This window comes from Ruegeria marisflavi (assembly GCF_025673445.1).
Lineage (GTDB): Bacteria > Pseudomonadota > Alphaproteobacteria > Rhodobacterales > Rhodobacteraceae > Ruegeria_B > Ruegeria_B marisflavi.
The window spans coordinates 54,043-108,404 of sequence record NZ_JAOVQN010000017.1 but is presented as its reverse complement, the minus strand read 5'-3'; the positions used below and the strand labels follow the sequence as shown (position 1 = coordinate 108,404).

The 54,362-nt window shown below is 61.3% G+C and carries 60 protein-coding genes (2 of these 60 only partly in view); 28 read left to right on the top strand and 32 right to left on the bottom strand.

All coding sequences use genetic code 11. The annotated features are described in order from the left end of the window. Nucleotides 1-13, bottom strand: partial view of a hypothetical protein gene (locus OEZ49_RS16350; protein WP_164129858.1) — the start only. Its footprint begins 203 nt before the window's first position; the window shows 13 of its 216 coding nt (coding positions 1-13); it begins with the start codon at nucleotides 11-13; the stop codon falls past the left edge of the window. A gap of 264 nt (nucleotides 14-277) precedes the next feature. Between OEZ49_RS16350 and OEZ49_RS16345 the strand changes: the two genes are divergently transcribed. Genes OEZ49_RS16345 through OEZ49_RS16330 form a run of 4 tightly spaced genes read left to right on the top strand, consistent with a single transcriptional unit; the run spans nucleotide 278 to nucleotide 2,485 of the window. Then, entirely contained in the window at nucleotides 278-1,141 is an 864-nt protein-coding gene (locus tag OEZ49_RS16345) for an MBL fold metallo-hydrolase (protein WP_164129860.1), read from the top strand. A gap of 43 nt (nucleotides 1,142-1,184) precedes the next feature. Beyond that, nucleotides 1,185-1,613 (top strand): YeeE/YedE family protein, encoded by a 429-nt coding sequence (locus OEZ49_RS16340; RefSeq protein ID WP_263389317.1) that lies wholly within the window; start codon nucleotides 1,185-1,187, stop codon nucleotides 1,611-1,613. Beyond that, nucleotides 1,613-2,044: a DUF6691 family protein gene (locus tag OEZ49_RS16335; RefSeq protein WP_263389316.1), complete on the top strand. Its 432-nt coding sequence runs from the start codon at nucleotides 1,613-1,615 to the stop codon at nucleotides 2,042-2,044. The genes OEZ49_RS16340 and OEZ49_RS16335 overlap by 1 nt, the downstream gene beginning before the upstream one ends. Before the next feature lie 9 nt (nucleotides 2,045-2,053). After that, nucleotides 2,054-2,485, top strand: coding sequence for a TIGR01244 family sulfur transferase (locus OEZ49_RS16330; RefSeq protein WP_164129866.1), 432 nt, complete (start codon nucleotides 2,054-2,056; stop codon nucleotides 2,483-2,485). A 15-nt stretch (nucleotides 2,486-2,500) separates the two neighbouring features. On the opposite strand, the gene OEZ49_RS16325 is transcribed toward OEZ49_RS16330, so the two are convergent. The 5 genes from OEZ49_RS16325 to OEZ49_RS16305 all read right to left on the bottom strand — a co-directional run bounded on the left by OEZ49_RS16325 (nucleotide 2,501) and on the right by OEZ49_RS16305 (nucleotide 8,476). After that, nucleotides 2,501-3,655, bottom strand: a complete 1,155-nt coding sequence (locus OEZ49_RS16325; RefSeq protein WP_263389315.1) for a FliM/FliN family flagellar motor C-terminal domain-containing protein — start codon at nucleotides 3,653-3,655, stop codon at nucleotides 2,501-2,503. A gap of 79 nt (nucleotides 3,656-3,734) precedes the next feature. Beyond that, complete coding sequence (locus tag OEZ49_RS16320; RefSeq protein ID WP_263389314.1) at nucleotides 3,735-6,413, bottom strand: ATP-binding protein; 2,679 nt, start codon at nucleotides 6,411-6,413, stop codon at nucleotides 3,735-3,737. Beyond that, on the bottom strand, nucleotides 6,410-6,712 hold the full coding sequence (locus OEZ49_RS16315; protein WP_263389313.1) for a hypothetical protein: 303 nt from the start codon (nucleotides 6,710-6,712) through the stop codon (nucleotides 6,410-6,412). The genes OEZ49_RS16320 and OEZ49_RS16315 overlap by 4 nt, the downstream gene beginning before the upstream one ends. Continuing rightward, a complete protein-coding gene (locus OEZ49_RS16310; protein WP_164129874.1) occupies nucleotides 6,709-7,089 on the bottom strand; it encodes a response regulator transcription factor in 381 nt (126 codons plus the stop codon). Before OEZ49_RS16310 ends, OEZ49_RS16315 begins: the two co-directional genes overlap by 4 nt. An 88-nt stretch (nucleotides 7,090-7,177) precedes the next feature. Continuing rightward, on the bottom strand, nucleotides 7,178-8,476 hold the full coding sequence (locus OEZ49_RS16305; protein ID WP_263389312.1) for a helix-turn-helix domain-containing protein: 1,299 nt from the start codon (nucleotides 8,474-8,476) through the stop codon (nucleotides 7,178-7,180). 226 nt (nucleotides 8,477-8,702) lie between these two features. Here OEZ49_RS16305 and OEZ49_RS16300 point away from each other — a divergent pair, with 226 nt between their 5' ends. The 6 genes from OEZ49_RS16300 (at nucleotide 8,703) to OEZ49_RS16275 (ending at nucleotide 14,980) form a co-directional block, all read left to right on the top strand. Next, complete coding sequence (locus OEZ49_RS16300; protein ID WP_263389311.1) at nucleotides 8,703-10,055, top strand: substrate-binding protein; 1,353 nt, start codon at nucleotides 8,703-8,705, stop codon at nucleotides 10,053-10,055. 104 nt (nucleotides 10,056-10,159) lie between these two features. Then, nucleotides 10,160-11,191 carry a branched-chain amino acid ABC transporter permease gene (locus tag OEZ49_RS16295; RefSeq protein WP_263389310.1) on the top strand — a complete coding sequence of 344 codons (1,032 nt, stop codon included), beginning with the start codon at nucleotides 10,160-10,162 and terminating at the stop codon, nucleotides 11,189-11,191. Nucleotides 11,192-11,194: 3 nt separating this feature from the next. After that, a complete protein-coding gene (locus OEZ49_RS16290) occupies nucleotides 11,195-12,397 on the top strand; it encodes a branched-chain amino acid ABC transporter permease (protein ID WP_263389309.1) in 1,203 nt (400 codons plus the stop codon). A gap of 12 nt (nucleotides 12,398-12,409) precedes the next feature. Further along, complete coding sequence (locus OEZ49_RS16285) at nucleotides 12,410-13,165, top strand: ABC transporter ATP-binding protein (RefSeq protein ID WP_263389308.1); 756 nt, start codon at nucleotides 12,410-12,412, stop codon at nucleotides 13,163-13,165. A gap of 70 nt (nucleotides 13,166-13,235) precedes the next feature. Next, complete coding sequence (locus tag OEZ49_RS16280) at nucleotides 13,236-13,991, top strand: ABC transporter ATP-binding protein (protein WP_263389307.1); 756 nt, start codon at nucleotides 13,236-13,238, stop codon at nucleotides 13,989-13,991. Nucleotides 13,992-14,113: 122 nt separating this feature from the next. Next, complete coding sequence (locus OEZ49_RS16275) at nucleotides 14,114-14,980, top strand: glycosyltransferase family 2 protein (RefSeq protein ID WP_263389306.1); 867 nt, start codon at nucleotides 14,114-14,116, stop codon at nucleotides 14,978-14,980. Here OEZ49_RS16275 and OEZ49_RS16270 read toward each other — a convergent pair whose 3' ends face one another. From OEZ49_RS16270 to OEZ49_RS16260, 3 genes are read right to left on the bottom strand one after another with little or no spacing between them, the layout of a single operon-like run. Continuing rightward, nucleotides 14,981-15,784 carry a 3-hydroxybutyrate dehydrogenase gene (locus OEZ49_RS16270; protein WP_263389305.1) on the bottom strand — a complete coding sequence of 268 codons (804 nt, stop codon included), beginning with the start codon at nucleotides 15,782-15,784 and terminating at the stop codon, nucleotides 14,981-14,983. Continuing rightward, nucleotides 15,781-17,283: a class I adenylate-forming enzyme family protein gene (locus OEZ49_RS16265; protein ID WP_263389304.1), complete on the bottom strand. Its 1,503-nt coding sequence runs from the start codon at nucleotides 17,281-17,283 to the stop codon at nucleotides 15,781-15,783. Before OEZ49_RS16265 ends, OEZ49_RS16270 begins: the two co-directional genes overlap by 4 nt. After that, nucleotides 17,280-18,440, bottom strand: a complete 1,161-nt coding sequence (locus OEZ49_RS16260; RefSeq protein WP_263389303.1) for an acetyl-CoA acetyltransferase — start codon at nucleotides 18,438-18,440, stop codon at nucleotides 17,280-17,282. The genes OEZ49_RS16265 and OEZ49_RS16260 overlap by 4 nt, the downstream gene beginning before the upstream one ends. An 87-nt stretch (nucleotides 18,441-18,527) precedes the next feature. Between OEZ49_RS16260 and OEZ49_RS16255 the strand changes: the two genes are divergently transcribed. From OEZ49_RS16255 to aat, 4 genes are all read left to right on the top strand, one after another. Continuing rightward, on the top strand, nucleotides 18,528-19,064 hold the full coding sequence (locus tag OEZ49_RS16255; protein ID WP_164129897.1) for a LuxR C-terminal-related transcriptional regulator: 537 nt from the start codon (nucleotides 18,528-18,530) through the stop codon (nucleotides 19,062-19,064). A gap of 149 nt (nucleotides 19,065-19,213) precedes the next feature. Continuing rightward, on the top strand, nucleotides 19,214-19,708 hold the full coding sequence (accB, locus tag OEZ49_RS16250; RefSeq protein ID WP_164129899.1) for an acetyl-CoA carboxylase biotin carboxyl carrier protein: 495 nt from the start codon (nucleotides 19,214-19,216) through the stop codon (nucleotides 19,706-19,708). Between the two features lie 10 nt (nucleotides 19,709-19,718). Continuing rightward, nucleotides 19,719-21,068, top strand: coding sequence for an acetyl-CoA carboxylase biotin carboxylase subunit (gene accC / locus OEZ49_RS16245; RefSeq protein WP_263389302.1), 1,350 nt, complete (start codon nucleotides 19,719-19,721; stop codon nucleotides 21,066-21,068). A gap of 51 nt (nucleotides 21,069-21,119) precedes the next feature. Next, nucleotides 21,120-21,752, top strand: coding sequence for a leucyl/phenylalanyl-tRNA--protein transferase (gene aat, locus OEZ49_RS16240; RefSeq protein ID WP_263389301.1), 633 nt, complete (start codon nucleotides 21,120-21,122; stop codon nucleotides 21,750-21,752). Here aat and OEZ49_RS16235 read toward each other — a convergent pair. The 6 genes from OEZ49_RS16235 to OEZ49_RS16210 all read right to left on the bottom strand — a co-directional run bounded on the left by OEZ49_RS16235 (nucleotide 21,716) and on the right by OEZ49_RS16210 (nucleotide 25,582). Then, the gene (locus tag OEZ49_RS16235; protein ID WP_263389300.1) at nucleotides 21,716-22,075 is read right to left on the bottom strand and encodes a DUF2155 domain-containing protein; all 360 of its coding nucleotides are present in this window, start codon (nucleotides 22,073-22,075) and stop codon (nucleotides 21,716-21,718) included. The genes aat and OEZ49_RS16235 overlap by 37 nt on opposite strands. Then, the gene (mlaD, locus tag OEZ49_RS16230) at nucleotides 22,072-22,530 is read right to left on the bottom strand and encodes an outer membrane lipid asymmetry maintenance protein MlaD (protein WP_263389299.1); all 459 of its coding nucleotides are present in this window, start codon (nucleotides 22,528-22,530) and stop codon (nucleotides 22,072-22,074) included. The genes OEZ49_RS16235 and mlaD overlap by 4 nt, the downstream gene beginning before the upstream one ends. A gap of 11 nt (nucleotides 22,531-22,541) precedes the next feature. Continuing rightward, on the bottom strand, nucleotides 22,542-22,925 hold the full coding sequence (locus OEZ49_RS16225; protein ID WP_263389298.1) for an NADH:ubiquinone oxidoreductase subunit NDUFA12: 384 nt from the start codon (nucleotides 22,923-22,925) through the stop codon (nucleotides 22,542-22,544). A gap of 88 nt (nucleotides 22,926-23,013) precedes the next feature. After that, on the bottom strand, nucleotides 23,014-23,376 hold the full coding sequence (locus OEZ49_RS16220; protein ID WP_263389297.1) for a RidA family protein: 363 nt from the start codon (nucleotides 23,374-23,376) through the stop codon (nucleotides 23,014-23,016). A gap of 169 nt (nucleotides 23,377-23,545) precedes the next feature. Beyond that, on the bottom strand, nucleotides 23,546-24,814 hold the full coding sequence (gene clpX / locus OEZ49_RS16215) for an ATP-dependent Clp protease ATP-binding subunit ClpX (protein WP_263389296.1): 1,269 nt from the start codon (nucleotides 24,812-24,814) through the stop codon (nucleotides 23,546-23,548). A gap of 138 nt (nucleotides 24,815-24,952) precedes the next feature. Then, on the bottom strand, nucleotides 24,953-25,582 hold the full coding sequence (locus tag OEZ49_RS16210) for an ATP-dependent Clp protease proteolytic subunit (protein WP_263389295.1): 630 nt from the start codon (nucleotides 25,580-25,582) through the stop codon (nucleotides 24,953-24,955). 249 nt (nucleotides 25,583-25,831) lie between these two features. Here OEZ49_RS16210 and OEZ49_RS16205 point away from each other — a divergent pair, with 249 nt between their 5' ends. Further along, entirely contained in the window at nucleotides 25,832-26,836 is a 1,005-nt protein-coding gene (locus OEZ49_RS16205; RefSeq protein ID WP_263389294.1) for a GlxA family transcriptional regulator, read from the top strand. Between the two features lie 24 nt (nucleotides 26,837-26,860). Here OEZ49_RS16205 and OEZ49_RS16200 read toward each other — a convergent pair whose 3' ends face one another. The 11 genes from OEZ49_RS16200 to OEZ49_RS16150 form a co-directional block, all read right to left on the bottom strand. Next, nucleotides 26,861-28,123: an NAD(P)/FAD-dependent oxidoreductase gene (locus OEZ49_RS16200; protein ID WP_263389293.1), complete on the bottom strand. Its 1,263-nt coding sequence runs from the start codon at nucleotides 28,121-28,123 to the stop codon at nucleotides 26,861-26,863. A gap of 33 nt (nucleotides 28,124-28,156) precedes the next feature. Then, nucleotides 28,157-28,846, bottom strand: a complete 690-nt coding sequence (locus tag OEZ49_RS16195; RefSeq protein WP_263389292.1) for a c-type cytochrome — start codon at nucleotides 28,844-28,846, stop codon at nucleotides 28,157-28,159. A 25-nt stretch (nucleotides 28,847-28,871) separates the two neighbouring features. Further along, entirely contained in the window at nucleotides 28,872-29,951 is a 1,080-nt protein-coding gene (locus tag OEZ49_RS16190; protein ID WP_263389291.1) for a c-type cytochrome, read from the bottom strand. Further along, nucleotides 29,935-31,218: a sulfite dehydrogenase gene (gene soxC, locus OEZ49_RS16185; protein ID WP_263389290.1), complete on the bottom strand. Its 1,284-nt coding sequence runs from the start codon at nucleotides 31,216-31,218 to the stop codon at nucleotides 29,935-29,937. The genes OEZ49_RS16190 and soxC overlap by 17 nt, the downstream gene beginning before the upstream one ends. A gap of 72 nt (nucleotides 31,219-31,290) precedes the next feature. Beyond that, the gene (soxB, locus tag OEZ49_RS16180; RefSeq protein WP_263389289.1) at nucleotides 31,291-32,994 is read right to left on the bottom strand and encodes a thiosulfohydrolase SoxB; all 1,704 of its coding nucleotides are present in this window, start codon (nucleotides 32,992-32,994) and stop codon (nucleotides 31,291-31,293) included. 107 nt (nucleotides 32,995-33,101) lie between these two features. After that, nucleotides 33,102-33,953: a sulfur oxidation c-type cytochrome SoxA gene (gene soxA, locus OEZ49_RS16175; protein ID WP_263389288.1), complete on the bottom strand. Its 852-nt coding sequence runs from the start codon at nucleotides 33,951-33,953 to the stop codon at nucleotides 33,102-33,104. A gap of 79 nt (nucleotides 33,954-34,032) precedes the next feature. Next, nucleotides 34,033-34,362, bottom strand: coding sequence for a thiosulfate oxidation carrier complex protein SoxZ (soxZ, locus tag OEZ49_RS16170; protein WP_164129929.1), 330 nt, complete (start codon nucleotides 34,360-34,362; stop codon nucleotides 34,033-34,035). A 34-nt stretch (nucleotides 34,363-34,396) separates the two neighbouring features. Beyond that, nucleotides 34,397-34,813: a thiosulfate oxidation carrier protein SoxY gene (soxY, locus tag OEZ49_RS16165; RefSeq protein WP_263389287.1), complete on the bottom strand. Its 417-nt coding sequence runs from the start codon at nucleotides 34,811-34,813 to the stop codon at nucleotides 34,397-34,399. Between the two features lie 45 nt (nucleotides 34,814-34,858). Beyond that, a complete protein-coding gene (gene soxX / locus OEZ49_RS16160; protein ID WP_263389286.1) occupies nucleotides 34,859-35,332 on the bottom strand; it encodes a sulfur oxidation c-type cytochrome SoxX in 474 nt (157 codons plus the stop codon). Between the two features lie 179 nt (nucleotides 35,333-35,511). Next, nucleotides 35,512-36,090 carry a thioredoxin family protein gene (locus OEZ49_RS16155; RefSeq protein WP_263389285.1) on the bottom strand — a complete coding sequence of 193 codons (579 nt, stop codon included), beginning with the start codon at nucleotides 36,088-36,090 and terminating at the stop codon, nucleotides 35,512-35,514. Between the two features lie 26 nt (nucleotides 36,091-36,116). Further along, on the bottom strand, nucleotides 36,117-36,854 hold the full coding sequence (locus OEZ49_RS16150; protein ID WP_263389284.1) for a cytochrome c biogenesis CcdA family protein: 738 nt from the start codon (nucleotides 36,852-36,854) through the stop codon (nucleotides 36,117-36,119). 66 nt (nucleotides 36,855-36,920) lie between these two features. Between OEZ49_RS16150 and OEZ49_RS16145 the strand changes: the two genes are divergently transcribed. From OEZ49_RS16145 to OEZ49_RS16135, 3 genes are all read left to right on the top strand, one after another. Further along, nucleotides 36,921-37,328 (top strand): hypothetical protein, encoded by a 408-nt coding sequence (locus OEZ49_RS16145; RefSeq protein ID WP_397545678.1) that lies wholly within the window; start codon nucleotides 36,921-36,923, stop codon nucleotides 37,326-37,328. A 142-nt stretch (nucleotides 37,329-37,470) separates the two neighbouring features. Beyond that, complete coding sequence (locus OEZ49_RS16140) at nucleotides 37,471-37,806, top strand: ArsR/SmtB family transcription factor (RefSeq protein ID WP_164129940.1); 336 nt, start codon at nucleotides 37,471-37,473, stop codon at nucleotides 37,804-37,806. A 51-nt stretch (nucleotides 37,807-37,857) separates the two neighbouring features. After that, nucleotides 37,858-38,916 carry a YeeE/YedE family protein gene (locus OEZ49_RS16135; protein ID WP_263389283.1) on the top strand — a complete coding sequence of 353 codons (1,059 nt, stop codon included), beginning with the start codon at nucleotides 37,858-37,860 and terminating at the stop codon, nucleotides 38,914-38,916. 19 nt (nucleotides 38,917-38,935) lie between these two features. Here the strand turns inward: OEZ49_RS16135 and OEZ49_RS16130 are convergent, their stop codons facing one another. Then, a complete protein-coding gene (locus tag OEZ49_RS16130) occupies nucleotides 38,936-39,856 on the bottom strand; it encodes a zinc ABC transporter substrate-binding protein (RefSeq protein ID WP_263389282.1) in 921 nt (306 codons plus the stop codon). A 103-nt stretch (nucleotides 39,857-39,959) separates the two neighbouring features. On the opposite strand from OEZ49_RS16130, the gene OEZ49_RS16125 reads away from it, so the two are divergent. The 5 genes from OEZ49_RS16125 (at nucleotide 39,960) to OEZ49_RS16105 (ending at nucleotide 44,379) form a co-directional block, all read left to right on the top strand. Further along, nucleotides 39,960-40,439 carry a helix-turn-helix domain-containing protein gene (locus OEZ49_RS16125; RefSeq protein WP_263389281.1) on the top strand — a complete coding sequence of 160 codons (480 nt, stop codon included), beginning with the start codon at nucleotides 39,960-39,962 and terminating at the stop codon, nucleotides 40,437-40,439. Next, complete coding sequence (locus OEZ49_RS16120; protein ID WP_263389280.1) at nucleotides 40,436-41,188, top strand: ATP-binding cassette domain-containing protein; 753 nt, start codon at nucleotides 40,436-40,438, stop codon at nucleotides 41,186-41,188. The genes OEZ49_RS16125 and OEZ49_RS16120 overlap by 4 nt, the downstream gene beginning before the upstream one ends. Next, complete coding sequence (locus tag OEZ49_RS16115; protein WP_263389279.1) at nucleotides 41,188-41,994, top strand: metal ABC transporter permease; 807 nt, start codon at nucleotides 41,188-41,190, stop codon at nucleotides 41,992-41,994. Before OEZ49_RS16120 ends, OEZ49_RS16115 begins: the two co-directional genes overlap by 1 nt. Before the next feature lie 761 nt (nucleotides 41,995-42,755). Further along, entirely contained in the window at nucleotides 42,756-43,157 is a 402-nt protein-coding gene (locus OEZ49_RS16110) for a type II toxin-antitoxin system Phd/YefM family antitoxin (RefSeq protein WP_263389278.1), read from the top strand. Between the two features lie 298 nt (nucleotides 43,158-43,455). Continuing rightward, nucleotides 43,456-44,379, top strand: a complete 924-nt coding sequence (locus OEZ49_RS16105; RefSeq protein ID WP_263389277.1) for an AlbA family DNA-binding domain-containing protein — start codon at nucleotides 43,456-43,458, stop codon at nucleotides 44,377-44,379. A 457-nt stretch (nucleotides 44,380-44,836) separates the two neighbouring features. Here OEZ49_RS16105 and lepA read toward each other — a convergent pair whose 3' ends face one another. Next, complete coding sequence (lepA, locus tag OEZ49_RS16100) at nucleotides 44,837-46,636, bottom strand: translation elongation factor 4 (RefSeq protein WP_263389276.1); 1,800 nt, start codon at nucleotides 46,634-46,636, stop codon at nucleotides 44,837-44,839. 29 nt (nucleotides 46,637-46,665) lie between these two features. Between lepA and OEZ49_RS16095 the strand changes: the two genes are divergently transcribed. Continuing rightward, nucleotides 46,666-47,883, top strand: a complete 1,218-nt coding sequence (locus OEZ49_RS16095) for a hypothetical protein (RefSeq protein ID WP_263389275.1) — start codon at nucleotides 46,666-46,668, stop codon at nucleotides 47,881-47,883. A gap of 285 nt (nucleotides 47,884-48,168) precedes the next feature. Further along, nucleotides 48,169-48,486, top strand: coding sequence for a hypothetical protein (locus tag OEZ49_RS16090; RefSeq protein ID WP_263389274.1), 318 nt, complete (start codon nucleotides 48,169-48,171; stop codon nucleotides 48,484-48,486). A gap of 48 nt (nucleotides 48,487-48,534) precedes the next feature. On the opposite strand, the gene hisD is transcribed toward OEZ49_RS16090, so the two are convergent. After that, nucleotides 48,535-49,836 (bottom strand): histidinol dehydrogenase, encoded by a 1,302-nt coding sequence (gene hisD, locus OEZ49_RS16085; protein ID WP_263389273.1) that lies wholly within the window; start codon nucleotides 49,834-49,836, stop codon nucleotides 48,535-48,537. Between the two features lie 77 nt (nucleotides 49,837-49,913). On the opposite strand from hisD, the gene OEZ49_RS16080 reads away from it, so the two are divergent. After that, a complete protein-coding gene (locus OEZ49_RS16080) occupies nucleotides 49,914-50,882 on the top strand; it encodes a LysR family transcriptional regulator (RefSeq protein WP_263389272.1) in 969 nt (322 codons plus the stop codon). Nucleotides 50,883-51,161: 279 nt separating this feature from the next. On the opposite strand, the gene OEZ49_RS16075 is transcribed toward OEZ49_RS16080, so the two are convergent. Further along, nucleotides 51,162-51,671 carry a GNAT family N-acetyltransferase gene (locus OEZ49_RS16075; RefSeq protein ID WP_263389271.1) on the bottom strand — a complete coding sequence of 170 codons (510 nt, stop codon included), beginning with the start codon at nucleotides 51,669-51,671 and terminating at the stop codon, nucleotides 51,162-51,164. A 16-nt stretch (nucleotides 51,672-51,687) separates the two neighbouring features. Beyond that, nucleotides 51,688-52,131 carry a low molecular weight protein-tyrosine-phosphatase gene (locus tag OEZ49_RS16070; RefSeq protein ID WP_263389270.1) on the bottom strand — a complete coding sequence of 148 codons (444 nt, stop codon included), beginning with the start codon at nucleotides 52,129-52,131 and terminating at the stop codon, nucleotides 51,688-51,690. Between the two features lie 44 nt (nucleotides 52,132-52,175). On the opposite strand from OEZ49_RS16070, the gene OEZ49_RS16065 reads away from it, so the two are divergent. Further along, nucleotides 52,176-52,874 (top strand): NAD-dependent deacylase, encoded by a 699-nt coding sequence (locus tag OEZ49_RS16065; RefSeq protein WP_263389269.1) that lies wholly within the window; start codon nucleotides 52,176-52,178, stop codon nucleotides 52,872-52,874. Then, a complete protein-coding gene (locus OEZ49_RS16060) occupies nucleotides 52,871-53,854 on the top strand; it encodes an ornithine cyclodeaminase family protein (RefSeq protein WP_263389268.1) in 984 nt (327 codons plus the stop codon). The genes OEZ49_RS16065 and OEZ49_RS16060 overlap by 4 nt, the downstream gene beginning before the upstream one ends. Nucleotides 53,855-53,903: 49 nt before the next feature. Here OEZ49_RS16060 and OEZ49_RS16055 read toward each other — a convergent pair whose 3' ends face one another. After that, on the bottom strand, nucleotides 53,904-54,362 hold the 3' portion of the coding sequence (locus OEZ49_RS16055; protein WP_263389267.1) for a copper chaperone PCu(A)C. The gene runs 18 nt beyond the window's last position; 459 of the gene's 477 nt are visible here — the last part of the coding sequence; its start codon lies beyond the right edge, outside the window — the gene reads right to left on this strand; its stop codon occupies nucleotides 53,904-53,906.

The window sequence follows — 54,362 nt, the reverse complement described above, 5'->3', positions numbered from 1 at the left end:
CTTGATCGGTCATGATTTTCCTCCCTTTTCCCTGTATCTTGCCGCCCGTGTGTAACAGGGCCAAGAACTCTCCGATTTTTCCGGTCTGTCTGACGAAAGTTTTGAAAAATGTGCTCATTGCCGAAGCACTCTGGAGCGACTTGCCAAAGTATCGCGCAAACGGGTGCCTGCCGACTTGACCCACGTCAAACGCGTACCGATTTGCGAAAGGGACTGAAACTGTTGCATCACATTCAGCTTTGACTATATGTCATGCAGGAAGATACTGGAGAAGACGATGACCCCCTTTGTAAAAGCCTTCTTTGATGAGGCGACCTTTACCGTGTCCTACCTGGTGCGCGAGCCGCAGGGGAAAAGCTGCGCCATCATCGACAGCGTGCTGGATTTCGATCATGCCTCGGGGCGGACGAACACCAACTCGGCGGATGCGATAATCGAATATGTCAAAGCCGAAGACCTGCGGGTGGAATGGATCCTGGAAAGCCACGTTCACGCCGACCATTTGTCTGCTGCCCCCTATCTGCAAGAAGCTTTGGGCGGGAAAATCGGCATCGGCAAGAACATCACTATCGTTCAGGACACGTTCGGAAAAGTGTTCAACGAGGGCACCGAATTCCAGCGCGACGGCAGCCAGTTCGATTCCCTGTTCCAGGACGGCGACAGTTTCCATGTCGGCCAGATGCGTGGCGATGTACTGCATACACCCGGCCATACCCCTGCCTGCCTGACCTATGTCATCGGGGATGCTGCGTTTGTCGGCGATACGCTGTTCATGCCCGATTTCGGGACGGCGCGCTGCGATTTCCCCGGCGGCTCTTCTGCCACATTGTACCAGTCGATCCAGAAGATCCTGGCCTTGCCGGACGAAACCCGCATCTTTGTGGGCCACGACTACAAGGCCCCCGGGCGTGACGAATATGCCTGGGAAACCACCGTGGGGGAGCAGAAGGCGCTGAACATCCATATTGGCCAAGGCCGCAGCATCGAGGAGTTTGTGCAGATGCGCGACACCCGCGATGCGACCCTGGCGATGCCTCGACTGATCCTGCCCTCGTTGCAGGTGAACATGCGCGCCGGGCATATGCCGCCGGCGGACGAACAGGGCAACGTTTATCTGAAACTTCCGGTCAACAAGCTCTGACCGGTACTGAAACAAGCAAGCGCGAACAAAAGATACAGGGCACATGGAAACGGATTGGATTTGGGGCCTCGTCGGTGGCCTGCTGATTGGCACCGGCGGCGCGGTGTATTTGCTGGGAAATGGTCGGATCATGGGGGCCAGCGGTATTCTGGGCGGGTTGGTCGACGGGTCAGGCTGGCCCAGTTGGGTCGAGCGGCTTGTCTTTATCCTGGGTGTGGTCATCGCCCCCCTGTTTCTTTGGCCGCTCTACTCGGTCGAGATCGACACCCATCTGACCCAGGATTTCTGGGTTGTAGTCATCGCCGGACTGTTGGTCGGCGTCGGGACACGCATCGCAAACGGCTGCACATCCGGACATGGCGTGTGCGGGATCTCGCGCTTTTCGCTGCGCGGCATTGTCGCGACCGTCTTTTACATCCTCGCGGGCGGGTTGACGCTTGCCATCTTTCGTCACCTCCTGGGAGTAATCTGATGCGGATTCTGATTTCGCTTGTTGCCGGTGCACTGTTCGGCGGCGGCCTGTTCGTTTCGGGCATGACCGATACCCGCAAGGTTCAGGGTTGGCTGGATGTGTTTGGTGATTGGGATCCGACGCTGGCGTTTGTGATGGGAGGCGCGATCATTCCGATGTTCTTTGCCTGGCGGTTCACCAAGGGCCGCAAACCCCTTGCCGCGGACTCCTTTCCATCGTTGCCCAGACCGGAGCTAGACCATCGCCTGATCACCGGCTCGGTTCTGTTTGGCATGGGCTGGGGATTGGCCGGTCTCTGCCCGGGGCCAGCGCTGGCCTCGATCACCTATGGGGGCATCGGAGGACTGGTTTTCCTCGCCGCCATGATCACCGGAATGGCCATAGCTCCCAGAGTTGGCAGCCAACTGGACAGACTCGCGGCGACAGCATAAGGAACGCCAATGGATATTCGACCGATCACCCCCCGTTATGCCGTCTCGCCGCAGATTTCGGTCGAGGACATTCCAGCAATCGCAGCTGCGGGTTTCACCCGGATCATCTGCAACCGGCCCGACGCCGAGGTGCCGCCCAGCCATCAGGCGGCATCGATCGGCGCTGCGGCGCAAGCGGCTGGTCTGGAATTCGAGGTTCTGGAACTGACGCATCAAACCATGACACCCGAAAACGTCGCCCGTCAGAAAGCGCTTGCCGCTGCGGGGCAAGGGCCGGTTTTGGCCTATTGCGCCTCGGGCACAAGATGCTCGGTCGTCTGGGCCCTGGGCCAATGCGGCGAGATGAGCCCGGACGAGATCCTGCAAAAGACCGCATCCGCCGGTTATCAACTGGACGGGTTGCGTCCCCGTCTCGAGGAAATCTGTGCGGCTGGGAACTGAACCGGGGCGGAGCGGCTAAAGTCGCCCCCCGTTTTCTTCTAGTTCGCCAAGACCTGCGAGTTCACAGATCTCTGCCGCGGCCTGCTCCGGATTCAGGGCCGGCAGCGAAATGTCATAAGCCGACAAACGCTCTTCGGTCTCGGTGTCGAGGTCCTCGTAGTCGTCGGTTCTGCTATGCCCTTCCTTTGAGAGTTTGACGCTCTCTTGCGGGTCTGGTTTGGGCGGCTGCGGCAGGGCCTTGTCCCGCGCCGTTGAATGCCCGGAGAAGCCGCCTGCTCCCGCGTCTTCCTTTTCGAGCGAGGGCGGTTTTTCGTTCAACCTGACTGCCCGCATCCCACGGCACTGCCCCAACCGCGCAACCGCGACCGGGCGCCCCTCGATCGTGAGCATGTCGATTCTGTCCAGCTTTGGCTGGTCTAGCGGCAGCAGGGATCCCGGCTGCATATCCGCCAAGGCTGAAAGCGGCAGTTTTATCCGGCAGATCACGGCGTTCAATTCAGCACGAACGACGCCAAAGGACCGTTCCAACCCCGGATTAGCAGCTTCGCCGCTGTCTCGGTCGTCCTCTCGGGCTTCCGGCTGATCGGGCAGGATCAAGGTGATCTGGCCCTGTAACTTGCCGCCGGCGATCTCGGCCGTCAGGTCAAAGACACGGTAGCGTTCCGCCTCCAACAGCAGGAGCAGGGCACGACGGCCGTCGGCCCGGGTGGCATAGCTGTATCCGGCCAGACAATTGCGATCCGCAGGTATCTCGGCCAATTCGCTCGCCCTGGGCAGAAACGCGTCCACCATCGGTGCTGCCATCGCCGCGTCTGTTTCGGTATAGGCCCGCCCGGGGCTGTCTCCGTTCAGAACTTGCCCCATGGTCTGCTGTTGCAACAAGGCCGAGACACAGGCGCGGTCAAAGCATATCGCCCCCAGGCCCTCCCCCAGCCCCGAAAGCAGCAGATAAAGGCGGCCTTCGGGCACGGCACGTGCTAGCTCATCCAGTTCGTAACGGGCCTGCGTGGCACCTATCACGGCCACTGCCAACCCGACTGCATCGTCCGCCGCGCGCGCGAGGGCCAGTCTTAAAGCCCGCAGAATGGACCGGGTGTCGCCCTGCCTCTCGTCACGGGCAAGCGCCAGCTTTCGTTCCAAGGTCGACCGTATTTCCGGTTGCGTAGCCATCACCCGATGCGTTCATTCCGCCGTTCTTACTCCTTTACACCTGTACCGCGCGAGGGGTTACCAAGACCTTTACTCCGGGTCACTGCGCAGCAATTTCCAGTCCCAGTGGCAGGCTGACGCGAAATGCGCCCCCTTCCTGCCCGGGCAGATAGGTGACATTGCCGCCAAGCCGCTGCATGATTTCGCGACAGATCGCCAGGCCCAGACCGGCGCCGCCAGCCTTCTCAGCGCTGACGCGGGCAAACTTCTCAAATACCATCTTCTGGGAATGCGGCGGAATACCGTTGCCGTTGTCCACAAAGTCGACAACAACCTGCCCACCGACATCATGTACGGAAATGGACAACGTCGGCTCGTGTGCCTCACAGTATTTCTGGGCGTTTGCGATCAGGTTGATGAATACTTGGGTCAACCGGTCGAGATCGGTTCGAATAGCGATACGTTCGGTCGCTCGGTTCCGCCTCAGTTTCAACGGGTTGATAGAGCCGGTCAGCGCCGTGGAACTCGCGCGGTCAATTACATCCACCAACATGCCCTCGGTCACATTGAGAGACACCTGGCCGTTTTCCAGCACACTGAGATCCAGCAGGTCGTTCAACAGACGCGTAAGCCGCATCGCCTCGTCATGAATGATCGCCGCGTAGCGGGTTTTTTCCGCCACTTCCAGACCATCGGTGTCTCTCAGAATCTCGGAAAACGCCCGAATAGAGGTCATCGGTGTTCTCAACTCGTGGCTGATCTGGCTGAGGAAGGCGTCCTTCTGCAAGGAAATCTGGGTCAGTTTTTCATTGGCATCTCGCAACTTGTGCGCAGTACGGCTCAGTTCGGCCGACTTGGCCTCCAATCGACTGGAGTATTCCAGAAGCTGAGCGGACTCGTCGGCAACAGCAAGCAGATCCTCGACCGAAACCGAGGAGCCGCCGACGATCTGGCCGATCATCGCATGCGCCGTGGCCGCACCGACCGAGCCCGACAACTCACGTTCGAGCCGTTCCAGGAAAGCTGGGGTCGGTTCCGGGAAATAGGCGCGACTGCCTTGCGCCTTTGCTTCGGCCTGAAAGAATTCCTGGGCCTCGCGCGCGCCCATGATTCGCTGCGACATGATCATCAGGTCTTCACTCTGGGCTACGGATCCGCTCCACCCGCGTGGCCCCGCCGAATGGTCGAAGACATTCACGAATTGTGCCCCCTGCAACCGTTCCAACGGGCTGGGGAAACTCAGAAGAGACGCGATGCAGAATGCCGCCGAATTCAGCGACAGGGACCACATGACCGAATGCACCATCGGATCAAGCCCCTCGATGCCGAACAGGGCCTGCGGCCTAAGCCAGGATAAACCCCACAGCCCCTGCTCGATTACCGACGGGGCCAGAACACCTGCGCCCATTCCCGGCAAAAGCAATGTAAAAAGCCACAGGACAAAGCCGACGGTCAACCCGACCAGCGCGCCTGTCCGGGTTGCCCCGCGCCAGAACAGCCCGCCCACCAGCGCCGGCAGGATCTGCGCGATCCCGGCAAAGGCGATCAGGCCAATAGAGGCCAGCGCCGCGCCGCCTCCAGAAAGGCGGTAATAGAAATACCCGAGCGCCAGAACCGCCGCGATGGATACCCGGCGCGCGTAGAGCACGACGGACCGCACATCGCCCGATACCGACGCTCCGCCCCCTTTGGCGTTCAGCCAGATCGGCATCACGATATGGTTCGACACCATGGTCGACAGCGCCATAGCCGCAACGATCACCATGGATGTGGCCGAGGAAAAGCCGCCGAGAAAGGACAGCATGGCCAGCATTTCCTGCCCCTGCGCCAAGGGAACCGTCAGAACGAAAAGATCTGGGTTGGAACCCTCGGGCAGTATTTCGAGCCCGACCACGGCAATCGGGACAACAAACAGGCTCATCAGCATCAGATAGAGCGGAAACGCCCAGGCGGCGGTGCGCAAATGGCGCTCGTCATCGTTTTCCACCACCATGACCTGGAACATGCGCGGCAGACAGACGAAGGCCGCGGCGGCAAGAAAGGTGATCGTCGCCCAGCGCCCGTGATCCACTTGCCAGACACCGATCTCGGAGGCGTCAATACGCTGTAGCGTATCGAAAACGCCACCGGCGATGCCCCAGACAACAAAAACGCCCACCGCCAGAAGAGCGATCAGCTTGACCACGGCTTCGATGGCCACGGCGGTCACAACGCCGTGGTGCCGTTCGTTGGCATCAAGGTTACGCGTGCCGAACAGAATAGCAAAAACCGCCAGCCCGGCCGCAACCCAAAACGCACTGGATCCTTCGACATAACTTCCAGCAGGATCGGTTTCGGCGAAAATGGTGAAACTCAGGGTGATCGACTGCAATTGCAGCGCAATATAGGGCGTCACCCCGATGACGGCGAGAATAGTCACGCAGACGGCAAGCGTGTTGGATTTTCCGTAACGCGAGGAAATCAGGTCGGCGATCGAAGTGACCCGCTGAGATCTGCCGACGCGGACAAGCTTTCTCAGCCCCCACCACCATCCGATCATGACCAGCGTGGGCCCAAGGTAGATCGTTACAAACTCCAACCCCGAGCGCGCCGCATAGCCGACTGCGCCATAGAAGGTCCACGCCGTACAATAAATCGACAGGGACAGGGTATAAACCAGCGGCGACCGCAACCAGGTCGATCGCCCGGCCGAGGCCAGGCGATCGGCCGCAAAGGCAACCCCGAACAGCAAGACCACGTAACTCAGGCAAACCGCGACAAGGACATTGAGCGAGGTCATGTGTCGCGCTCCGGTTCCAGTGGGTCAGACGGCTGCCCTTGCCGGGCCGCCACGCCGAACCCGACGCTGACCAGGATCAGCACCGCCCAGACGCTAAACACATAGGTGATCGCAGCCGACATCCGGACCGCGTTTTCCCCTTCGGTCGGCCAGAGAAGGGGTACGGCGAAAAGCGCAGCCCCCAGAACCGGAAGCAACCGCGCCGCATCCATGAGGCGACGGCGGCGATAGCTCTGCCTCTCCAGGAACACCGGTGGCGGCTGAACCTGGTCCTTGCCCGGTTCGCGCGTGTCGCTCACGTTTGCGAGGCCTGGGCGTGCAGGTCGCGCACGGCTGTCAGGACCTCGGCATTCGAGAACGGTTTGGTCATGAAACGGCTGACACCGGCCTTTTCGGCCATGTCGCGGTCGCGCGACTGGCCGCGCGCGGTCAACATCAGCACCGGAAGATCCCGGGTATCGTCACGATCACGCAACTCCCTGAGGATATCCATGCCGCTTTTTCCGGGCAGCATCACATCCAGAATGATGAGATCCGCCGAAGCACCGGCAATCTTTTCCACAGCGTCGGCACCATCGGCGTGTGTTTCCACATGCCAGCCATCGCGAGTGAGCAGGAACCGGATCGCCTCGGCAATGTTCGGCTCGTCCTCGATCAGCAGAACCCGTCGGCCCATCCTCGCCCTGTCCTCCCCCTAAAAGGCAGGCGGGTTTGCACCCGCTCGTATATGCCGTTCCAAGATTAGCCTCGCTTCTGCAATGCTGTCAAAACCCTTCGGACAAAACCGAGGGCTCGCGACGGGCGGCGCATTCCCTGCTGGGGCAAACACGGCACGACGATCCGACCGGCAACGCCGCGGTTTCGCCCCGCTCGGCAGTTGGCACCGGAAGAATCAGCATGATTGAATGATAAACCGGATCAACATTGAAATCCGGCATCTCCTGAGGCCAGGCAACGGCGAGGCAATCGAATTCAGCCGTGTTTCGACCCAGTTGCGAGACTCGTCTGCGGATAGGAACAAGCGGGCGGCCCAGCGCGGTGAAAAGAGGCCATAACGGGCAACTCTCTCCGTGCCTTGGCAGGGCGAAACCGGCAGTTGCTTTTCGAAACAGAATACTGCCCGACGCGTCGCAGACGACAAGACCCACCTCGTGCTGCAAGACCCCTTCGGGTAAACTTGCAAGGCGCCTAAAAACGGCGACAAGGTCCACCCCGAACTCGCGCGATAGCGCCATGGGTTCCAGCCCCGTGCGATCCAGCGCGTCGACAAATCGGTCCAACGGCATCGCTTTGACATCGCTGGCATAGATATCCAGCCATTTACGCGCGATATTGCGGGCAGCACCCGACCGCAGTTCGTTCAACGGCACATTGGCAACCGCTTCGCCGCGCTCCAATTCCGCAAAATGGTGTCCTCGCGCAGCGACAAAGGTCTCGACCTGCTCGACCGGCACGCCCGTGCGGTCCTCTCCCGCGTCCGTATCGTCGAGATACGCGACCAGCGACTTTGAGCTTTCGGCCAGACGCTCTGCATCCTGGTGCAGGTTTCTGTGGAACCGGTCCCGCCATTCGGTGGCAAGTTCCCCAGGTTCGGCCAGGATGGCGGCGGTCGAGCGGATCGCGGCCGCGGTCGACAGCACCTCGTGCAGCGACGCCGCGAGGTTGGGATCATGCGTCAGCCTGTCTGACAGCGTCTCCACCGTCCTCTCCAATGAATTCACACGCCGAAAAAGCTGCGCCAAGAGCTCCGCCCAGCCCGGAAAACGACCGGCAAGTTCGTCGGCGCGGTCCGTTTCGGCAATGGCCGCCCCGTCGGTCGCCGCCGCCTCTCGTAGAGCTGAGATCAGCGCGGCCTCGGCCCCTTCGGTCAGCGCCGAGGGTTCGACAGACAGGGCCGATGCGATATTCACCAGAAGCTTACCGCCGATTCTGCGGCGGTTGTGCTCGATCAGATTCAGATAAGAAGCCGATATTCCCACCTTGCGCGCCAGATCGGCCTGGCGAAACCCGACAACTTGCCTGCGCTCGCGGATTCGACTACCAGTCAGCGTGTCACGCGCCATCGCATAGACCCTTCGGAATATGAATGTAAATCAATGGGTTTCTGCGTCGCAACATAATATAGTTTACCATAAGATCGTAGAACGTGTATATATATTTACAGAATTTTCTTTCCAAATAAAGGACTTATTGCGAAATTTTCGAAATCCCACGCATTATTTATTTGCACAGATGTGCCACGCCGGTCGGAAGAGGAGCCGATCGCGCACGCCATTTTGGGAGGAAAACATGTCAAACAACGAACTCACGCGCCGCGGCTTGCTGCGCACCGGCGCTGTTGCCGGCGCAGGTGTCGCTCTGCCCACGATCTTTACTGCATCGTCGGCTGCGGCTTACACCAACGAACCGACCGGCGGCACGGTTACCCTTGGCTTCAACGTGCCGCAGACCGGGCCCTATGCTGACGAAGGCAACGACGAGTTGCTGGCGCAGCAGCTGGCGGTCGAGCATCTGAACGGGATGGGCGACGGTGGCTGCCTGAACACCTTCACCTCGAAGGCACTCAAAGGGAACGGCATCCTGGGCAAGAAGGTCCAGTTCGTGACCGGCGACACCCAGACCAAGTCGGACGCCGCCCGGGCATCGGCCAAATCGATGATCGAAAAGGACGGCGCCATCATGATCAACGGCGGCTCGTCCTCGGGCGTGGCCGTGGCCGTGCAGGGCCTGTGCCAGGACGCCGGCGTGATCTTCATGGCGGGTCTGACCCACTCGAACGACACCACTGGCAAGGACCGCAAGAAGAACGGCTTCCGCCACTTCTTCAACGCCTACATGTCGGCGGCCGCCCTGGCGCCGGTGCTGTCCAAGGAGATGGGGGCCGATCGCCGCGCCTATCACCTGACCGCGGACTATACCTGGGGCTGGACGCAGCAGGAATCGATCGCAGCCGCAACCGAAGCCATGGGCTGGGAAACCGTCAACAACGTGCTGACGCCGCTGGCGTCGACCGACTTCTCGTCCTATATCGCGCCGGTCCTGAATTCGGGCGCCGACGTGCTGGTTCTGAACCACTATGGCGGCAACATGGTCAACTCGCTGACCAACGCCATCCAGTTCGGCCTGCTCGACAAGGTAGCCAACGGCAAGGACTTCAAGATCGTCGTGCCTCTCTATTCGGAACTGATGGCCGCCGGTGCGGGCGAGAACATCAAGGGCGTGCTGGGCTCGATGAACTACAACTGGCAGCTCGACAACGAGGGTTCGCGCGCCTTCGTCAAGTCGTTCGGCGAGAAATACGGCAAGCCGCCGTCGAACTCGGCCCAGACCTGCTATGCGCAGGTTCTGCTTTATGCCGATGCCTGCGAGCGGGCCGGAACCTTCAACCCCTGCGGTGTGGCCGAGGCGCTGGAAGGCTTCGAATTCGACGGCCTGGGCAACGGTAAGACGCTCTATCGTGCCGACGACCACCAGTGCTTCAAGGACGTTCTGGTTGTGCGCGGGGCGCAGAACCCGACCAACGCCTATGACACGCTGGAAATCGTCGAGGTCACCCCGGTCGAGCAGGTCATGTACGCACCCGATCACCCGATGTTCGGTGGCGCCGAAGCCTCGCTTGGCGAGTGCAACTCGGGCGCATGATTCGGGCTAGAGAATTTTCGAGGAAAATTCTCTGACTTCCGCAAAGCCGCCCTTCCCGGCCCTGGCCGGGAAGGGCGTGCGGTACCAGCCACAAGGTGGGGACGATGGACGCAATCATCCTGCAAATTCTGAACGGGCTCGACAAGGGCTCTGCCTATGCGCTGATTGCGCTGGGACTTACGCTGATCTTTGGGACGCTGGGCGTCGTCAACTTTGCCCATGGCGCCCTGTTCATGATCGGCGCCTTCTGCGCCGTCACCGTTCAGCGCCTGCTCAACCTGAGCTTTCAGACCGTGGACGAAACCCAGAAGGACTTTCTGGGCAATCCATTGAAGGTTGACACCCCCTATATCGAAGCCTGGTTCGGACCCGAGGTCGGGGCCACGATCATCGACTGGTCGGTACCGCTGGCCGTTGTTTTCGCCATCCCGATCATGCTGGCCGTGGGCTATGCGATGGAGCGCGGGCTGATCAAGCATTTCTACAAGCGCCCCCATGCCGACCAGATCCTGGTGACCTTTGGCCTTGCCATCGTGCTCCAGGAAATTATCAAATACTTCTTCGGCGCCAACCCGATCCAGACGCCGGAACCCTCGGCACTCAAGGGCTCGCTCGATATCGGGCTGATGCTGGGCTTTGACCCGAACGCGATCATCTATCCGATCTGGCGCCTGGTCTATTTCGCCTTCTCGGTGGTGATCATTGGCGGCGTCTTTGCCTTTCTCCAGTTCACCACCTTCGGCATGGTGGTGCGCGCGGGCATGGCGGATCGCGAGACCGTGGGCCTGTTGGGCATCAATATCGACAAGCGGTTTACCATCATGTTCGGCATCGCCGCCGGTGTCGCCGGTCTGGCGGGTGTCATGTACGGGCCGCTCAACCCGCCCAACTATCACATGGGTATGGATTTCCTGGTGCTCAGCTTCGTTGTCGTCGTGGTCGGCGGCATGGGCAGCCTGCCCGGCGCTGTCGCCGCCGGATTCCTGCTGGGTGTGCTGGAAAGCTTTGCCTCGACCACCTGGGCCACAACGACCATCCCGGGCATCAACCAGATCATCATCTATCTGGTCGCAATCATCATTCTGCTGACCCGTCCTCGGGGCCTTATGGGCCGCAAGGGCGTGATGGAGGACTAACCCATGCTGGGACTGGACAAGAAAGACACCTCGCTGCTGATCATCGTGGCGATCCTCACCCTGCTGGCGCCGTTCATCCTGAACCCGTTTCCCGCAGGCAGTGCAATGGCACAGTTCAACGCGGGCTATCCCGACCTGATGCAGCGCTTCGTGATCTTCGGGATCTTCGCCATCGGCTTCAACATCCTGTTCGGCCTGACCGGCTATCTCAGCTTCGGCCACGCGGCCTTTCTGGGAGTAGGCTCGTATTCGGCCGTGTGGATGTTCAAGCTGCTCAGCTACAACGTGATCCCGGCCATCGCGCTGAGCGTTGTCGTGGCCGCGCTGTTCTCGCTGCTGATCGGTTATGTCAGCCTGCGCCGCTCGGGCATCTACTTCTCGATCCTGACACTGGCCTTTGCACAAATGAGTTTTGCGCTGGCCTATTCGGTGCTGTCGAACCCCAAGTTCAACCTGACCAACGGGGAAACCGGGCTTCAGGTCTATGCCGACGATCCGCAGATTTTCCACCGTGCCAGCCTGCCCGACATGCCGCATCTGTTCGGCCTGTCGATGCGCTCGACCTACAAGCTTGACCTCGGCGCCTGGAGCTTCGATTTCAACGTGGGCTATTACCTGTGCGCCGTGATCATGATGGTCATGTTCTACCTTGCCATCCGCATCTTCCGCTCCCCCTTCGGGATGATGCTGCGGGCAGTGAAATCGAACCAGCAGCGGATGAACTATACCGGCCTCAATCCGCGCCCCTATACACTTGCGGCCTTTGTCATCTCGGGCATGTATGCCGGTTTGGCCGGTGGCCTGATGGCGGCGATGGACCCACTGGCGGGTGCCGAGAGGATGCAGTGGACCGCAAGCGGCGAGGTGGTTCTGATGACCATCCTGGGCGGCGCGGGTACCTTGATCGGGCCAGTTCTGGGCGCGGGCTTCATCAAGTATTTCGAGAACATCTTCTCGAAGATCAACGACACCATCCTGCACCAGTGGTTCAGCTTCCTGCCGGACGGGATCGAGGACTTCATGGTTTTCATCGTTCACCCGTTCATTGGCAAAGGCTGGCATCTGACTCTCGGGATCCTGTTCATGCTGGTGGTGATCTTCCTGCCGGGTGGCCTCGTCGAAGGCGGTCAGAGGCTGGGCAAGTGGATCCGCAATCGCGGCAAGGACACGGCGGAAGCCGAGACCAAACAAGAGCCTGCGGAATAAGGAGCCGGAACCATGGGTATTCTCGAAATCAAGAACGTGGGCAAACGGTTCGGTGGCCTTCAGGCTCTGTCCGACGTCAACCTGAGCGTGGCTGAAAACACCGTTCACGCGATCATCGGCCCGAATGGCGCGGGCAAGTCCACCCTGCTCAACTGTCTGGTGGGCAAGTTGATCCCCGATACAGGCAGCGTCATGTTCGACGGTCAGTCGGTGCTGGGCCGCGCGCCCTTTGAGATCAACCAGATGGGCATCTCCCGCGTGTTCCAGACACCCGAGATCTTTGGCGATCTCACCGTTCTGGAAAACATGATGATCCCCTGTTTCGCCAAGCGTGACGGTGCGTTTGAACTGAACGCCCTGCCGTCTGTGAACCGCCAGACTGATGTCCTGGAACGGGCCATGCACATGCTGGAAGAAATGAACATGGCCGACAAGCGCAACATGCATGCAGCGGCCATGTCGCGGGGCGACAAGCGTCGGCTGGAGATCGGCATGTGCCTCAGCCAGGAGCCGCGTCTGCTGCTTCTCGACGAACCTACGGCCGGTATGGCACGGGCGGATACCAACAACACGATCGATCTGCTCAAGCAGATCAAAGCCGAGCGCGATATTACCATCGCCATCATCGAGCATGACATGCATGTCGTGTTCTCGCTGGCCGACCGGATCACGGTGCTGGCGCAGGGCACGCCTCTGGTCGAGGATTCGCCGGAAAACATCAAGGGCCACCCGAAGGTTCGCGAAGCCTATCTGGGCGAAAGCGCGTAAGGGAGTGCGTCACTCATCCCGAAAAGCGGGCCCCGGTTTTCGGACAAGATGAGTGAGAGAGGATAAACCAATGAACGTAAAACCCGATTTCTCCAAGAACGCCAACCAGGCCACCACCGCACCGGCCTTTCTGTCGATCTGGGACATGCACGCCTATTACGGCGAAAGCTATATCGTGCAGGGCGTCAACTTCAATGTACACGAGGGCGAGATCCTGGCACTGCTGGGGCGGAACGGGGCAGGCAAGACCTCGACCCTGCGCTCGATTGCGCGCGCCGGATCGCCGATGGTAACCCATGGCGAGATCTGGCTGGACCACCAGCCGCTGCACAAGATGACCAGCTATCAGGCGGCCCAGGCCGGTCTGGGGCTGGTGCCCGAGGATCGACGCATCATTCCCGGCCTGACGGTCGAGGAAAACCTGCAACTGGCACAGATTGCACCACCCGTGGGCTGGTCGCTTGAACGGCTCTACGAGCTTTTCCCGCGGTTGGGCGAACGTCGCAAGCAAGAAGGCGTCACCCTATCGGGCGGCGAACAGCAGATGCTGGCCATCGCCCGTGCGCTGGCGCGTGACATCAAGGTGCTGCTTCTGGACGAGCCTTACGAAGGTCTGGCGCCGGTGATCGTGGACGAGATCGAAAAGACGCTCATCCATATCAAGGAACAGGGCATGACCACGATCATCGTCGAACAGAACGCCGTGCGTGCGCTGGAACTGGCCGACCGCGCCGTGATCCTGGATACCGGCACCATCGTGTTCGACGGATCGGCCGCGGAAGTACTAGGCAACGCCGAACTGCGGGCCGAGTACCTGGCGATCTGAACCCACACTCCCCGTCGCGCGGGCTTTGGTCTGCGCCGACACACTTGGACCGGCACCCATAGGGCGCCGGTTTTTTTTCGCCGGTGCTTGCCGGTCAGGCTGGTACCTGACTAGATGCTGGCATGAAGATCTGCGCCATCACGATGGTTTACCGGGACTATTGGGCACTGGACCAATGGTATACCCATTTCTCCCGCCATCTGGGAGCGGGGAACCTTATTGTCGTCGCCCATGGAGCAGATCCCGAAATCGCCCGTGTCTGCCCTGGGGCGAGCGTCATCACCATTCCGCGCGAGGATTTGAGCAACTTCGACAACCGCCGGGGCGACATGCTGAACGCGTTCCAGAACGGGCTGAACCAGATCTATGACTGGGTGATCCGAACCGATGCGGACGAGCTGATTTGCCTCGATCCGGCACGATATCGCGATTTTGCGGATTTCTTCACGCAGCAGGATACAAATGCACTGTTTGCCTTGGGTCTGAACTTGGGCGAAACGGCCAGCGACGCGACTCTGGCCGAGGGTCAGCCGGTTCTGAGCGCACGGCGCAGCGCGCTTTTCACCGGAAACTATTCCAAAGCCTGGGCGGTGCGAAACCGCGTGGGATTGAAGCTGCATGGGGTTCAGCTGCGCCCCGCACGGGTCGCGCGCTTTCCGTTCGTGATGCCGCGCGGCGCCTATCTGGTCCACCTGAAATACGCCAACGCAACCGAACTGGCAAAATCGGCGCAACACCGGCGCGAGGTGGCGGACCAACCCGGCACCGGCAACCCCGGCCCTGCCTGGCTCAATCCAGGCGCCGACGCACGCCGGTTCTTCAAGCAGCTTGAGGCCCTGCCGGAACTGCCTTGGGAAGAGGCCGAGCCGCGCGCCTATGCCGAGATCTCGGTCGAGCCGGTCCGCGAAGAGCAACGCGGCGTCGTCCGGGCACGGCGTGACACGCCGCGCATCCGCACCCGCCTGCCGGACTGGTTCTCTGGAGCGTAACTATTGCGCGGTCCAACCACCATCGACAGGAATCGCGGCGCCCGTCAGGTTGTGCGCCACCGGTGAGCAGAGCCATACCGCCAGCGCGCCGATCTCGGTCGGATCCGATGCGCGCAGAGAGGGCTGCTTTTCCTTCATCATGTCCGCCATGGCGGTGTCTCGATCCGTACCCAGCGCCGCCATGCGCGCCTCGATCTGCGGTTCGAGGATTGCGGTATCGGTCCAGCCCGGGCAGATGCAATTGACCGTCACCGCGCCCTTTGCCCGATTTCCCCTCGAGGTATATTCAAGCGCCGCAACCTTGCTCAGCCCGATCAACCCATGTTTGGCCGCCACATAGGGCGCCTTCTGCTTGGAAGCGACCAGCCCATGCACCGAGGCGATGTTGATCACCCGGCCATAGCCACGCTCGGCCATCGCCGGCAAGGCGGCCTGCATGGTGTAGAAGGCAGCGCTCAGGTTGATGGCGAGAATCGCCTCCCATGTTGTGCCGGGCATGTCCGACAGCCAGGCGGTATGCTGGATGCCTGCGTTGTTCACCAGAATGTCGGCGCCACCCCAATGGGCGACCTCCTGCATCATGGCACCAATCTGGTCAGGGTCGCGCAGATCACCGGCAAAGAACCGCGCCTCGGGCGCGCCTCTTTCCAGCAATCCAGCGCAGGCGGTTTCAGCCTGTGTCGCATCAGCCAACCCGTGCACCGCGATCCGCGCGCCCGCCGCGGCCAGCGCTTCGGCAATTGCCAGACCGATCCCCTGGACCGATCCGGTGACCAGTGCTGTTTTCCCGCGCAGATCTGTCATTTCTCTTCTACCAGCATCCGGCGCAGCTCGGTCTTGAGCACTTTGCCATAGTTGTTCTTGGGCAGCTCATCGAGCCAGCGATAGTGTTTTGGCCGCTTGAACCGGGCGATATTCTCGACGCACAGACGGTCGAGCGCCTCGGCCGTCGCGGAACCGACGACAAAGGCCACCACCTCCTCGCCCCATTCCGGATGCGTCCGGCCCACCACTGATGCCTCGCGCACCTCGGGATGGGTCAACAAGACCTCCTCGACCTCGCGAGGATAGATGTTGGAGCCGCCCGAGATGATCATGTCCTTGGAACGGTCCTGAAGGGTCACGTAGCCGTCCGCATCCATAAAACCCATATCGCCGGTCATCAGCCAGCCGTCACGTATCGTCTTGGCGGTGGCTTCGGGATTGCGCCAATAGCCGGGCATCACAACGTCGCCGCGCACCATGATCTCGCCATGTGTTCCGGCCGACAGCGGCCTGCCCTCGGCGTCGCCGATACGCACCTCGACCGGGCCTTGCGCGCGGCCGACACTGGCGAGTCGCTCACGCCAGCGTGGGTGAGAGCGGTCCGCCACATCATGGCGCGAAAGTGCCGTGATCCCCATGGGGCATTCGCCCTGTCCATAGATCTGGACAAAGATCGGACCGAATTGATCAACCGCCTCGATAATGTCCGAGAGGTACATTGGCCCACCGGCATAGACCACGGTACGCAGCCCCGTCCCGGTCTGGCCGGTGGCACGGGCGACCTCGGTCATCCGTTTGACCATGGTGGGCGCGGCAAACATCTGCACCCGCTCGAAATGCCGGGCAAGGTCAAAGATCTCCTGAGGCTCGAAACCACCCGAAACCGGGCAGACGTGGCGAGCCCCCCTCAGCACGTGGATCATGTTGTAGAGCCCGGCGCCGTGGCTCATCGGCGCGGCGTAAAGGATTGCGTCCTCGGCCTCCACCACGTCCACCGGATAGGCGAGCGAGACGGCCATGAGCATCCGGTGGGTGATCATCACGCCCTTGGGTTTGCCGGTGGTGCCCGAAGTGTAGAAAAGCCAAGCCAGATCGGTCGGATCGCGTTGCGCGGGTTCCGCAATGGGGTCGGCCTCGAGTACCGCCGCGAACTCTCTGGACTCGGTATCGATGATCCGCCCCCGCGCTCCGGCCTCGGCCAGCGCGAGGCCGAGCTCCGGCGAGGCGAAGGTGATCGTGGTGTCGGAATCGTCCAGAATGAACGCCGCCTCGCGCCCGTGCAGCTTGGCATTGATGGGAACAGCGGCCGCACCGGCATACCAGATGCCGTATTGCACGATCAGGTAATCCGGGCTGTTCTTCATGAAGATCGCGACCCGATCTCCGGATTGCACCCCCTGCGCCACCAACCAACCAGCCACCGATGCCGCGCGGGCATGAAAGCCCGCGTAATCGGCAACCGCCTCGCGGCCCCGGAACAGCGCCGGCCGTGGGCCGTTCAGCTGGGCCTGACGTGCCAGCCAAAGGCCGATGTTCATGCCTTTACCCCTTCGAGGATCGAGGCATAGTTGGCTACGCCCGATCCGCCCATGTTGAACACCAACCCCAATTCGGCGCCCGGGTGCTGCATGGCATCCGCCTGTCCGATGACCTGCCGGGCCACCAGCGTGTGCATCGAAACGCCGGTGGCGCCGACCGGATGCCCCTTGGCCTTGAGGCCGCCCGACAGGTTCACCGGCAACCGGCCGCCGCGATGTACCACGCCACCGTCCAGAACGTCGGCCGCGCGGCCATGCACGGCCAGCCCCATCGCCTCGTAGATCAGCAACTCGGCAATGGTGAAGCAGTCATGCACCTCGGCCACATCGAGATCCCCGACCGAGATACCGGCCCGGGCATAGGCCGCGTGAATGGCCTTGCGCGGCCCCTCAAAGGCCAGCAGATCGCGCCGGGACATCGGCAAGATGTCGTTGACCTGCGCCACCGCCCGCATTCGCACCGCCTTGGCCACGTCGCCCAAAAGATCCTCGGCCACCAGCACCAGTGCCGCTGCCCCGTCGGACACCAGCGAACAGTCGGTTTTCTTCAGCGGCGCCGCGATGACGGGGTTGCGGTCCGAGACCTCAGCGCAGAACTCCTCGTCAAACGGTTTCTGCAACTGCGCCAACGGGTTGTTCACCGAATTGCCGTGGTTCTTAGCGGCGATTCGGGCCAGCGCCCGGCCCTGGTCGCCGTAGCGGTTGAAATAGGCTTGCGCGAACATCGCAAATACGCCCGGAAAGGACAGGCCCGCCTCTTCCTTTTGATAGGCGGCATGGCCCAGGGCGGCGGCCACCTCGGCGGTGGGCAGGTGGGTCATCTTCTCCACCCCGATCACCAACGCCACACGCGCCTCGCCCGACAGGATCGCCTGGCGGGCCGCAAAGACCGCCGCGGACCCCGAGGCACAGGCATTCTCAAGCCGCGTTGCCGGCTTGTATCGCAGTGCCGGGTCGATGCTCATCGCCAGCGACGCCGGGAACCCATCCGGCACCAGCCCGCCGTTGAAATGCCCGATCCAGACGCCGTCGACAGCCTCGGCCCCGATACCCGCATCGCTCAGAGCCTCGCGGCCCGCGGCGGTGATCATGTCCTCCAGCGACATATCCGTCAGCTTTCCGAACTTGGTATGTCCCCAGCCAGCAATGTAAACCATGGTTCTCTCCCCCAAAGATCTGCGTCAAATCCTGCCAAGACACAGCTTTCGCTTCAATTCCGTAGAAATACCCGCCACGATGCCGTAATGAGTGACCCCGCCTTCGAATATGCCCCCATCGGGCTAGTGGAACTGGAGAACCGCATCATTCGGCGGTGCAACCTGCATTTCGCCTCGATGTTCGGCGGCAACGAGGGTGACTATCGCGACATGCCACTGCTAAACCTCTATCCCAGCCACGAGGATTTCGAACGTATCGGCAAGCGTGGCCTGCAAGCCATGCTGGAGACAGGGTATTACACGGACGAACGGATCATGCGGCGGCGCAGCGGCGATTTGTTCTGGTGCCGGGCACGTGGCAAGTCACTGACACCGGAAGACCCGTTTCGCCATGGCATATGGAGCTTTGCCGATATCTCGGAAGAACGTCGCGTGATCGAGTTGACACCACGCGAACGTGATGTGGCGCTGCTGACCTGCCGTGGCCTCTCCGCCAAAGAAGTCGGGGCGGAGCTTGGGCTGAGCTATCGAACGATCGAAGCGCACCGCGCGCGTCTGCTTGAGAAATTCGGCGCCCGCAAGCTGCCGGAACTTGTGGCTAAACTGTCCGGTATGCCGCTTTGATCTCGTTTCCCCTCGCAAAATACCCGCACCGCTCCCATCTTTGCATTCGATACGGCGCTTTTCATGGGCAGTCGCTTGGCCTATAACGCCGCGTAATACACGGAGCCCGGTCATCAACAACGGGCCCAGGGGAACCGTCGAGGATACTCATGACAGACACCAGACACGAAGCGGACGTGGCATTCATCAAGGCACTGGCCGAACTGCTGCGGGAAAACGACCTGACCGAGTTGCAGGTAAAACGCGAGTATGGCGAGGACGACAGCCTGAACGTGCGCGTAAGCCGAGTGTCACCGGCGCTGGCCGCCGCACCGATCCAAATGGCTGTTCCCGCCGCCCCCGTCGCCGCAGCGGCGGCACCGGCAGCGCCCACCGCCGCACCCGCAGCAATCGAGGATCCTGCCGCCCATCCCGGAGCAGTGACCTCGCCCATGGTCGGGACGATCTATCTCCAGGCTGAACCGGGCGCGGCGCCCTTTGTATCTGTTGGTGCCAGCGTCTCCGAAGGCGATACGCTGCTGATCGTCGAAGCGATGAAGACCATGAACCACATCCATGCCCCGCGCGCCGGGACCGTCAAACGCATCCTGGTGGGTGACGGCGACGCCGTGGAATTCGGCACCCCGCTGGTCATCATCGAATAAGGGACAATCCATGTTCGACAAGATCCTGATTGCGAACCGAGGCGAGATCGCCCTGCGTGTGATCCGTGCCGCCCGCGAGATGGGGATCGCCACGGTTGCCGTCCATTCAACCGCCGACAGCGACGCCATGCATGTGCGCATGGCAGACGAGTCGGTCTGCATTGGCCCGGCGCCCAGCCCCCAGAGCTATCTTTCGGTTCCCGCGATCATCTCGGCCTGCGAAATCACCGGGGCACAGGCGATCCATCCCGGATACGGGTTTCTGTCCGAAAACGCTGGTTTCGTGCAGATCGTAGAAGATCACGGCATCACCTTCATCGGCCCCTCGGCAGAGCATATCCGCATCATGGGGGACAAGATCACGGCCAAGGAAACCGCCAAGGAGCTTGGCATTCCCGTGGTCCCGGGATCGGAGGGCGGAGTTCCCGATCTGGCCGCAGCCAAGCGGGTCGGCGAGAGCATCGGCTATCCTGTGATCATCAAGGCCACCGCTGGCGGCGGCGGCCGGGGCATGAAGGTCGCCCGCGATGAAAAGGAGATGGAGCGCGCCTTTACCACCGCCCGGGCCGAGGCCAAGGCCGCCTTTGGCAATGACGAGGTCTATATCGAGAAATACCTGACCACGCCGCGCCATATCGAGATCCAGGTCTTTGGCGATGGCAAGGGCAATGCGGTGCATCTGGGCGAGCGCGACTGCTCGCTGCAACGTCGACACCAGAAAGTGTTCGAAGAAGCCCCCGGTCCCTGCATCTCACCGGAAGAGCGCGCCCGGATCGGCAAGATCTGCGCCGATGCGGTGGCCAAGATCAACTATATCGGCGCCGGCACCGTGGAATTCCTCTACGAGAATGGCGAATTCTACTTCATCGAGATGAACACCCGCCTTCAGGTGGAGCACCCGGTGACCGAAGGCATCTTTGGCGTCGATCTTGTACGCGAACAGATCCGCATCGCCGCCGGGCTGCCGATGTCCTTTACCCAGGACGACCTGCAGATCACCGGCCACGCGATCGAAGTGCGGATCAACGCCGAGAAACTACCGAACTTCTCCCCCTGTCCCGGCAAGATCACCGCCTACCACACCCCCGGTGGCCTGGGCGTGCGGATGGATTCGGCTCTCTACAACGGCTATTCGATCCCGCCCTACTACGACTCGCTCATTGCCAAGTTGATCGTGCACGGGCGCGACCGGAGCGAGGCGCTGGCTCGACTGCATCGGGCCCTTGGTGAATTGATCGTGGATGGTATCGACACGACAATTCCCCTGTTTCACGCCCTTCTGAAAGAGCCGGACATCCACAACGGCAATTACAATATCCACTGGCTGGAGCGCTGGCTTGCCGCGAACCTGCCCGATTGATCAGACGAGCCGGGCACATCGCCCGGCTTTCTCCGGCCAAGAGGGACCGATGTGACCCTCTCGCCCGAGCTTTTGCTCCACGGGTATTCCATCGGTATCTTTCCGATGGCCGAACATCGCAACGACCCGGAGGTGTTCTGGGTGGACCCGCTTCGCCGCGGGATTTTTCCGCTGGATGGGTTCCACCTGTCTCGCAGCCTTGTTCGACGGATCCGGCGGGGCGAATACCATGTGACGTTCGACCATGATTTTGCGGGTGTTCTGCAAGGCTGCGCAGACAGGGCAGAGACGTGGATCAACCCAGAGATCAGCGACAGCTACCAGGCGCTGCATCGCTTGGGACACGCCCATTCGGTAGAAGTCTGGCAAGGCTCCACACTGGCGGGCGGCGTTTACGGCGTGGTCCTCGGCGCCGCCTTTTTCGGCGAAAGCATGTTTTCGCGCCGCACCGATGCCTCGAAGGTCGCGTTGGTCTATCTGATCGACCGCTTGCGTCAAACCGGGTTCCAGCTTTTTGATACGCAGTTTCTGACCGCACATCTTGCCTCTCTGGGGGCGGTGGCGATCACACGAGCAGAGTACCGGCGCCGTTTGGAAAAAGCCCTGAACGGATCTGCGGACATAGCCGCGAGTGTTGATCAGCGCCCTCAGGATGTCATACAGCGGATGACCCAAACGTCATAACGCGAATGGTCCAGCGCGCTGAGCGCGGGTGAGGATGCGACCATCCACCCATCGAAAATCGCCTGCCGCTGGTCCCTCTCCCATATGGTCAGATAGGCAAAGGCGTCGCCGGTCGGGTTCTCTATCGGGTACCGGCAATCCCCCAATGCGACGTCCAAACCATAGATTTCCGCTGTAGACCCGTTCGTTACCCGAAAATCCTGTGTCTGCCCGCTCACCTTGTCGAGGCCGCGCAGGATCGCGCCGGTCCCCGAGGTGACCGCCTCATCCGCCGAAACCGACCCGGCGATCAGGCCCAGGATCAGCAGGCCGCGTCGGATCACTGGCTGTCGCTCCCGTCACCGGCCACGAACTTGACCAGCAGAGAGATCAGGCTGACGGCGCCCTGCGTATCCTCGACCGCGTCGCCGGGTTCGAAATAGAAAGCCGAGCCTCCGGGCATGATTTCCAGGAAGTTGCCGCCCAGTAGCCCTTCGGAGGAGATTACAGCCGCACTGTCATCGGGTATCTGGATGCCCTCGGCCACCGTGAACCGGGTATCCGCGCGATAGCTTTCGGGGTTGAGATCGACGCCCGTCACCGTCCCGATCTTGACGCCGGCAAGCCGGACATCGGTCCCTACCGTCACCCCTTCGAGCGAGCGAAACGAGGCGTTCAACTCATATCCGCCGGTACCGCGCGACAGGCCGGTGGCCTGACCAGCATAAACCGCAAAGGAGATCGCCGCGGCAAGAACCGCGCCGCCGACCAGGACTTCTGTCATGTTGTGGCTGGACATACAGGCCTCGCTTACTCCGGGCTCCAGGCCTCGTAATCCCGGCGATCAGCCGGTTTGTCACGTCGCAACGACCCTGCCGGTGCATAGGCCAGCGGCGTTCCCGTCAGGTTCTCCTGGTGCGGCTTTTCCCAGGCCTTGTGCTTGAGCGGCCGTTTGGTTGGCGGCTCGTCCCAGGTCCGGTGCAGCCAGCCGTGCCATTCCGGGTCGATCCGGCTGGCCTCGGCCTCGCCATTGAACATGACCCAACGCTGGCTGTCGTCGGCATTGGTGTAGAACACGTTGCCTCGTGAATCCTCACCCACCTTCTTGCCCTTGCGGGCAGTGTAAAGCTGAGTGTTGAGCGTCGACCCGTTCCACCAGGTCACGGCGCGCAGCAGGGTGTTCAGGATTCCCATCGGTGCCTCCGGCAATTTCTATTGTGCAGATATGGCGCATGCGCGCGCGAAGGTCCAGAGCCCTCGCCCGTGACAGGCGCGCGCATCCCTAATGTGGCGCAAGCGCCGTTACCTCGATCTCGATCCGGTACTTTGGGTCGATCAGCCCGCATTCAATCATCGTGGCGGCGGGCGGATTAGTGCCGAATGCCTCCCGCAGAACCGGCCAGCAGGGTTCGAACTCGTGCCGGTCGGACAGATAGTAGGTGACCCGAACCACATCGGCCAACGAGGCACCCGCCTTTTCCAAGGCCGCCAATATCGTTGCCAAGGCGGAGCGGGCCTGTTCGACCACGCCCTCGCCCTGCCCTACCGTTCCCGCCACATGAACGAACCCGCCTGCAACCACGGCACGGCAATAGCCGATCTTGGCTTCGAACTCACCACCAGATGAAATGCGTTTGATGCTCAACGCTGACCCTTCCCTTTTTGCATGGTCCGCCACCTGTCTTTCCTCTTGCCCAAAATATCCCGGGGGAGTCGCCCGGAACGGGCGGCGGGGGCAGAGCCCCCTACCTCTTGGCTGCAATGGAAAACGGCGCAGAAATCGCCGCGCCGCTTCACAAGTCAGAACGCGAACCTCAGCCTGCTGTGGCCGAGCCCTTTTCGCTCTCGGTGTAAATCAACAGCGGCTGCGCCTCGGTCGTTACAGCCTCTTCGTTTACAACAACCTTGGTCACATTCGACATGCTGGGCAGTTCGAACATGGTGTCGAGCAGGATGTCTTCCATGATCGAGCGGAGGCCACGTGCACCGGTCTTGCGCTCGATCGCGCGCTTTGCGATCGCCTTGAGCGCATCATCGGTAAAGTCCAGCTCGGTATCCTCGAGCTCGAACAGACGCTGGTACTGTTTGACCAGCGCATTCTTCGGCTTGGTAAGGATGGTGACCAGGGCGTCCTCATCCAGGTCTTCCAGCGTCGCCAGAACCGGAAGGCGGCCCACAAACTCGGGAATCAGGCCGAATTTCAGCAGATCCTCGGGCTCCAGCTCCTTGAACAGCTCGCCCACGCCGCGGTCGTCATTCGACCGCACGTCGGCGCCAAAGCCCATGGCGCTGCCCTTGCCGCGCTGTGCAATGATCTTGTCCAGACCAGCGAAGGCACCACCACAGATGAACAGGATGTTCGTGGTGTCCACCTGCAGGAACTCCTGCTGGGGATGCTTGCGTCCACCCTGCGGCGGGACGCTGGCCACGGTGCCTTCCATCAATTTCAATAGCGCCTGCTGCACGCCCTCGCCCGACACGTCACGGGTGATCGAGGGGTTCTCGGACTTGCGGGTGATCTTGTCGACCTCGTCGATATAGACGATGCCACGCTGCGCGCGTTCGACATTGTATTCGCTTGCCTGCAACAGCTTGAGGATGATGTTCTCAACGTCTTCGCCGACATAGCCCGCTTCGGTCAGCGTGGTCGCGTCCGCCATGGTGAACGGCACATCGAGAATACGCGCCAATGTCTGAGCCAATAGCGTCTTTCCGCAACCGGTCGGACCGATCAACAGGATGTTTGATTTCGAAAGCTCAATATCATTCCCGGCCTTCTGCGAATGATTAAGGCGTTTGTAATGGTTGTGCACAGCGACCGAGAGTACTCTCTTGGCCGTGGCTTGCCCGATCACATAATCGTCCAGCACGTCGCAGATATCGCGCGGCGTGGGAACGCCATCCGAGGATTTCAGCCCGCTGCTTTTTGTCTCTTCACGGATGATGTCCATGCAGAGTTCGACACATTCATCACAGATGAACACTGTCGGGCCTGCGATCAGCTTGCGAACCTCGTGCTGGCTTTTGCCGCAGAAGCTGCAGTAGAGCGTGTTCTTGCTATCACCGCCTGAGTTCGTTGCCATGATCACCCTTTCCGGCTTCGTCTCGGCACCCCGCCCCGGAAACCGGGAAGCCGCCTGTTCGTAGAGATTAGGCCAGCACGGTGGCCGCCACAATGTCAAAAAGCCCTAACCGCCAACCGCACGGTCAGGAACGGTGCGCTATGCTTCTTCGCCCATTTTTCCGCGGCTTTCGACGATTTCGTCGATATGGCCCCATTCCTTAGCCTCTTCCGGTGACATGAAGTTGTCGCGGTCCAGAGCCCTTTCGATCGCCTTTTTGCTTTGCCCGGTGTGCTTGACATAAATGTCATAGAGCCGGTCCTTAAGCTTTTGTGTCTCAGCGGCGTGGATCATAATGTCGCTCGCCTGCCCCTGATACCCGCCCGAGGGCTGGTGCACCATGATGCGGCTATTGGGCAACGAGAAACGCATGCCTTTTTCCCCGCCGGCCAGCAGGACCGAACCCATCGAGGCCGCTTGGCCGATGACAAGGGTCGAACATTTTGGGCGGATATACTGCATAGTGTCGTAGATCGACAGCCCGCTGGTCACCACGCCACCTGGGCTGTTAATATAGATCGAGATTTCTTTTTTCGGGTTCTCGGCCTCAAGGTGCAATAGCTGGGCCACGATAAGATGGCTCATCCCGTCATGAATTGGGCCGTTGATGAAGATAATCCGCTCCTTGAGAAGGCGCGAGAAGATATCGTAGGCCCTTTCGCCCCGGCTGGTCTGTTCCACGACCATGGGGACAAGCGTGTTGGTGAAGGTATGAACTGGATCGAACATTCGGGACCTGCCTGCTTTCTTGCGATGGATCGGGACAATACCCCGACGGGATTACCCGAGTCTTAGTGTCGCCGTGGGGGGGCCGCAAGGGCCGCCAGACGATTTACTTGGGTTCCGAGGTCATGCCAGGAATGGCGCAAACGGGTTACAGAGCGGCGTATGTTGACCGATAGGCCCGGGCACAGCACTGTAGAAGTAGGCGCCCGCGACTGGGCGCGGATACATTCCCGGTCCCTTCCACTCCGCATCATGACCCGAGACCAATTCGTACAAAAAGGCGCATCCGCCACCTTGGCCCTGTCCTATGACGGGCCGCCGCAGAATTTTCGATTCCTGCTGTTGCCGAAGGCGACCATGCTTGCTGTTGCGGCAGCGATCGAGCCGTTACGGATCGCCAACCAACTGACAAAGCAGACGCTTTATACTTGGCACACGATGACGGAGAACGGGGCGCCGGTGACCTGCTCAAACGGGTTGCGGATCACCCCAGACCAAGCCCTGGCCCCACTTCCCAGCGACGCGTTCGGCTTTGTCTGCGCCGGTGTCGAGCCGGAAAAGACATGCTCACCGGCGGTTCTGGGCTGGCTTCGGCGCGAACATCGCCACGGCCGGTCGTTGGGAGGCATCTGCACCGGCGCGTTTGCTCTGGCCCGCGCCGGTTTGTTGGACGGGCGGAGATTTACACTCCACTGGGAAAACCAACCGGGGTTTATCGAAACGTTCCCGTCGCTTACCCCCAGCCCGAACATCTATGAGCTGGACGGGCGTATCACCACATGCGGCGGCGGCAACACAGCCATCGACATGATGCTGGCGCTGATCGAAAAACAGCATGGCGCCAACCTGGCCATCATGGTTGCCGACATGTGCATTCACATGCGATCCGGCAGCAAGTCACCCCAGCGCGCGGCCCATTCCGTGGCAATCGGAAGCCGCAACAAGGCCTTGATCAAGGCAATCGAGTTGATGGAAGCGGAACTGGAAGAGCCACTCACAAATGACGACATGTGCAGCCGCCTTGACATCTCCCGTCGACAACTGGAACGATTGTTCAAACGTTATCTCGGACAAGGGCCGATGGCGTTCTATCTGGAACTCCGGATATCCCGCGCCTTTACCTATTTGAACGAGACCAACATGACGGTCGCCGAAATTGCGGCTGCCACCGGGTTCTCCAACACCAGTCACCTGTCACGCCAATTTCGCGCACGCTATGGCACATCGCCCCATTCGTTCCGCAAGGCGTGGTCCTGAACGGACCACGCCCTGTGACTTGGTTCAGCCGAACATGTCCGAGGTGATGCCGGCATACCAGCCGATGCTCTCCTCAAAGGTCGCCTGGCGCAACTCGGCGCTTTCTCCGGTGGCGCTTATGAACCCGTCGACCTTGGCGATCTTTTCCTCGGTCGCCTCGTAAGTCGCGCCGACCTTGACGCCGTCATTGGTGCCAATGAGCGACCAGCAGGTGTTCGAGAACTTGGCTGGAAACATCTTGGAGTCGGTCAACGCAGCGCGCACCGCCATTGCGGCCACTTTTGCCTGGCTGTTTGCGGAGAAGCCCGATTTCGGCATGTCCCCTTGCGCGCAGGCGTCGCCCAGGACGTGGATATTCTCGTCCACCCGGCTTTGCATCGTGCGCCCGTCGACCGGCGCCCAGTTACCATCGTTGATTCCCGCCAATTCACAGATGCGCCCGGCCTTCTGCGCGGGGATGACGTTGCAGGCGTCAACCTTGGTCACTTCACCATCGATAGTCACCGTCATTGCCTCAGGATCGACCGAGACATTGTTGCCGCCGAACTCTGGTCCGATCCAGTCGACCATACCGTCGTAATGCAGCCCCCACCCTTCCTGGAACAACGCCATTTTCGAAAACTTATCCTTGGGATCAGCGACAATGATCTTGGCCGTCGGGTTTCTTTCTTTCAGAACATGGGCGATCATCGAGACCCGCTCATAGGGGCCGGGCGGGCAACGATAGGGGTTCGGCGGTGCCACCATGGCAAAGACCCCGCCTTCGGGCATCGCTTCGATCTGTGCTTTGAGCAGCTCGGATTGCGACCCCGCTTTATAGGCATGGGGCATCTTGTTCTGCGCCGAGACATCCCAGCCCTCGACGGAACCGCCCACAAAGTCGATGCCAGGGCTGAGGATCAGCCGATCATATGGCAGCACGCCGCCGCCTGCCAAGCTGACCGTGCGGGCGTCGCGGTCTATGCCGACGGCCCAGTCGTGAACCACGTTGATCCCGTACTCACTGGCCAGTTTGCCATAGGAATGTGCGATGCTGGAAAGCTCTCTGAAACCGCCGATGTAGAGGTTCGAGAAAAAGCAGGTGTAGTAGCTGCGGGTTGGCTCCACCAGGGTGACGTCGATAGCCCCTGCCGCGCCCTTGGCAATATAGCGGGCCGCAGTCGCCCCACCGGCACCACCGCCGATGACAACCACGCGGGGTTTCCCAGCCCCCAGGACGACGGGAGCTTGCAACGCCGCCGCTGCAGCGACCCCTGTTCCTATGAAACTGCGTCTATTGAACTTCATGACTACCTCCTCCAAAAAAACTTCGCCAGAGGGCTACTCCAGCGCTCCGAAATATGCGGCGAGCGCCGCAATCTCGTCATCGGCGAGCCTGCCCGCCATCATCTGCATGACCGGGTGGGGTCTGATCTTCTGCTTGTAGGCGTGCATGGCCAGCACGAAATCCTCTGCCAGCCATCCCGTGATGACTGGAATTCCGTCATAATCCCCGTCGAGTTGATGGCAGGTGGTGCATTCGGTCGACAGGTACTCGCCGTACTCCGGATCGCCCACCATCGCCAACACTTCGGGAGGCAGTTCAACCTCCTGTTTAAGGGCGGTCGGCGCCGCTTCGGGAATGTTCTGGGGATTGGCCGAGAAGCTGCGGAGATAGGCCAGCACATCTCCCCGGTCCTTTGGATCACTCAGCCCCGCGAATTCCATGTTGGTGCCGGAAACAAGTGTCTTGGGGTTGGTCAAATAGGCATCGAGATGTTCGAGGTCCCAGACCATTCCGTCGCGGCGGGCGCGCAGGATACCTTGCGAATAGTCGAAATCGTCAAACTGGGCGACCTTTCGGTCGAAAATCCCGTTCAGATGCGGCCCGGTCCCGTGCGATGCGCCCTCTCCAACCTGGTGGCATTGCGCGCAAACCTGAAAAACCTCGGCTCCACGCGCGGCGTCACCGATTTGCAGAGCCGTTTCATCGGACCAGGCCGCGCTTGAAAGCGCGGCCCAGATCACCATTATCCCCCCCGCGTAGCGCATGGCACTACTGGAAGCTCTTCAGATAGGCGATGACCGCCTCGATATCTTCGTCCTTCTTGAGACCGGCAAAGGACATCTTGGTCCCCTTCATGTAGCTCTTGGGCTTTGCCAGAAAGGCGGTGAGTTCAGCGTCGGACCATACCAACCCGCCTTCTGCCGCCTCCTGCATCGCCTTGGAATACTTGAAGCCATCGACATGACCGGCTGGCGCGCCCACGATACCATTCAAGATCGGGCCTGTCTTGTTCTTGGCGTCTTCCCCGACCTGGTGACAGGCCTTGCACTTCTTGAAGACCGTCTCACCAGCCGCCGCCAGCGCAGGATCAACCTCGGTGTTTGCGACTGCTTCGGCCGCAGGCTGATCGGCAGGGGCCACAGGCGCCTTGACATCTTCACGCGACGGTTCCGGACGTGTGCGCCGGATCAGCTCCTGCACTTTCTTTGCGCGGGTTTCCTCGGGCGTCACGTCCAGCACGGCGGCGCGCATGGTGATTTCGACAGTGTCCTTGCACTCTGTCATGCACGGTTCGGCAGTCCAGAAATGTGCCTCGCTGGTCTCGCGGTCGTCAAGGATGAACCCTTCGGCATTGGGCATTTCCACGTCGAGGAGGTTCTCGTTCGACAGAACGAAATCGTCGTCCACCAGATCGTTCGAATAGAGGATATAGGCCACGATGGCATAAACCTCGTTCGGCGTCAGCGTCTGCGCGTTGCCGAACGGCATGGACCGATGCACATAGTCCCAGGTCGTCGTCAGGTACGGCCAATAGGAACCCACCGTCTTGAGCGGGTCCTCATGGTCCAGAGTATCCGCGCCACCGGCCAGCTTGGGCCAGTTGTCCACACCTTCGGCGAAGTCGCCGTGGCAGATGGCACAATAGTCCGCAAAGATGGCCTCGCCATCCTCGACCGATCCCGATCCTTCGGGCAGGCCGGTTCCGTCGGGGCTTACATCAACGTCCCAGGCGGCGATTTCCTCGGGCAGTGCCGGACGTCCCAGGCCGTAACTTCCAGCCCAGGCCGGCATGGCCAGAACCAGCGCGGCGATTGATGCGGTAAGCGTCAGCTTAGGAAACTTCGACATTTTCGGCCTCTCCGCTTGCCTTGACCCACCAGGTCTGGATCGCGTTGTTATGATAAATCGAGTTCAGTCCGCGCACTTCGCGCAGCTGCGCCTTGGTCGGCTGCACATAGCCCGACGCATCGCGCGCCCGGCTTTGCAACAGCATTTCCGAACCGTCCCAGGTGATATCCAGATAGAAACGGGTCAGCGCCTTGTCCTGTCCCGGCGCCGCCAGGCGAGCGGGCTGCCAGGTCTTGCCACCATCGACCGAGACATCGACCCCGGTGATCGCGCCCCGGCCTGACCAGGCCAGACCGGTGATCACCAGCGGACCGGGCCCATGGGTGATCGGAGATTGCGGGCTGGGTGCGGTGACAACCGATTTGGCGTCCATTACCCAGGTCCATTTGCGGCTGGTGCCATCGGCCAGCGTATCGGTATATTTCGAGGTCTCCTCGCGGCTTTCCACGGGGCCGTCCATGACCTCGATCCGGCGCAGCCACTTGACCCACATGTTGCCTTCCCAACCCGGGACGACCAGGCGAACGGGATAGCCATGCTCCTTGCGCAGTGCCTCGCCGTTAGCCTTGAACGCGATCAAGCAGTCGTCCAGCGCCTTTTCCATCGGGATGGAACGCCCATTCGAAGAGGCGTCGGCCCCCTCGACATAGACCCATTTGTCGCTCAGGTCGCCCGCGGTACTCAGGCCTGCCTCTTCCAGCAGGGTTCGCAGGGAAACGCCGGAATATTCCATGTTATGGATCATTCCATGGGTGAACTGCGCTCCGTTCAGCTGCGCACCGGCCCATTCCATGCCCGAGTTTGCCGCGCATTCACAGAAATACACGTGGTTCTCGCGCGGAAAACGCTCCAGATCGGCATAGGTAAAGATCAGCGGCTGATCGACCAGACCGTTGATCATCAGGCGGTAGTCTTCCTTCTTCAGCGCGATGGCACCCGAATGGTGCCGCTCGAACGCACAGCCCTGCGGGGTGATGGTGCCATCCAGCGCATGGATCGGGGTAAAGTTGATCGAACTTATCGTGTCAGCGGTTAGCCACTCCACGTTGCGGCGAATCACGTCGCCTTCGTATTCGATGGGCAGGCCATAGGGTGTTGCATCGACACCGTCACCAGTGGCACGCGCCCAGTCCTGTACCTCGGTGATCAGCGGATCCGGCGCCGCTGCGCGGGCCGCGCCGGCGGCCACCGCCCCTGCTCCGACCGCCGCAACGCTGGTCAGGAACTGGCGGCGCGACGCACCTTTCTTGCCAGAGCTTTCACTCATGAATGCCTCCTTTGAATGCATGCATCCCTTGGCGGGATGCAAAACGTTGGAAATCATCGGTGCGGCGGCGCGTTACGCCCCCACGACCTCGACCGATGTGTTGGGCGTGACCGAAACGGTGCCCAGTTTGCGAATGTGGTTTTCGACCACATCCCAGATCTGCGGCCCTTCGGTGCCTTCGTTGACACTGGCCCATCCTGCCACGACATAGTTCTTGGCCGGGTCGATCTTTTCCCCGGTTTTCAACAAGGTCATGTCGCTGATCCGGCTGCCTTGCGGCTTGCTGACGTCGATCCTGTAGCCCAGCCCGCCGACGCGCACCATGTCGCCGCCTTGCTGATAGTAGGGGTCTGGGTTGAACAGGTTGTCGCCCACATCCTCGAGCACCACATGCAGGAACTCGCCCGTCATCTCGGTACGATAGGCGGCGCCATAGCTCATCGAAGTGACGTTCCAGATATCCTCGCGGGTAATCTCCTGGCCCGGCAGGATCGACGGCCCCCAGCGCACGCCGGGCGACATGGCAATGTCGGCCTCGCGCTCGCTTAGCAGCGCGTCACAGATCAGGTCATCCCAGCTTCCGTTGAAGTTGCCTCGCCGGTAAAGCAGCGAGCTCTCGTCGGTCCGGCCGATGACCTCGCGCAACTGATCGATATGCGGCTCGCGCTGCGCGTTGATAAGGGCGTTCACCTGCGGATCGGGCGCGATCACGTCCGAGAAGATCGGGATCAGTTTGTGCTTGAGCCCCATCATCTGACCGTCGCGTACATCCAGATCGACGCGGCTGACGAACTTGCCGTTCGATCCGCTGGCGATCACATGGGTTTTTTCGACCACCACCGGTTCTGGCAGGGCATCATGGGTGTGGCCGCTGAGAATGACGTCGATACCGGTGACCCGGCTCGCCATTTTCTTGTCCACATCGAACCCGTTGTGGCTCAGGACCACAACGACCTCGGCCCCGTCCGCGCGGACCTCGTCGACCATGGCCTGCATGTTTTCTTCACGAATACCAAACGAGAATTCGGGGAACATCCAGCCGGGGTTGGCGATCGGCATATAGGGGAAGGCCTGGCCGATAACCGCAACCTTGACGCCGCCGCGCTCAAAGAACTTGTAGGGTTTGAACAGCTCCGACGGCTCGTCCCATTCGGCGTCAAAGATGTTCTGGCCCAGCGAGGCGAAGGGCAGGCTTTCGACCAGCTCGGTGACCCGGTCGGTGCCCAGGGTGAATTCCCAGTGAAAGGTCATCGCATCGGGTTTCAACGCGTTCATCACGTTGACCACATCCTGTCCCTCGGTGTGGAAGCAGGTGTAGGAGCCGTGCCAGGTATCGCCGCCGTCCAAGAGCAGCGCATCGGGCCGGTCGGCACGGATGGCGTTGACCACGGTGGCGACCCGGTCCATGCCCCCCACCCGGCCATAGGTGCGGGCCAGCGACGAGAAATCGTTGTAGGTTAGCGCATAGGCCGAAGCGCTACCATCCTCGATCCCGTAGAACCGGCGGAAATCAGCGCCAGTGATATGTGGCATCTGCCCTTTTGCCGCGCCGATGCCCAGGTTCACTTCGGGCTCGCGAAAGTAAATCGGCATCAACTGGGCATGAATGTCGGTGATATGGATCAACGTCAGATTGCCGAAGGTGTCGAATTCCAGAAGCTGGTCCTGGGTCAGCGCCTGCTGAGCGGCCAGACGGGACCAGTTACCAAAACCCGAAGCCCCGACAAGGGCCGAGGCTGCCATCGAAACCTGGAGGAAGTCGCGACGTGAGATCATAAGCTGATGCTTTCCGTTCTTGATCACATTAACATTAAATTCACATGTGTGAATTTGTATTTTGAACAAAGACCCCGCATCAGCAAGTGCGACACGGGGTCCTTTTCTCAGTTGCGGACTGACGGACCTTCGACCGAAAGACCATTACCGCGGCTGGCGACATAGAGTTCCAGTGCGACAAACTCGGAGCTGCCCGGCTTGAAGGTTTCCGCACGAGTATCGCGGATACATCCTTTGAAGCGGTCATGCACCGAATTCAACTTGGTGTTCTTCAGACGATAGGCCGGAAAGCCGTTGATCTGCCCCTGGCTCAGATGGTCCGCACGGATCATGTTGCCATAGTTGTCCTCATGGCAGTTCGCGCAGCTCAGTTCCAACTGGCCATAGCGGGTGTAGTACATTTCCTTGCCCTGTTCCCACGTCGCCTGAGCCGGACCGTCGATGGCGACGTTCACCGGCATTCCGCGAGATTGCAGGGAAATCAGCGCGACCATGGCGGTCATCCCGCCCGACGTGTACTTCCACGCTTCGGCGCCCATCCGATTGGTACGGCAGTCGTTGATCTGCGTTTCGAGCGTGCGCACTTCGCCTGCGGTTTCGTTCCACTTGGGATAAACCGCACGCACGCCGACCATGCTGTCCTCGACCGCATCGTGGCAAGAGGCACAGGCCTTGCCCTCGGACCCGTCGACCTTGTCCCAGACCTCGCGCGCCGCATCCACGGCTACCATGCCAGGGTTCTCGAAATCGTCCATCTCAAGCGCCTGGGTTTCGTCCGAGCGGAAACGCCAGCCGGAATAGATCTCGGGCAGCGCACCGTCGAGGTGGGCAGGCGCGGCGGTCTTGGTGACGATATTGATCTCGCCATTGATGACCAATTCGTCGTCATCGGGGCCAGCCATCACCGTCAAAGGCGCGGCCACCAATGCGGCAATCGCGGTCATTGCCTTGAATCTCATTCAAATTCCTCCCTTTGGTGGTTGGCCTCGCCCGGCCCATCCGAACCGGGCGAAAGCAACATTTGCCTTGGACCGCGGATCAGGCGATCGTGATCGGCTTGTTGTCGTTGTAGACAGAGCCGTCATCGTCGTACCAAGTGAACACGAACTCGCCCGCCTCGGGCACCGTCGCGTTGAACTCGAAATACGGGTTCGTGGAAATCGCCGGTTCCATCTTGATATCAACGACCGACTGTCCGTTGAACTCGCAAGTAAAGCGGTTGATGATCGAGCGTGGGATCACATTGCCCTGCTTGTCCTTGCGCTGGCCACTTTCCATGTTGTGGCTGATGAGGGTCTTGATCGTCACCGCCTCACCGGCAGCGGCCGATTTCGGAACCTTAACGCGGGGTTTTACACCAGATGCCATTTATCTTGTCTCCTGATTGTCCGGAAGGACGGGCTTAGCCGCCGCAGCCCCCGATGGTCACTTTTACGGTCGAGCTAGCCTTTACGAAGGAACCATCGGCCATCTTCGCGACGGCGATAACATCTTGCGTTCCGGCCAAGCGAATACGGGTCGACGCCGACTGGGTCGCAGCCAGCGGTCCAAAGTTGAACTGAGCCACGCCGGGCGTCGGGTTGCCCGCGGCAAGAACCAAAATCGAAACCGCACCCGGTGCGCTGACCTCGATCGGAACAGTGTTGCCATTCTCGGCAATCTCGGGCGCGGTCAGGGTCAGGCCACCCTCACCCATATCGGCACCGCCGGTAAACTCGGCGATCCGGTCTTCCACTGCTGCGTTCGCCCGAAACGGCAGAACCGTCAGGGCCGCTGCGCCCAAGGCCAAGCCGAGGGTATCACGACGCGTAAAGTCCATCGTATTTCTCCTTTGATACAGGCCCTGCCCCGGGGACACGGCCAATTATTCTTTCAGGGTCGCAAGAAACGCGACAACATCTTCGATCTCCTGCGCCGAGAGGAGAGGCGGCAGGTTTTCGGGCGCGGCGTCGCCTGTATAGGCATCCCCCGGGCGAACGTAGCCGTCTACCTTGTAGAAGGACGGCATCATTGAGCCCTCGAATGTCAACTTGGCGTTGGCCACGAGGCCCCGCAGTTCTGCTTCGGTCCAGCGGTCACCCGCCCCATCCAGCGACGGGCCAATTTCGCCATGGAAAGGCACATCCGCCAAGGCGCTTACCTGATGGCAGGCAACACAATTGCCGTGCTTCTTGGAACCCACGATCATAGCACCGTTCGATGCATCGCCCGGAGCGCCACTGAGCGACGACTCCACCGCACCCCCCTCGGCGAAGACGACGTCTTTGGGTGCGGTTTCACCGGCCCAGGCGGCGCCACCGATCAATGCGGCGGCCAGCGTCAGCGTTGTCAGTTTCATGTATCCTCCCTTGGCTGCCACGTTTCTGTCCACGCGGCTAATCACTCTTTGCATACCGTAGGCTACAGTACATCTTTACGCAACATCAAATTCACAAATGTGAATTGTTATTTTGTTGCATAGAACAACGCGGGAAACTAAGTAAAGTTTCCCCGGCCAGTACACCATTAGTCGCGCGATCAGCGCGTGTCGCCGTCGTTGCGTTCCTTAATCATGCGCGCATGATAGCGCTGGAAATCCTCTTCGGATTGATCAAGGTAACGCTCTTCCTTGACCCAGGTCATCATGTCCAGTGTAGTGCCAGGCGAGAACGCCCCAGGCATCACCGACACAGCCTGATCCACGGCGGACATGCTGTCGTCCAGGTCCCGCGGCAGAAAGATCATGGTCGGCGTGAACAAAACCCGCCACTTACGAGTGGCCTCTTTCTCGGTCAGCGTTTCGCCGTCTGTGTCCACGATTTCTATGTCACCGTGCAGATTGATCTGCACCGGATAGTAAGTTTCCTGAAGCAGGGCGAGAACCCGGGGATCGGGAAAGGTGTTCTCGTGCATGTCCTTGCAGTACAGGCAACCGCGCTGTTCAACCAGCAACAGCAGGCGCTTGCCTTCGGACTGCGCCTCGGCATAGTCCTCTTGCAGGTCTTTGAAGGTATCGCGCAACCACTCGGGCTTGTGCAGCCCGTCGTCCCCCATTTCGACCGCGTGCGCCGCTGCGGCAAAGCCCAGCGCCAGAATCACAGCCAGAAGTCGCCTCATCGTCTTTCTCCCTATGGAAACGGCCGCTAACCGACCGACGAAAACCCAGGCATCCAGCGAATCATCGCCTGGGCAATCCAGGTCACGCCACCGGTCGCGATCAGGATAGCAAAAAGGATCAACATCGCCCCCATTCCTTTTTCGACCCAGGCAAAGGCCGCCCGATGGTGCTGAACCCAAGCCAGAAAAGGCTTGGCGAAAAAGGCGGCAAACACAAAGGGCGCGGTCATGCCGATCCCATAGACCAAAAGAAGCAATCCACCGCGCCAGATATCGCCCATGCCACTGGCAATCATCAGGATCGAGGCCAGCGCCGGTCCGACGCAGGGGGTCCATCCGAAACCAAAGGCCAAGCCCATCAGATAGGCGCCAAACACCGTCGATGCCGATGCACTGCTTTCCAGTCGCGCCTCGCGATAGAGTAACGGAACCCGGATGACGCCAAGGAAATGCAACCCAAAGACCACCAGTATCGCTGCCGCCCCCCAGGCTAGTGTATCTAGGTAGGTCACGAACAAACGCCCCAAGGCGGTTGCGCCCATGCCCAAGGCCATGAAAACCGTCGTCACACCGGCGGCAAAGGACAAAGCTGAGACGATCAGTCGACGTTGGGCCCCCGGCTCGATTCGCCCATCGGCCCTAAGTTCCGCGATACTCAGACCGCCGAGATACGACAGGTAAAACGGTACCATCGGCAGAATGCATGGCGTAAAGAAGCTCAGCAAACCGGCGAGTAAGGCACCAAGGAACGAAATTTCCAGCATCTCACCTCCTCGTGAGAGCAGCCAAGAGTCGGAACTCTTGAATTATTCACACATTCAGATTACGTTGTGGAAAGTAAAAAGGTCAACAGGTCGCGCATGAATCCTCTACGAAATCTTATCGCATCGGTCGGTCTGATCCTTGCCGGTTCGCCGCTCTGGGCGGCGGATTTGGTCATGGTTGAGCAGCCCGGCTGCGAATGGTGCGCGCTTTGGAACAAGGAAATCGGAGAGATCTATCCGCTTTCCACCGAAGGACGCTTTGCGCCCCTCAAGCGCGTGGACCTGCGCGCCATCCCCGAGGATCTGGACCTGAACCGCAAGGTGATCTTTACGCCAACCTTTCTGATCGTCGAAGATGGGCGCGAGGTCGGGCGCATTGAAGGATACCCGGGCGAACATTTTTTCTGGCCCGTTCTCGAAAAAATGCTGATCGAGAAGACAGACTACCGGCCGCCGGGCCCAAGCAGCAGCTGAGGCGAACGGGCACCACATGTGACCTTGTTCCATGAAATAGGTGGAATGGGTCTGAAAATCGAACTAATAGGCGCCAAAAGCGCTTCCAACGGTGCAGGGATATCAAGACCCCGGCCCATTTGCCGGGAACGAGGACAGACACATGGCACTTCCGAAATTTTCGACCGACATGGCCGAGGACGAACTGGACAAGATGGTGGATAACGCCACGCTGGCGTCCAATTTTCTCAAGGCGATCAGCCACGAAGGCCGGTTGATGATCCTGTGCCATCTTGTTTCCGGCGAAAAATCCGTGACAGAACTCGAAGACCTCCTCTCTGCCCGACAGGCGGCCGTATCGCAGCAGCTGTCCCGCCTGCGCCTCGAAGGCCTGGTCGTTCCGCGCCGTGATGGCAAGGCGATCTATTATCGTTTGGCAGACGACCGTCCGCGTCGCATATTGGAAGTGGTATACGATCTGTTCTGCAACGCTGACTGACCCGGAATGACCGGCCCGCGTTCGGAATGATCGGGACCGCGGGAGGAAGACATGCTGGCTTGGATCAGTGACAGTCAGATTGTTGCGCTGGTGGGGCTCTGCGGCGGGATCGCCCTTGGGCTTGCCGCCCGTCTGGGCCGGTTCTGTACACTAGGCGCGATCGAAGACCTTCTTTATGGCGGCTCCGACGTTCGTATGCGGATGTGGCTACTGGCCATAGGCGCCTCCATCACCGGCAGCTTTGCCCTTACGGGCGCAGGCCTGATCAACCCGGCAGAGAGCTACTATCTGTCGATTAGGTGGATGCCGCTCGCATCAGTGGTGGGCGGTCTGATGTTCGGCTACGGAATGGCCCTCTCGGGCAACTGCGGATATGGGGCGATCGCCCGTCTGGGCGGTGGCGATCTCAGGGCTTTCGTGATTGTTCTGGTAATGGGGGTATTCACCTATGTCACCCTCTCCGGCCCCCTGGCCCCGATCCGGAATGCGCTGTTTCCCCAGGTCGAAGTTGCGGGGAACCTGCCCCCCGGAATTGCTCATCATGCTCACGCGCTGACTGGCCTGCCTCTCTGGGCAATCGGGACGATCGTCGGGCTGGTCATTTGTGCCGGCGCGCTGGCCTCTTCAAACCTGCGGCAAGAACCGAAGTCGATTTTCTGGTCCCTGGTCGTGGCCCTGGCCATCGTCTCCGGCTGGATCGGCACCCAATGGGTCGCCAACCATGGGTTTGACGCCGAACCGGTGGTGTCACACAGCTTCTCAGCACCCGTGGGGGAAACCATCCTCTATGCCATGACAGGCTCGGTCCGGCCCCTGTCCTTTGCGGTGGGATCGGTGACCGGAGTCTGGCTGGGCGCCTTCATCGGGTCGATGATCCGCGGCCATTTCCGCTGGGAAGCCTGCGAGGACCCTCGCGAATTGCGCCGCCAGATCATCGGCGCCGCCATCATGGGAACCGGCGCCGTGATCGCAATGGGCTGCACCGTCGGTCAAAGCCTGACGGCGTTCAGCCTGCTGTCCTTCAGCGCCCCCGTGACATTCCTCGCCATCTTTGCCGGTGCCGCTCTGGGCCTGCGCCAATTGATCGAAGGCCTCAGCCTGGCGGATTAGCTCACGGCCCTACACGCGGTCAGCTACCGGTGCAGGCACCAAACCCGGCGGCCATCGCCTTGAGAACGTCATTGTAGAGTTCAGGCCCTGGATCCAAATGCGCGCCCAAAGGGTCCAGCACCAGAATGCGCGCCTCGCTGCCTTCAACCGCTGCCTCCAGCAAGGCGGTATCGAACTGCGGCTCAGCAAATGCGCAGGCGACGCCCAATGCCTCGATATCCGCGCGCAACTCGGCCAAGCGAGCCGGGCTCGGGCTGCTGGCATCGCCCAATGACACCGTCCCCACAAGCGTCAGCCCATAGCGATGCTCGAAGTATTGAAAGGCGTCGTGCAAAGCGACAAAGGGAACCTGTTGCATTGGCGATACCAACGCGGCCACTGCCGAGGAGACCTCATCCAGCCGAAGCTGCGCGGCGGCCGCATTCTCGTGGTAAAGAGCCGCGTTTTCTGGATCGAGCTCGGCCAGTTCATCGGCCAGTAATCCAAGCCAGGCGCGCGCATTCTGAGGATCCAGCCAGGCATGCGGATCACGCCCTTCATGGTCGTGGTCGTCATGCGCCTCATGCCCGACTTCTTCATGCTCGTCTTCATGGTTGAATTCCCTGTACGGGTGCGTCTGTGTCACCTCCTGATCCAGAAGCGCAACCTGACGGCCGCCACTTGCCAAAGTCTCAAGCGGTTTGGACAACCAGGGCGTCAGATCGCCGCCGATCCAGACCACTAGATCCGCCTGCTGCAGGGCCCGCGCCTCGGACGGGCGCATCGCGTATGTATGCGGAGACACCCCCGGACGAACGATAAGCTCGGGAACGTCCAACCCCGCCATCACCTGGGCGACAAGGGAATGTACCGGAGCGATATCAGTGACCACTTTAGGGACCTCGGCCACGACGGGGACGGAAACACAGATGGCGTTGACAACAAGGAACGGACGTAGCATGGAGACCTCGACTGGCTGATTGTTATGTTATAACACTTCAGTCGAGGTTGATAATCGAGATGTTATAACATATCAACTCAAAACCTTTCGACAGGATCCAAAAATGACGGCCATCGGTTTCGAACAGCACGATCACAACCGCTGCATCGCCACTGCCCTCTCCGAGGCGGAAACCCGATGTGCCGAGCAAAAACTGCATCTGACACCGGTTCGCCGGCGGGTTTTAGAAATCCTGCTGCAACGCCACCGGGCGATGGGAGCATACGAGATACTCGACCTGCTGGCAGCCGACGGGTTGGGATCACAGCCACCAGTCGCCTACCGCGCCTTGGATTTTCTGGTCCAACACGGATTTGCACACCGGATCGAACGGATAAACGCCTACACCGCTTGCGCCCATCCAGAACAGGACCATGTCCCGGCCTTTCTGATCTGCCGGGGCTGCAAGGCCGTGGCCGAGGCGGAAACGGAATTGGAGCAAGGCCGGTTGGGTGCGGCGGCATTGGCCACCGGCTTTTCCATCGAACGGATTGTGGTCGAGGCCGAGGGCCTGTGCCCCGCCTGTCAAGAGGAGCCGGCATGACATCCCCCGTTATCGCCGCGCGGGATCTGACGATCCGCATTGAAGGGCGTGAGATCCTGCACAAGGTCTCGATGACCGTTCAACCGGCCGAAATTGTTACCATAGTCGGCCCGAACGGGTCGGGAAAATCGACGTTTCTGCGGGCTTTGATCGGCGCTGTTCCATTGGCTTCTGGCCGGGTGGAGCGGGCGCCTGGACTGCGTATCGGTTATGTCCCACAGAAACTGGCGCTCGACTCTGCCCTGCCGATCACCGTGCGACGCTTCCTGAGCTTGCCGCGCCGTATCTCCGATGATCGTGTCACCGACGCCATGTCGCGCGCAGGTGTACCCGGCCTGGAAAGCCGCCAGATGACCGACCTGTCCGGCGGGCAATTTCAACGGGTTCTGCTGGCCCGTGCCATTCTGGAGCGCCCGCAGCTGCTGCTTCTCGATGAAGCGACGCAAGGCCTTGATCAACCGGGCGCGGCTGCCTTCTATCAGCGGATCGAAGAAGTGCGCCGAGACCTGGGATGCGCGGTCGTCATGGTCAGCCACGACCTGCACGTGGTCATGGCCGCCTCTGACCGGGTACTTTGCCTTAACGGTCATATCTGCTGCGAAGGTGCGCCTGAGGTCGTTGCAGACGCACCCGAATACCGGGCGCTGTTCGGCACAGGCACCAAGGGAACGCTGGCGCTCTATCGTCACCAGCATAGCCATAGACATGACGCGGATTGCGAACATGATAACAGCCACGGAGCAGACTGATGCTGGATGATTTTATGGTTCGGGCGGCCCTGGCAGGCGTCGGCATCGGTGCCACCTCGGCCCCTTTGGGCTGCTTTGTCGTCTGGCGGCGGATGGCCTATTTCGGCGAGGCGACGGCGCACGCTGCGGTTTTGGGTGTCGCCCTGGCGCTGGCACTGTCTTCATCGGTGCTGCCAGCCGTGATCCTGGCCTCACTTGCCATGGCATCGGCGGTGACTCTCTTGCGCGGGCATGGCTATGCGATGGACACGCTGTTGGGAGTGATGGCGCACACTGCTCTGGCGGCTGGCATGGTCGCTGTTTCGTTGATCTCCGACGCGCGGCTGGACCTAATGGCGTTCCTGTTCGGAGACATCCTAGCCGTGTCCCGCAGTGACCTTCTGGTGATCTGGGGAGGCGGCGCGACTGTGCTTATCCTGATCGCTTGGCAGTGGCCTAACCTATTGATTTCAACATTAAATCCAGACCTCTCCCGAGCCGCCGGAGTGGACCCAAGGAAGGCCGAAATATGGTTAACGCTGGCTTTAGCATTGGTGGTGGCGGTGGCGATCAAGGTGGTGGGGGTACTGTTGATTGCGGCGATGCTGGTGATCCCGGCGGCGGCGGCGCGGCCTTTGGCCAAAACGCCGGAAGAGATGGCCGCGGGCGCCGCGTTGATCGGAGGTTTCTCTGCGTTATCAGGGCTTTATGCAGCGTACATTTTGGACACTCCGGCCGGGCCGAGCATCGTTTGCGCGGCCTCGCTGGTTTTTGTCGCAACCACGACGATCCGCGCGATCAGAGCCCGGAAAACACCGCGTATATAGCGCGCAACACCAAGTCACAGACAATATCTTGTTGCGCCCCATAGATGCATGGGATAGATGTTAACCACAGGTGCAACAGACGCGGCATTGCATCCAAAGACACGGACAACGGGGATCAGCCACGCACGGCCGATCCCCGTTTCTGCTTAAGGTCAAGGTAAGCCCCTGAAATCGCTGCCAGAATAGAAAAAGGCGTCAGGTGCTCAGACGCGGTCTTTGCATGCATCCCTAAGGACACGCCCTGACGCCTTGCCGAGCGAGGGCGAACCCCCGTCCGGTTTGCCGATTAACGTCCGTAAACGTTAACCCGCCCGCAAGACCCGTGTCAGAGATGACCCCTCGCCCGGCTCCGAAGACCCTGTGCGACGAACCGCCTCCCGGTAAGCCCCTGACATTGCTGCGATTTCCCTAAGGCCTCCGCTGCGCCGCCCGGCCCCCTGGCCCCTGCGTCCCGCTTCGGAAACCGAGGCTCCGTTGCGGTAAGACAAATCTGGCACCCCACCCCGGCCCCAGGCAAGAAAATAGCACCGCAGCATGAAAATTCGCCGGGGATAACATGGGGATAAGCCGTGGCAGCGCCTGTGGACAAGCCCGTGAAACCCAACCGCGCGGCAGGGTTGCGGGGGGACAGGGGTTAACGCGGGCCGCGCCCCCGGTTTCTGCACCCGCAAAGGCGATCGTACGCTGGAATCGGGCCGTTTTAACCGTTTTGTCCCAGCCTCAGACCCCTGATTGACCGTTTTGTACAGAGGAGATTCGCGATGTACATCCCCGTTTCCGAGGCCCGCGCGCAGCTGGGCCAGCTCGTCACCCGGGCACAGGACCCGCGCGCGGTGATCGTGCTGACACGCCACGGCCGCCCGGTGGCGTCGCTGGTGTCGATGCCAGAGGTGGAACGCATCTGGGACCTGGGCGATGACGCGCGCACCGGCTGGCGGCACGTGCTGGCGGGCATGCGCGGCTGGTGGCACCGCCGCCCGACGGTGCCGGGGATGGAACCAGGGCCGGACGGCAATTACGTCACCGCGCGCGAGGCGGCGATCCAGGTCCGCAAGATCCAGATGACCCGCGCCGAGGAACGCCGGATCCTGAAGGCGGGCGGGGTCGAAGGGGTGGAGGGCGGCGAGGTTGCGGGGGAGAGAAGGAAGGGGTGGTTTTGGTGAGGAGGGAGGCCCGTCCTGGAAACGGTCCAGTGGACCGTTTCAGGGCCGAACGGGCGGAGCCCCGTGACGAAGAGCGATTGCGACGGCGGAAAACAGAGCGGAGGGCCGCGCCGACCCGAGGGGTGGCGCAATCGCGCCGTCCCATGGGGGCGGGTCGGCCTGCGGCCGGGCGGTTTGTTGAGTTTGATCAACAAACCACCAATGCGACCCCTCTCGCGTCACCTCCTGCGCTTTCCGTATGCTTGTCTTTGCAAAACTTATGCTCATACTGAACCAGTATTCTTGGTGGGTTGTAATGATGAACACTCTGATTGAGTTAGCAGAAGCCACAAATGACGAAAGCGATTTGATTGACTTCAAGCGCGAGTACTCACCTCACAAGAAAGCTGCGTTTTGGGCAGAAACTGTCAAAGACATAGTAGCCTTTGCAAATACACGCGGTGGAATCTTGGTGTTTGGAGTTGAAGACGATGGTAGCCCTTCGGAAAATAACTGCGACTCCCTTTTTGATTTGGACAGCGCTTCACTCTCCGACCAAATTAGAAAGTACACTGGGTCAGAGTACTCTGGTTCGAAAGTTGTACGGGTAATCAGGTCTGAGAGAAGTTTTCCTGCAATTCTGGTAGAACCAGTATCTGTTCCACTAGTATTTGCAAAAGTCGGAACATATCAAATCGATTCGAGTACTCAAAAGACCGCTTTCAGCAAAGGGACAGTTTATTTTCGTCACGGTTCAAAAAGTGAACCTTGCACGAGAAGTGACTTGGAAGATTTTTTGAATCGAGAGTTAGGGAGAATTCGAGAAGATTGGCTCGGAAACATCCGGAAAGTAGTTGAAGCACCGATTGGATCAAAAGTAATTCTCACACACTCGACTGCATCAAACGCAGAAGTTCGCATCACAAACGATCCAGATGCGCCGGTTGTTCGCCTTCCTCGATTGAGCGATGGGTTTCCATACAAACAAGCTAAAGTGATTGAAATAGTCAACTCCAAGCTAAATCTAGATAGTCCGATCAACACTCATGATATCCAAGCAATAAAGCTTTCGGAAGCTATCAACGAAGTTCAACGACCGGAAATGGTTTCGAAACCACACGATCAGTCAAGTCCGCAATATAGTCAGACCTTCGTCGACTATATTCTTGAAAAGTTCGAAGGAAACAATGCCTTCTTCTCAGACTGTCGAGAGAAATGGAAAAACAACCATTACCCTAGATAATCTATACCAGCGAAGTCCGGTAAACTACTGACACTGAGAACAATAGGTGGGATTGGTGGGCAGGACTGCCCACCCTACGGGGTGGGTGCTCTATCGGGGGGCGTTGGCGGTTTGGCAAACAAGGCAGGCGTAGGGTGGGCAGTTTGCCCACCGCACGGGTGTACCAACCGTGGTGGGCAGGATTGCCCACCCTACGGGGGTGGGAGCTCTATCGGGGGGCGTTGGCGGCTTGGCTTGCAAGGCAGGCGTAGGCTGGGCAGCTTGCCCACCGCACGGGCGTATCAATCATGGTGGGCAGGACTGCCCACCCTACGGGGGTGGGAGATCTATCGGGGGGCGTTGGCGGTTTGGCATGCAACGCAGGTGTAGGGTGGGCAGTTTGCCCACCGCACGGGCGTATCAACCATGGTGGGCAGGACTGCCCACCCTACGGGGGTAGCCCGCGGGATGAACAGCTTCAGCTGTCCATCTTGAGGGCGGAAATGAAGGCTTCCTGCGGGATATCCACCTTGCCGAACTGGCGCATCTTCTTCTTGCCCGCCTTCTGTTTGTCCAAGAGCTTGCGTTTGCGCGTCGCGTCGCCGCCGTAGCATTTGGCGGTCACGTCCTTGCGCAGCGCCGAGAGGGTCTCGCGCGCGATGACCTTGCCGCCGATGGCCGCCTGGATCGGGATCTTGAACATGTGGCGGGGGATCAGGTCCTTGAGCTTTTCGCACATGGCCCGCCCGCGTGCCTCGGCCCGGTCGCGGTGGACCATGGTCGACAGCGCATCGACAGGCTCGTCATTCACCAGGATCGACATTTTCACCAGACTGTCCTCGCGATAGCCGGTGAGCTGGTAGTCGAAGCTGGCATAGCCCTTGGTCACCGATTTGAGCCGGTCGTAGAAGTCGAACACCACCTCGTTCAGCGGCAGGTCATAGACGACCATGGCGCGGGAGCCGGCATAGGAGAGGTCCTGCTGGATGCCGCGACGGTCCTGGCAGAGTTTCAGCACATCGCCCAGATAGTCGTCGGGGACGAGGATGGTGGCCTTGATGCGCGGTTCCTCGATATGGTCGACCTTGCTGAGGTCGGGCATGTCGGCGGGGTTGTGCAGCTCGCGCATCTCGCCGTCGCGCATGAAGACGTGGTAGACCACCGAGGGGGCGGTGGTGATCAGTTCGATATCGTATTCACGCTCAAGCCGGTCGCGGATGACCTCGAGGTGCAGAAGGCCCAGGAAGCCGCAGCGGAAACCGAAGCCGAGGGCGGCCGAGGTTTCCATTTCATAGGAGAAGGAGGCGTCGTTGAGTGCCAGTTTCTCGATGGCGTCGCGGAGGTCTTCGAACTCGGCGCTGTCCACCGGGAAGAGGCCGCAGAACACCACCGGCTGGGCGGGTTTGAAGCCGGGCAACGCCTTGTCGGTGCCGTTGCGGTCATTGGTGATGGTGTCGCCGACGCGGGTGTCGCGCACCTGCTTGATCGAGGCGGTGAGGAAGCCGATCTCGCCCGGGCCGAGTTCGTCCACCATCTGCATGGCGGGGCGGAAGACGCCGATGCGGTCGACATGGTGCAGGGTGCCGTTCGACATGAACTTGACCCGCATGCCCTTGCGCAGGATGCCGTCCATGATACGGACCAGCACGATGACGCCGAGATAGCTGTCGTACCAGCTGTCGACCAGCATCGCCTTCAGGGGCGCGTCGCGGGTGCCCTTGGGGGCGGGCAGATGCTTGACGATGGCCTCGAGAGTCTCGTGGATGCCGACACCGGTCTTGGCGGAAACCCGGATCGCGCCCGAGGCGTCGATGCCGATCACATCCTCGATCTGTTCGGCCACCCTGTCGCATTCGCTGGCAGGCAGGTCGATCTTGTTGAGGATCGGCACGATCTCGTGGTTGGCGTCGATGGCCTGATAGACGTTGGCCAGCGTCTGTGCCTCGACCCCCTGGGTGCTGTCCACCACCAAGAGCGAGCCCTCGACCGCGCGCATGGAGCGGCTGACCTCATAGGCAAAGTCGACATGGCCGGGCGTGTCGATCAGGTTCAGCACATACTGCTCGCCATTGTCGGCGGTATAGTCGATGCGGACGGTGTTGGCCTTGATGGTGATGCCCCGCTCGCGCTCGATATCCATGCTGTCGAGCAACTGTTCCTTCATGTCACGATCCTGCACCGTCCCGGTCTCCTGGATGAGCCGGTCGGCAAGGGTGGATTTGCCATGGTCGATATGGGCGACGATGGAGAAATTGCGGATATGGGCGAGGTCTGTCATGGATTGGGCATATGATGAGGAATCTTGGTTTGGTCAAGGAGAATAGAATGCGAGACCCGTCGTCGCTTGGTGACGCTATTGATCTCGCACTTGACTTGCCAGATTGGCACCGGAGGCATGTCGTCGCCAGGGCTTTTCTACGCGCCATGCCTTGCATCTTTTCTGAACCCGAACCGGATACTGAACAGGACAATCCTGTCACACAACAACATTTGCTCAACTTGTATCGCGCAGGATTACTACTTGCCGTAGCTGCGGAACTAGGCCCCGTTGCGGCCGATACTGAGAGCTTGGAAAGGCTTCGGCTACCCGGAGAAGGCGCAAGGCTTGATATCTGTATCAGCGCCAAAAACGCAGCCCGAAGCGCCGTTGTTACGACCGACTTTTCAACAGAGAGATGTAGTGAACTTTGCTTAGCAGACGCCTTTGGCGCGATAGCAAAGTATGAAAGCGAGAACGATCTCGACCTGAACATCACGTTTCGCAAGGTTGCCGGCGATGCGATGAGGGGGGACATAAGTGCGTCGTCGAACCCTGAAACCCTAAGCGTCTCGAACCCGCTATTTTCCAGCCTTGTCGTATTTCCCACCATGGATCGCATGTTCACAGGTGCTGGCTATCCCAAAATCAGTTCGGGGCGAACCGCAGGTCCGGACTTCCTCTCCACCAAGTTCTGGCATGATTGGTATTGGGGGATTCTTGCGGGCGAACCCCTCGACTGGGAACTTCAACGCCGGATCGCCCTGATCGACGATGCCATCTGGGAGGCTGGCCCGGAGGCGGTGGCACAAGAGATCGAACGGATCGAGCGGCTCTTCGATCTTGAACAGGAAATCGCTGCCCTGAAGGACATGTTGCCGCTTCGTTCGGCGCTGTCCTCGACAAGTCTGATCGGCGACAATGGCGGGCCACCTCTGGACGATGGAGTTCAGCGGGCCGTGCGTGGCGATTTCGTGCTGGTCTGGGATCAGATCGAGGACCTGGAAGCGGAGATTGCCAAACCCGAGCCATCACCCGGCAGGCTCAAGACCATCGCCAAGACGCTGTGGGACGTATCGCTCAGGATCGCGGCCTATTGTGGCGGCAAGATCGACCTGGCCTTGACCGAGGCCTCCAAGGAGGCGGGAAAGGCCGTGGTCAAATGGGGCGCGCCCATTGCAGCCGCGTCGCTGGCCTCCCAGAACGAGAGTATCCAACAGGTTGCCAAGGCAATCTGGGCTTTTGTCAAAACCCTGCCACCCGGGTGATGACACTTTCCCGTCGCCCGATCCGTGCGCGTTCTTCAACCCGAGTTTCGGGTGTCTTCTGACCAACCCCCGTAGGGTGGGCAGTTTGCCCACCGTTTCCTGACATGTCGGGTGCGGTGGGCAGGACTGCCCACCCTACGCGTGGCGCGGGGCTTGGCCGATCACTTTTTCACCGGCCATACATTCCGATTGTCGCACCCGATTGATCCGGGCGGGTTCTTTTGCCATAGTATGCGCCGAAAGACGGGGCGGCAGACCCCGCGGACAGAGCAAGAGGCCAGGAACGTGAGACGGATTTTGACGGGGGCGGTCTGTGCTGCCCTGATGGGGTTGACGGTGCCGGCGCAGGGGTTCGCGGCGACCGGCGTGATCAACGATGCCTGCCGCCAGAGCGGCCGGTCCGAGGCGACGCCGCAGCGCTGCGGCTGTATCCAGCAGGCCGCCAACAAGGCGTTGACCCGGTCGGATCGGCGCAAGGTCGCCAAGTGGTTCAAGGATCCACATCAGGCGCAGGAAGTGCGGATGTCGGACAAGAGCAGCGACGAGGCGCTGTGGCAGCGCTACAAGGCCTTTGGCGAGCTGGCGCAGGCGATCTGCCAGTAATCTGATTTTGCAGTGCAAGGCGGGCTTGAGGCCCGCCTTTTCGTTTGCTCAGCCGTTGCCGACCTGCCTGAGCGCGGGGCGCAGTTTGTCGAGCCGGATATCGGCGGTGCGGGCGTGCCCCTCCATCCCCTCGGCGCGCGAGATGGCGGCGGTGGCGCGGGCCAGATCGGGCAGCGCCTGCGGCTCGACCTGCTGCCAGGTCACGGTTTTCAGGAACTTGTGCACGCTGAGCCCGCCGGTATAGCGGGCTGCGCCCGAGGTGGGCAGCACGTGGTTGGGGCCGCTGGCTTTGTCGCCGAAGGCCACGGTGGTGAGCTCGCCCAGAAACAGCGAGCCATAGGCCGAGAGGCGGCTGCGCCACCAGCCCAGATCGGCGGCCTGCACATGCAGGTGCTCGGGCGCGTAGCGGTCGGCGGTGGCGGCCATCTCCTCGCGGTCTGCGCACAGGATCACCTCGCCCAAGGCATCCCAGGCGGCCTGGGCGCTGGAACGGTTGGGCTCGGGCAGATCGGCGACGCAGGCGGGGATATGGGCCAGAACCGCATCGGCCAGCCTCCGGTCGTCGGTGACCAACCAGACCGGCGAGTTATAGCCATGTTCGGCCTGCCCGACCAGGTCCCAGGCGACGGTGAGCGGGTCGGCGGTGGCGTCGGCGATCACCAGGCTGTCGGTGGGACCGGCGAACATGTCGATGCCCACCGGGCCAAACAGCTGGCGCTTGGCCTCGGCCACAAACTGGTTGCCCGGACCCACCAGGATATCGGCGGGCGGCGCGCCGAAGAGGCCGAAGGCCAGCGCCGCCACCCCCTGCACCCCGCCCAGCGCCAGGATGCGGTCGGCGCCCGCCAGCGACATGGCATAGAGGATCGCGGGGTGGATACCCCGCCCCGCCTGCGGCGGCGAGACGGCGGTGATCTGCGGCACGCCTGCGGCGCGAGCGGTGGTGATCGTCATCAGCGCCGAGGCGATATGAGCGTAGCGCCCGCCCGGCACATAGGCCCCGGCGGCAGACAGCGGGATCTGTTTCTGCCCTGCGATCAGGCCCGGGCGCAGCTCGGTCTGGAAATCCAGCGCCGAGGCGCGCTGGGCCTCGGCAAAGCGGCGGATGTTGTCATGGGCATAGCGGATCTGGGTCTTGAGCTCTTCGGGCACCTGTTCGCAGGCGCGCGCCACCTCATCGGGAGTAACCACGATCTCGCCGGTCCAGCCGTCGAGCCGGGCGGCATAGTGGCGGGCGGCGGCTTCGCCTTCGAGCTTGAGACGCGCCAGCATCAGTTGCACGACATCCGAGGCATCGCCTTGCGCGGCGGCGGGCAGCCCGGGGGCGGATTTCAGAATGACGATACTCATACACAATCCTTGTTATATTTGCTTGACGAAAGGTCAAACCTGATTAAGAAAAAGCAAAACTGTCGGGAGCGACCGGAATGCTCATGAAAGGCGTGACCCTGCGGGGGTTGGAAGTGTTCGAGGCGCTGGCGCGCACCGGATCGGTGGCCCAGGCCAGCGAACTGACCGGGTTGAGCCAGCCGGCGGTCAGCCAGCAGTTGAAGAACCTGGAGCAGGCGCTGGGCAGCGATCTGGTCGACCATGGCCGCAGGCCCATGCTGCTGACACCGGCCGGGCGCGCGTTTCTGCCGCGGGCCGAGACGGTGCTGAGCGAACTCAGGCTGGCGCAGAGCGAGCTGACGGTGATGGACCTGACCCATCTGAGCACGCTCAGCATGGGGTTGATCGACGATTTCGACAACGACCTGACGCCACGGCTGGCCGTCCTGTTGGCCGACAGCCTGACCAAGTGCCGGTTCAAGTTGATCACTGCCCCCAGTCATGAGATCACCGAGGCGATGAAGGCCCGGCGCCTGCATATTGCGGTGGCAGCGACCTCGGGCGAGATGCATGAGGGCGTGGTCGAATACCCGCTGGTGCGCGACCCGTTCATGATCGTGGCTCCGCGCGGGGTGATTGCAGAGGGCGGCGATACCATGGCGGTGCTGCGCACCTTGCCACTTTTGCGCTATGCGCGCGAGCAGCTGATCAGTCGCCAGATCGAGACGCAACTGGCGCGGCACAAGCTGGAATTCGAGGAGCGGTTCGAGATCGGCTCGCATCTGGCGCTGATTGCAATGGTGGCGCGGCGCGTGGGCTGGGCGGTGACAACCCCGCTGGGATACATGCGCGCGGCCCGGTTCCATGACGAGATCGACGCCTTTCCCCTGCCCTTTTCCGCCTTTGCGCGCACTATCTCGCTGTTTGCCGGATCCGACTGGGCCGACCGGGTGCCGCGCGACGTGGCGCAGACCATGCGCCGCCTGGTACAGAGCCAGATGATCGACCCGGCGGTGGCCCGGCTGCCCTGGCTGAGCGGACAGATGCGGGTCATCGACGATCAGTGATCGCGCCTGTGCCGGGGCGGGCACCTTGGCTAAAACTCGGGTCGGGATCATCGGCAGAGCCTGTCGAAACGGTCAATGCCGGACATTGAGCGCAGGCGCCCCCCGCCCGGCAAGGGGCGCGACCGAGATTGCGCAACAGGAACGGGCAGTTTTGGAAAAGCTGAATTTGGCCGCGCGCGATGGCCAGTTCGCAGCGGCAGCACTCCACACAGCCTGGCCATCTTGATGCGCCTGACGGTTACTCCGATTCAAGCCGGTGCCGGGCTATTGGCGGGGTATTTAACCCAGGCTGAGACGGAAAACGGTATTGAGATATCCTTGGTCACCGATACGGAAATGGGTTTCGCCAACGGGCTCGAACCCTTGGGCCATGTAGAACCCGATGGCGGGCGTGTTCTCGGCATTGGTGGCCAGCCAGACCGAGTGCGCGCCTTGCGCGCGGCAGGTGGCGAGCAGGGATTGCAGCAGGTCGCGGCCGATCCCCTTGCCGTGATGGCGGGGCCGCACATAGAGGGTCGAGATTTCCCAATCGGAACAGCCCGGCACCGGGGCCGGGCTGTTCTGCGTCAGGCAGGCGAAGCCGTCGATGCCTTGGGTGTTTTCCGACACGATGAATTGGTTTCGCGGATCTTCCAGGCGGTGTTCGATCTTGGGCGTTGTGAACTCGGACAGAACAAAATCAGCAAAGAAGGCGTTGATGCCCGATTTCAGATAGGTGCCGATCCAGACCTCGATGGAGAGGGCGGCGATGCTGGAAGCATCCGTAAGGGTGGCCGGGCGCAGGCTCATGTCGCGGGGCGGGTGGTCATTGCCCCAGGTGCCGCGCCAGACCGGCCGAGGCGGCCTCGATCAGATCGAGCGCACCGTCGAAATCGCGGGTGTAATAGGGGTCGGGCACATGGGTTGCGCCGGTTTCCAGCGCGAATTCCGTGAAAAGCCGCACGGGGGTTGTATTGCCCGCGGGGCGCAGTGCCTCGATCTCTGCCAGGTTTTCCGCGTCCATGCCCAGTATCAGGTCGAAGCGGGTGAAATCGCCCGCGCTGAACTGGCGCGCACGCAGGTCCGACAGGTCGATGCCGCGCGCCGCTGCCGCCGCCTGCATCGGGCCATAGGGCGGTTTGCCCACATGCCAGCCCGCGGTTCCGGCGCTGTCGGTTCGGGCATTGGGCATCAGCGCGCGGAACACCCCCTCGGCAGCGGGCGACCGGCAGATGTTGCCAAGGCAGACGAAGAGGATACGGTGGGACATGCGGGGCTCCGGTTTTGTCCCGATCCTTACGCGAAAGGCCGGGCATGGAAAAGATCGTCATACTGACCGGGGCGGGGATATCGGCCGAAAGCGGGCTGGGCACGTTCCGCGACAAGGGCGGGATCTGGACGAAATACCCGCTGGAGGACGTGGCCACGCCCGAGGGGTTTGCCCGCGATCCGGTGCTGGTGCACGAGTTCTACAACGCGCGCCGGGTGCAGGCCGCCGCAGCAGCGCCCAATGCCGCCCATCAGGCACTGGCGCGGTTGCAGCGGGACTGGCCGGGCGAGGTGGTGATCGTGACCCAGAACGTGGATGCCCTGCACGAGGCGGGCGGCGCGCGGGAGGTGATCCATATGCATGGCACGCTGGCGGGCGCGCTATGCGGGGCCTGCGGCCATCGCTGGCAGGCGCCCGAGGTGATGAACACCAAGACCCCCTGCCCCGCCTGTACCCGCCCTGCGGCGCGGCCCGACGTGGTCTGGTTCGGCGAGATGCCTTACTTCATGGATGCGATCTATGACCATCTGGCGGGCTGTTCCGTATTCGCGGCCATCGGCACCTCGGGGCAGGTCTATCCGGCGGCGGCCTTTGTACACGAGGCGATCGCGGCGGGGGCGCGGACGGTGGAGATGAATCTGGAACCCTCGGCGGTGGTATCGAGCTTTGACGAAACCCGGTTCGGCCCGGCAAGCCGGATCGTGCCCGACTGGGTCGACCGCCTGCTGGAGGGACGGGCATGAGCGGGTTCCTGATCCTGTCGGATGTCGAACTGGCCGGGCTTGGGATCACCACGGCCGAGGTGCTGACGGCGCTGGAGGCGGCGATTGCGGCACAGGCGCGCGGCGCGGTGCAGGTGGCGCCGAAATCGGCGGTGCTGCCGGGCGACGGGCGTTACGTGATGACGACGCTGGCCACGGGCGACGCGCCGGATCTGACGGTGGTCAAGTCGGTGATGGTCAGCCCGCGCAACCCGTCACGCGGGTTGCCGGGGGTCGAGGGCGTGGTGCTGGTGCAGGACAGCGAGACGGGAGAGATGCTGGCGCTGATGCAGGCGGGCTGGCTGACCGGCGTGCGTACCGCCGGGCTGAGCGCGGTGGCGGCGCGGCGGCTGGCCGCCCCGGCGGCCGAGACGATCACCTTTGTCGGCACCGGAGCGCAGGCGCGCAGCCACCTGGCGGCGTTCTGCGACCTCTTCCCGCTGCGACGCGCGGTGCTTGTGGGGCGCGGCGCGGGCAATCTGGAGCGCCTGGGCGCGCTGGCCCGGGCGCGGGGGCTGGAGGTGGAGATCGCCAGCACGCCGCAGGCGGCGCTGGCGGCGGCGGATATCGTGGTCTCTTCGGTGACGCTGGCCTATGGGATGGAACCGTTTCTGGACGCCCGCTGGCTGAAACCCGGCGCCTTTGCCGCGATCACCGATGCGGGCGTGCCCTGGCGGGCCGAAGGGATGGCGGCACTGGCGCCGCTCTACATCGACGATCAGGCGCAGGAGTTGGAGAACTCCCGCCCGATGGTCGAACCGGCTTTGGTAAGCGGCGATCTGGCGACGCTGGTGACCGGACCGGCCCTTGCGCGCGACCCGGCGGCACGCGCCGGTTTCGTGTTTCGCGGTATGGCGATCGGCGATTTTGCGATAGCGGCCCTGGCGCTGGACCGCGCCCGCGAGGCCCGGGTGGGAACCCTGGCGGACTGGCGCCCCAGGCCGGGTTCAGACCCGGCCTGACGCATGGATGAGGGCTGCAACGCAGCCTGAAGACAGGCGTGCCCGCCCCTCAGTTGCTTTTCTTTTTCATGTGGCCGTGGCCGCCATCCTGGCGCTCCAGATCGATGGGGATCTCCACCTCGATCTCGCCGGCCTTTTCGAACACCAGCGTCACTGGCACCAATGCGCCCTGTTCAAAAGGTGCCTTGATGCCCATGAACATCACGTGATCACCGCCGCGCGCCAGCGCGTGCATGCCACCGGCGGGGATCACGAAGCCTTCGGGCACATGCATCATCTGCGCGACGCCCTGGTCGTTGATCTTGTGGGTGTGCAGTTCCACCCGGGCCGACACGTCCGAGCGGGCGTCGATCAGCCGGTCGTCGGTGTCGCCGGCGTTGTGGATCATCATGAAGGCGGCGCCCGCCTTGGCATTGGCACCCGCCGAACGGGCGTAGGCGTCGTCGATGGTGATGTCCCCGGCCAACGCGGCCGAGGCAAGGATCAGGGTTGCGGCTGCCGCCAGCAG

Bases quoted from the DNA above. Each gene is read 5' to 3' on its own strand.
- OEZ49_RS16345 (WP_164129860.1), top strand. From the start codon at position 278: ATGACCCCCTTTGTAAAAGCCTTCTTTGATGAGGCGACCTTTACCGTG.
- OEZ49_RS16340 (WP_263389317.1), top strand. From the start codon at position 1,185: ATGGAAACGGATTGGATTTGGGGCCTCGTCGGTGGCCTGCTGATTGGC.
- OEZ49_RS16335 (WP_263389316.1), top strand. From the start codon at position 1,613: ATGCGGATTCTGATTTCGCTTGTTGCCGGTGCACTGTTCGGCGGCGGC.
- OEZ49_RS16330 (WP_164129866.1), top strand. From the start codon at position 2,054: ATGGATATTCGACCGATCACCCCCCGTTATGCCGTCTCGCCGCAGATT.
- OEZ49_RS16325 (WP_263389315.1), bottom strand. From the start codon at position 3,655: ATGGCTACGCAACCGGAAATACGGTCGACCTTGGAACGAAAGCTGGCG.
- OEZ49_RS16320 (WP_263389314.1), bottom strand. From the start codon at position 6,413: ATGACCTCGCTCAATGTCCTTGTCGCGGTTTGCCTGAGTTACGTGGTC.
- OEZ49_RS16310 (WP_164129874.1), bottom strand. From the start codon at position 7,089: ATGGGCCGACGGGTTCTGCTGATCGAGGACGAGCCGAACATTGCCGAG.
- OEZ49_RS16305 (WP_263389312.1), bottom strand. From the start codon at position 8,476: ATGGCGCGTGACACGCTGACTGGTAGTCGAATCCGCGAGCGCAGGCAA.
- OEZ49_RS16300 (WP_263389311.1), top strand. From the start codon at position 8,703: ATGTCAAACAACGAACTCACGCGCCGCGGCTTGCTGCGCACCGGCGCT.
- OEZ49_RS16295 (WP_263389310.1), top strand. From the start codon at position 10,160: ATGGACGCAATCATCCTGCAAATTCTGAACGGGCTCGACAAGGGCTCT.
- OEZ49_RS16290 (WP_263389309.1), top strand. From the start codon at position 11,195: ATGCTGGGACTGGACAAGAAAGACACCTCGCTGCTGATCATCGTGGCG.
- OEZ49_RS16285 (WP_263389308.1), top strand. From the start codon at position 12,410: ATGGGTATTCTCGAAATCAAGAACGTGGGCAAACGGTTCGGTGGCCTT.
- OEZ49_RS16280 (WP_263389307.1), top strand. From the start codon at position 13,236: ATGAACGTAAAACCCGATTTCTCCAAGAACGCCAACCAGGCCACCACC.
- OEZ49_RS16275 (WP_263389306.1), top strand. From the start codon at position 14,114: ATGAAGATCTGCGCCATCACGATGGTTTACCGGGACTATTGGGCACTG.
- OEZ49_RS16270 (WP_263389305.1), bottom strand. From the start codon at position 15,784: ATGACAGATCTGCGCGGGAAAACAGCACTGGTCACCGGATCGGTCCAG.
- OEZ49_RS16265 (WP_263389304.1), bottom strand. From the start codon at position 17,283: ATGAACATCGGCCTTTGGCTGGCACGTCAGGCCCAGCTGAACGGCCCA.
- OEZ49_RS16260 (WP_263389303.1), bottom strand. From the start codon at position 18,440: ATGGTTTACATTGCTGGCTGGGGACATACCAAGTTCGGAAAGCTGACG.
- OEZ49_RS16255 (WP_164129897.1), top strand. From the start codon at position 18,528: ATGAGTGACCCCGCCTTCGAATATGCCCCCATCGGGCTAGTGGAACTG.
- accB (WP_164129899.1), top strand. From the start codon at position 19,214: ATGACAGACACCAGACACGAAGCGGACGTGGCATTCATCAAGGCACTG.
- accC (WP_263389302.1), top strand. From the start codon at position 19,719: ATGTTCGACAAGATCCTGATTGCGAACCGAGGCGAGATCGCCCTGCGT.
- mlaD (WP_263389299.1), bottom strand. From the start codon at position 22,530: ATGTCCAGCCACAACATGACAGAAGTCCTGGTCGGCGGCGCGGTTCTT.
- OEZ49_RS16225 (WP_263389298.1), bottom strand. From the start codon at position 22,925: ATGGGAATCCTGAACACCCTGCTGCGCGCCGTGACCTGGTGGAACGGG.
- clpX (WP_263389296.1), bottom strand. From the start codon at position 24,814: ATGGCAACGAACTCAGGCGGTGATAGCAAGAACACGCTCTACTGCAGC.
- OEZ49_RS16210 (WP_263389295.1), bottom strand. From the start codon at position 25,582: ATGTTCGATCCAGTTCATACCTTCACCAACACGCTTGTCCCCATGGTC.
- OEZ49_RS16205 (WP_263389294.1), top strand. From the start codon at position 25,832: ATGACCCGAGACCAATTCGTACAAAAAGGCGCATCCGCCACCTTGGCC.
- OEZ49_RS16200 (WP_263389293.1), bottom strand. From the start codon at position 28,123: ATGAAGTTCAATAGACGCAGTTTCATAGGAACAGGGGTCGCTGCAGCG.
- OEZ49_RS16195 (WP_263389292.1), bottom strand. From the start codon at position 28,846: ATGGTGATCTGGGCCGCGCTTTCAAGCGCGGCCTGGTCCGATGAAACG.
- OEZ49_RS16190 (WP_263389291.1), bottom strand. From the start codon at position 29,951: ATGTCGAAGTTTCCTAAGCTGACGCTTACCGCATCAATCGCCGCGCTG.
- soxC (WP_263389290.1), bottom strand. From the start codon at position 31,218: ATGAGTGAAAGCTCTGGCAAGAAAGGTGCGTCGCGCCGCCAGTTCCTG.
- soxB (WP_263389289.1), bottom strand. From the start codon at position 32,994: ATGATCTCACGTCGCGACTTCCTCCAGGTTTCGATGGCAGCCTCGGCC.
- soxA (WP_263389288.1), bottom strand. From the start codon at position 33,953: ATGAGATTCAAGGCAATGACCGCGATTGCCGCATTGGTGGCCGCGCCT.
- soxZ (WP_164129929.1), bottom strand. From the start codon at position 34,362: ATGGCATCTGGTGTAAAACCCCGCGTTAAGGTTCCGAAATCGGCCGCT.
- soxY (WP_263389287.1), bottom strand. From the start codon at position 34,813: ATGGACTTTACGCGTCGTGATACCCTCGGCTTGGCCTTGGGCGCAGCG.
- soxX (WP_263389286.1), bottom strand. From the start codon at position 35,332: ATGAAACTGACAACGCTGACGCTGGCCGCCGCATTGATCGGTGGCGCC.
- OEZ49_RS16155 (WP_263389285.1), bottom strand. From the start codon at position 36,090: ATGAGGCGACTTCTGGCTGTGATTCTGGCGCTGGGCTTTGCCGCAGCG.
- OEZ49_RS16150 (WP_263389284.1), bottom strand. From the start codon at position 36,854: ATGCTGGAAATTTCGTTCCTTGGTGCCTTACTCGCCGGTTTGCTGAGC.
- OEZ49_RS16140 (WP_164129940.1), top strand. From the start codon at position 37,471: ATGGCACTTCCGAAATTTTCGACCGACATGGCCGAGGACGAACTGGAC.
- OEZ49_RS16135 (WP_263389283.1), top strand. From the start codon at position 37,858: ATGCTGGCTTGGATCAGTGACAGTCAGATTGTTGCGCTGGTGGGGCTC.
- OEZ49_RS16130 (WP_263389282.1), bottom strand. From the start codon at position 39,856: ATGCTACGTCCGTTCCTTGTTGTCAACGCCATCTGTGTTTCCGTCCCC.
- OEZ49_RS16125 (WP_263389281.1), top strand. From the start codon at position 39,960: ATGACGGCCATCGGTTTCGAACAGCACGATCACAACCGCTGCATCGCC.
- OEZ49_RS16120 (WP_263389280.1), top strand. From the start codon at position 40,436: ATGACATCCCCCGTTATCGCCGCGCGGGATCTGACGATCCGCATTGAA.
- OEZ49_RS16115 (WP_263389279.1), top strand. From the start codon at position 41,188: ATGCTGGATGATTTTATGGTTCGGGCGGCCCTGGCAGGCGTCGGCATC.
- OEZ49_RS16110 (WP_263389278.1), top strand. From the start codon at position 42,756: ATGTACATCCCCGTTTCCGAGGCCCGCGCGCAGCTGGGCCAGCTCGTC.
- OEZ49_RS16105 (WP_263389277.1), top strand. From the start codon at position 43,456: ATGAACACTCTGATTGAGTTAGCAGAAGCCACAAATGACGAAAGCGAT.
- lepA (WP_263389276.1), bottom strand. From the start codon at position 46,636: ATGACAGACCTCGCCCATATCCGCAATTTCTCCATCGTCGCCCATATC.
- hisD (WP_263389273.1), bottom strand. From the start codon at position 49,836: ATGAGTATCGTCATTCTGAAATCCGCCCCCGGGCTGCCCGCCGCCGCG.
- OEZ49_RS16080 (WP_263389272.1), top strand. From the start codon at position 49,914: ATGCTCATGAAAGGCGTGACCCTGCGGGGGTTGGAAGTGTTCGAGGCG.
- OEZ49_RS16075 (WP_263389271.1), bottom strand. From the start codon at position 51,671: ATGAGCCTGCGCCCGGCCACCCTTACGGATGCTTCCAGCATCGCCGCC.
- OEZ49_RS16070 (WP_263389270.1), bottom strand. From the start codon at position 52,131: ATGTCCCACCGTATCCTCTTCGTCTGCCTTGGCAACATCTGCCGGTCG.
- OEZ49_RS16065 (WP_263389269.1), top strand. From the start codon at position 52,176: ATGGAAAAGATCGTCATACTGACCGGGGCGGGGATATCGGCCGAAAGC.
- OEZ49_RS16060 (WP_263389268.1), top strand. From the start codon at position 52,871: ATGAGCGGGTTCCTGATCCTGTCGGATGTCGAACTGGCCGGGCTTGGG.